Origin of the sequence: Ruegeria atlantica, assembly GCF_013032505.1 — a bacterium.
In the GTDB taxonomy this organism is placed as follows: Bacteria; Pseudomonadota; Alphaproteobacteria; order Rhodobacterales; family Rhodobacteraceae; genus Ruegeria; species Ruegeria atlantica_F.
On the sequence record NZ_WQCG01000011.1, the window covers coordinates 1 to 57,052 of the forward strand.

General features: G+C 58.6%; 57 protein-coding genes and 2 pseudogenes (1 of these 59 cut by a window edge). 41 read left to right on the forward strand and 18 right to left on the reverse strand.

The window, feature by feature from the left end; translation table 11 throughout:
• The 13 genes from GOW92_RS22900 to GOW92_RS22960 all read left to right on the forward strand — a co-directional run.
• A partial coding sequence (locus tag GOW92_RS22900; protein ID WP_217356574.1) for a hypothetical protein occupies positions 1–345 on the forward strand: 345 nt, incomplete at its 5' end.
• Positions 345–1,055 (forward strand): hypothetical protein, encoded by a 711-nt coding sequence (locus GOW92_RS22905; RefSeq protein WP_170565559.1) that lies wholly within the window; start codon positions 345–347, stop codon positions 1,053–1,055. The genes GOW92_RS22900 and GOW92_RS22905, both read left to right, overlap by 1 nt.
• A complete protein-coding gene (locus GOW92_RS22910; protein ID WP_170565562.1) occupies positions 1,055–1,915 on the forward strand; it encodes a hypothetical protein in 861 nt (286 codons plus the stop codon). Before GOW92_RS22905 ends, GOW92_RS22910 begins: the two co-directional genes overlap by 1 nt.
• A complete protein-coding gene (locus GOW92_RS22915) occupies positions 1,912–3,570 on the forward strand; it encodes an ATPase, T2SS/T4P/T4SS family (protein WP_170565565.1) in 1,659 nt (552 codons plus the stop codon). Before GOW92_RS22910 ends, GOW92_RS22915 begins: the two co-directional genes overlap by 4 nt.
• Positions 3,570–4,613 carry a type II secretion system F family protein gene (locus tag GOW92_RS22920; RefSeq protein ID WP_170565568.1) on the forward strand — a complete coding sequence of 348 codons (1,044 nt, stop codon included), beginning with the start codon at positions 3,570–3,572 and terminating at the stop codon, positions 4,611–4,613. Before GOW92_RS22915 ends, GOW92_RS22920 begins: the two co-directional genes overlap by 1 nt.
• A gap of 15 nt (positions 4,614–4,628) precedes the next feature.
• A complete protein-coding gene (locus tag GOW92_RS22925) occupies positions 4,629–5,240 on the forward strand; it encodes a type 4 pilus major pilin (protein WP_170565572.1) in 612 nt (203 codons plus the stop codon).
• 103 nt (positions 5,241–5,343) lie between these two features.
• Positions 5,344–6,438 carry a hypothetical protein gene (locus GOW92_RS22930; RefSeq protein ID WP_170565575.1) on the forward strand — a complete coding sequence of 365 codons (1,095 nt, stop codon included), beginning with the start codon at positions 5,344–5,346 and terminating at the stop codon, positions 6,436–6,438.
• Between the two features lie 53 nt (positions 6,439–6,491).
• Positions 6,492–7,568, forward strand: coding sequence for a hypothetical protein (locus tag GOW92_RS22935; protein ID WP_170565578.1), 1,077 nt, complete (start codon positions 6,492–6,494; stop codon positions 7,566–7,568).
• Complete coding sequence (locus tag GOW92_RS22940) at positions 7,568–7,891, forward strand: hypothetical protein (RefSeq protein ID WP_170565581.1); 324 nt, start codon at positions 7,568–7,570, stop codon at positions 7,889–7,891. The genes GOW92_RS22935 and GOW92_RS22940 overlap by 1 nt, the downstream gene beginning before the upstream one ends.
• Positions 7,888–8,565, forward strand: a complete 678-nt coding sequence (locus GOW92_RS22945; protein WP_170565584.1) for a hypothetical protein — start codon at positions 7,888–7,890, stop codon at positions 8,563–8,565. Before GOW92_RS22940 ends, GOW92_RS22945 begins: the two co-directional genes overlap by 4 nt.
• Positions 8,566–8,628: 63 nt before the next feature.
• On the forward strand, positions 8,629–9,354 hold the full coding sequence (locus tag GOW92_RS22950) for a thermonuclease family protein (protein ID WP_170565587.1): 726 nt from the start codon (positions 8,629–8,631) through the stop codon (positions 9,352–9,354).
• Between the two features lie 207 nt (positions 9,355–9,561).
• A complete protein-coding gene (locus GOW92_RS22955; RefSeq protein WP_170565590.1) occupies positions 9,562–9,906 on the forward strand; it encodes a DUF4326 domain-containing protein in 345 nt (114 codons plus the stop codon).
• Positions 9,903–10,634 carry a hypothetical protein gene (locus GOW92_RS22960; RefSeq protein ID WP_170565593.1) on the forward strand — a complete coding sequence of 244 codons (732 nt, stop codon included), beginning with the start codon at positions 9,903–9,905 and terminating at the stop codon, positions 10,632–10,634. Before GOW92_RS22955 ends, GOW92_RS22960 begins: the two co-directional genes overlap by 4 nt.
• 107 nt (positions 10,635–10,741) lie before the next feature.
• Here GOW92_RS22960 and GOW92_RS22965 read toward each other — a convergent pair whose 3' ends face one another.
• Complete coding sequence (locus GOW92_RS22965) at positions 10,742–11,272, reverse strand: VirB3 family type IV secretion system protein (protein ID WP_170565596.1); 531 nt, start codon at positions 11,270–11,272, stop codon at positions 10,742–10,744.
• A gap of 254 nt (positions 11,273–11,526) precedes the next feature.
• Here GOW92_RS22965 and GOW92_RS22970 point away from each other — a divergent pair, with 254 nt between their 5' ends.
• The 18 genes and pseudogenes from GOW92_RS22970 to GOW92_RS25405 all read left to right on the forward strand — a co-directional run.
• Positions 11,527–12,447, forward strand: coding sequence for an ATPase, T2SS/T4P/T4SS family (locus GOW92_RS22970; protein WP_170565599.1), 921 nt, complete (start codon positions 11,527–11,529; stop codon positions 12,445–12,447).
• A complete protein-coding gene (locus GOW92_RS22975) occupies positions 12,437–12,904 on the forward strand; it encodes a TrbC/VirB2 family protein (RefSeq protein ID WP_170565602.1) in 468 nt (155 codons plus the stop codon). Before GOW92_RS22970 ends, GOW92_RS22975 begins: the two co-directional genes overlap by 11 nt.
• On the forward strand, positions 12,904–13,200 hold the full coding sequence (locus GOW92_RS22980) for a hypothetical protein (protein WP_170565605.1): 297 nt from the start codon (positions 12,904–12,906) through the stop codon (positions 13,198–13,200). Before GOW92_RS22975 ends, GOW92_RS22980 begins: the two co-directional genes overlap by 1 nt.
• Positions 13,197–14,603, forward strand: a complete 1,407-nt coding sequence (locus GOW92_RS22985) for a TrbG/VirB9 family P-type conjugative transfer protein (protein WP_170565609.1) — start codon at positions 13,197–13,199, stop codon at positions 14,601–14,603. Before GOW92_RS22980 ends, GOW92_RS22985 begins: the two co-directional genes overlap by 4 nt.
• A complete protein-coding gene (locus GOW92_RS22990; RefSeq protein WP_170565613.1) occupies positions 14,600–15,091 on the forward strand; it encodes a hypothetical protein in 492 nt (163 codons plus the stop codon). Before GOW92_RS22985 ends, GOW92_RS22990 begins: the two co-directional genes overlap by 4 nt.
• On the forward strand, positions 15,088–17,448 hold the full coding sequence (locus tag GOW92_RS22995) for a hypothetical protein (protein ID WP_170565616.1): 2,361 nt from the start codon (positions 15,088–15,090) through the stop codon (positions 17,446–17,448). Before GOW92_RS22990 ends, GOW92_RS22995 begins: the two co-directional genes overlap by 4 nt.
• On the forward strand, positions 17,417–18,301 hold the full coding sequence (locus GOW92_RS23000; protein WP_170565620.1) for a hypothetical protein: 885 nt from the start codon (positions 17,417–17,419) through the stop codon (positions 18,299–18,301). Before GOW92_RS22995 ends, GOW92_RS23000 begins: the two co-directional genes overlap by 32 nt.
• Positions 18,302–18,304: 3 nt before the next feature.
• Positions 18,305–19,498, forward strand: a complete 1,194-nt coding sequence (locus GOW92_RS23005) for a type IV secretion system protein (RefSeq protein WP_170565623.1) — start codon at positions 18,305–18,307, stop codon at positions 19,496–19,498.
• Positions 19,495–20,157 carry a VirB8/TrbF family protein gene (locus tag GOW92_RS23010; RefSeq protein WP_170565626.1) on the forward strand — a complete coding sequence of 221 codons (663 nt, stop codon included), beginning with the start codon at positions 19,495–19,497 and terminating at the stop codon, positions 20,155–20,157. Before GOW92_RS23005 ends, GOW92_RS23010 begins: the two co-directional genes overlap by 4 nt.
• On the forward strand, positions 20,154–21,320 hold the full coding sequence (locus tag GOW92_RS23015) for a TrbI/VirB10 family protein (protein ID WP_170565629.1): 1,167 nt from the start codon (positions 20,154–20,156) through the stop codon (positions 21,318–21,320). The genes GOW92_RS23010 and GOW92_RS23015 overlap by 4 nt, the downstream gene beginning before the upstream one ends.
• On the forward strand, positions 21,317–22,750 hold the full coding sequence (locus tag GOW92_RS23020; RefSeq protein WP_170565633.1) for a hypothetical protein: 1,434 nt from the start codon (positions 21,317–21,319) through the stop codon (positions 22,748–22,750). Before GOW92_RS23015 ends, GOW92_RS23020 begins: the two co-directional genes overlap by 4 nt.
• Entirely contained in the window at positions 22,747–23,700 is a 954-nt protein-coding gene (locus GOW92_RS23025; protein ID WP_170565635.1) for a hypothetical protein, read from the forward strand. The genes GOW92_RS23020 and GOW92_RS23025 overlap by 4 nt, the downstream gene beginning before the upstream one ends.
• Positions 23,687–24,946: a hypothetical protein gene (locus tag GOW92_RS23030; RefSeq protein WP_170565637.1), complete on the forward strand. Its 1,260-nt coding sequence runs from the start codon at positions 23,687–23,689 to the stop codon at positions 24,944–24,946. The genes GOW92_RS23025 and GOW92_RS23030 overlap by 14 nt, the downstream gene beginning before the upstream one ends.
• Positions 24,943–29,109 carry a type IV secretory system conjugative DNA transfer family protein gene (locus GOW92_RS23035; RefSeq protein WP_170565641.1) on the forward strand — a complete coding sequence of 1,389 codons (4,167 nt, stop codon included), beginning with the start codon at positions 24,943–24,945 and terminating at the stop codon, positions 29,107–29,109. The genes GOW92_RS23030 and GOW92_RS23035 overlap by 4 nt, the downstream gene beginning before the upstream one ends.
• 714 nt (positions 29,110–29,823) lie before the next feature.
• On the forward strand, positions 29,824–30,252 hold the full coding sequence (locus GOW92_RS23040) for a hypothetical protein (RefSeq protein ID WP_170565644.1): 429 nt from the start codon (positions 29,824–29,826) through the stop codon (positions 30,250–30,252).
• Complete coding sequence (locus GOW92_RS23045) at positions 30,249–30,728, forward strand: GIY-YIG nuclease family protein (RefSeq protein WP_170565647.1); 480 nt, start codon at positions 30,249–30,251, stop codon at positions 30,726–30,728. The genes GOW92_RS23040 and GOW92_RS23045 overlap by 4 nt, the downstream gene beginning before the upstream one ends.
• Positions 30,725–31,390 (forward strand): hypothetical protein, encoded by a 666-nt coding sequence (locus tag GOW92_RS25025; RefSeq protein WP_254453125.1) that lies wholly within the window; start codon positions 30,725–30,727, stop codon positions 31,388–31,390. The genes GOW92_RS23045 and GOW92_RS25025 overlap by 4 nt, the downstream gene beginning before the upstream one ends.
• Before the next feature lie 43 nt (positions 31,391–31,433).
• Positions 31,434–31,610, forward strand: a pseudogene (locus GOW92_RS25405) (DUF2779 domain-containing protein); the annotation flags it as partial.
• Here the strand turns inward: GOW92_RS25405 and GOW92_RS25470 are convergent.
• Complete coding sequence (locus GOW92_RS25470) at positions 31,546–31,749, reverse strand: hypothetical protein (RefSeq protein WP_438826370.1); 204 nt, start codon at positions 31,747–31,749, stop codon at positions 31,546–31,548. The pseudogene GOW92_RS25405 and the gene GOW92_RS25470 overlap by 65 nt on opposite strands.
• On the opposite strand from GOW92_RS25470, the gene GOW92_RS25475 reads away from it, so the two are divergent.
• The 4 genes from GOW92_RS25475 to GOW92_RS23070 all read left to right on the forward strand — a co-directional run bounded on the left by GOW92_RS25475 (position 31,669) and on the right by GOW92_RS23070 (position 34,432).
• Entirely contained in the window at positions 31,669–31,944 is a 276-nt protein-coding gene (locus GOW92_RS25475) for a hypothetical protein (protein ID WP_438826371.1), read from the forward strand. The two genes, GOW92_RS25470 and GOW92_RS25475, sit on opposite strands and share 81 nt — an antisense overlap.
• A 98-nt stretch (positions 31,945–32,042) precedes the next feature.
• Positions 32,043–32,966 (forward strand): transglutaminase family protein, encoded by a 924-nt coding sequence (locus GOW92_RS23060; RefSeq protein ID WP_170565650.1) that lies wholly within the window; start codon positions 32,043–32,045, stop codon positions 32,964–32,966.
• A gap of 39 nt (positions 32,967–33,005) precedes the next feature.
• Complete coding sequence (locus GOW92_RS23065) at positions 33,006–33,875, forward strand: hypothetical protein (protein ID WP_170565653.1); 870 nt, start codon at positions 33,006–33,008, stop codon at positions 33,873–33,875.
• Between the two features lie 23 nt (positions 33,876–33,898).
• The gene (locus GOW92_RS23070) at positions 33,899–34,432 is read left to right on the forward strand and encodes a hypothetical protein (RefSeq protein ID WP_170565656.1); all 534 of its coding nucleotides are present in this window, start codon (positions 33,899–33,901) and stop codon (positions 34,430–34,432) included.
• Positions 34,433–34,446: 14 nt separating this feature from the next.
• Here the strand turns inward: GOW92_RS23070 and GOW92_RS23075 are convergent.
• The 3 genes and pseudogenes from GOW92_RS23075 to GOW92_RS23080 all read right to left on the reverse strand — a co-directional run.
• Positions 34,447–34,575 (reverse strand): annotated as a pseudogene (locus GOW92_RS23075) (IS6 family transposase); the annotation flags it as partial.
• A 54-nt stretch (positions 34,576–34,629) separates the two neighbouring features.
• Complete coding sequence (locus GOW92_RS24800; protein WP_217356575.1) at positions 34,630–34,782, reverse strand: hypothetical protein; 153 nt, start codon at positions 34,780–34,782, stop codon at positions 34,630–34,632.
• A 70-nt stretch (positions 34,783–34,852) separates the two neighbouring features.
• Entirely contained in the window at positions 34,853–35,536 is a 684-nt protein-coding gene (locus GOW92_RS23080; protein ID WP_170565659.1) for an IS6 family transposase, read from the reverse strand.
• Positions 35,537–35,902: 366 nt separating this feature from the next.
• Between GOW92_RS23080 and GOW92_RS23085 the strand changes: the two genes are divergently transcribed.
• The 3 genes from GOW92_RS23085 to GOW92_RS23100 all read left to right on the forward strand — a co-directional run bounded on the left by GOW92_RS23085 (position 35,903) and on the right by GOW92_RS23100 (position 43,140).
• Positions 35,903–41,938 (forward strand): RHS repeat-associated core domain-containing protein, encoded by a 6,036-nt coding sequence (locus GOW92_RS23085; RefSeq protein WP_170565662.1) that lies wholly within the window; start codon positions 35,903–35,905, stop codon positions 41,936–41,938.
• Complete coding sequence (locus GOW92_RS25410; RefSeq protein ID WP_170565665.1) at positions 41,935–42,210, forward strand: CPCC family cysteine-rich protein; 276 nt, start codon at positions 41,935–41,937, stop codon at positions 42,208–42,210. The genes GOW92_RS23085 and GOW92_RS25410 overlap by 4 nt, the downstream gene beginning before the upstream one ends.
• A 555-nt stretch (positions 42,211–42,765) precedes the next feature.
• Positions 42,766–43,140: a hypothetical protein gene (locus tag GOW92_RS23100; RefSeq protein WP_170565668.1), complete on the forward strand. Its 375-nt coding sequence runs from the start codon at positions 42,766–42,768 to the stop codon at positions 43,138–43,140.
• Positions 43,141–43,246: 106 nt separating this feature from the next.
• On the opposite strand, the gene GOW92_RS23105 is transcribed toward GOW92_RS23100, so the two are convergent.
• Together GOW92_RS23105 and GOW92_RS23110 are read right to left on the reverse strand one after the other, a co-directional pair.
• On the reverse strand, positions 43,247–43,588 hold the full coding sequence (locus tag GOW92_RS23105; RefSeq protein WP_170565736.1) for an ATPase, T2SS/T4P/T4SS family: 342 nt from the start codon (positions 43,586–43,588) through the stop codon (positions 43,247–43,249).
• Positions 43,585–44,133 carry a hypothetical protein gene (locus GOW92_RS23110; RefSeq protein WP_170565671.1) on the reverse strand — a complete coding sequence of 183 codons (549 nt, stop codon included), beginning with the start codon at positions 44,131–44,133 and terminating at the stop codon, positions 43,585–43,587. The genes GOW92_RS23105 and GOW92_RS23110 overlap by 4 nt, the downstream gene beginning before the upstream one ends.
• Before the next feature lie 208 nt (positions 44,134–44,341).
• On the opposite strand from GOW92_RS23110, the gene GOW92_RS23115 reads away from it, so the two are divergent.
• Positions 44,342–44,767 carry a prepilin peptidase gene (locus tag GOW92_RS23115; RefSeq protein ID WP_170565674.1) on the forward strand — a complete coding sequence of 142 codons (426 nt, stop codon included), beginning with the start codon at positions 44,342–44,344 and terminating at the stop codon, positions 44,765–44,767.
• 26 nt (positions 44,768–44,793) lie between these two features.
• Positions 44,794–45,204, forward strand: a complete 411-nt coding sequence (gene gspG / locus GOW92_RS25415; protein ID WP_368040319.1) for a type II secretion system major pseudopilin GspG — start codon at positions 44,794–44,796, stop codon at positions 45,202–45,204.
• Here gspG and GOW92_RS23125 read toward each other — a convergent pair.
• Genes GOW92_RS23125 through GOW92_RS23155 form a run of 7 tightly spaced genes read right to left on the reverse strand, consistent with a single transcriptional unit; the run spans position 45,162 to position 51,466 of the window.
• The gene (locus tag GOW92_RS23125; protein WP_170565676.1) at positions 45,162–45,761 is read right to left on the reverse strand and encodes a hypothetical protein; all 600 of its coding nucleotides are present in this window, start codon (positions 45,759–45,761) and stop codon (positions 45,162–45,164) included. The genes gspG and GOW92_RS23125 overlap by 43 nt on opposite strands.
• Before the next feature lie 47 nt (positions 45,762–45,808).
• On the reverse strand, positions 45,809–46,210 hold the full coding sequence (locus tag GOW92_RS25420; protein ID WP_170565679.1) for a type IV pilus modification PilV family protein: 402 nt from the start codon (positions 46,208–46,210) through the stop codon (positions 45,809–45,811).
• A complete protein-coding gene (locus GOW92_RS23135; protein WP_170565682.1) occupies positions 46,194–47,426 on the reverse strand; it encodes a type II secretion system F family protein in 1,233 nt (410 codons plus the stop codon). Before GOW92_RS23135 ends, GOW92_RS25420 begins: the two co-directional genes overlap by 17 nt.
• Positions 47,427–47,434: 8 nt before the next feature.
• A complete protein-coding gene (gene gspD, locus GOW92_RS23140; protein ID WP_170565685.1) occupies positions 47,435–49,459 on the reverse strand; it encodes a type II secretion system secretin GspD in 2,025 nt (674 codons plus the stop codon).
• A 3-nt stretch (positions 49,460–49,462) separates the two neighbouring features.
• Positions 49,463–50,062, reverse strand: a complete 600-nt coding sequence (locus GOW92_RS23145) for a hypothetical protein (protein WP_170565688.1) — start codon at positions 50,060–50,062, stop codon at positions 49,463–49,465.
• Positions 50,035–50,550, reverse strand: coding sequence for a GspMb/PilO family protein (locus GOW92_RS23150; RefSeq protein WP_170565691.1), 516 nt, complete (start codon positions 50,548–50,550; stop codon positions 50,035–50,037). The genes GOW92_RS23145 and GOW92_RS23150 overlap by 28 nt, the downstream gene beginning before the upstream one ends.
• 13 nt (positions 50,551–50,563) lie before the next feature.
• On the reverse strand, positions 50,564–51,466 hold the full coding sequence (locus tag GOW92_RS23155; protein WP_170565694.1) for a PilN domain-containing protein: 903 nt from the start codon (positions 51,464–51,466) through the stop codon (positions 50,564–50,566).
• 155 nt (positions 51,467–51,621) lie between these two features.
• Here GOW92_RS23155 and GOW92_RS23160 point away from each other — a divergent pair, with 155 nt between their 5' ends.
• Entirely contained in the window at positions 51,622–53,013 is a 1,392-nt protein-coding gene (locus tag GOW92_RS23160) for a GspE/PulE family protein (RefSeq protein WP_170565697.1), read from the forward strand.
• Positions 53,014–53,244: 231 nt separating this feature from the next.
• Here GOW92_RS23160 and GOW92_RS23165 read toward each other — a convergent pair whose 3' ends face one another.
• From GOW92_RS23165 to GOW92_RS25225, 4 genes are all read right to left on the reverse strand, one after another.
• Complete coding sequence (locus tag GOW92_RS23165) at positions 53,245–53,670, reverse strand: imm11 family protein (protein WP_170565698.1); 426 nt, start codon at positions 53,668–53,670, stop codon at positions 53,245–53,247.
• Positions 53,671–53,723: 53 nt separating this feature from the next.
• Positions 53,724–55,028 (reverse strand): type II toxin-antitoxin system HipA family toxin, encoded by a 1,305-nt coding sequence (locus GOW92_RS23170; RefSeq protein WP_170565701.1) that lies wholly within the window; start codon positions 55,026–55,028, stop codon positions 53,724–53,726.
• Positions 55,025–55,360 (reverse strand): helix-turn-helix domain-containing protein, encoded by a 336-nt coding sequence (locus tag GOW92_RS23175; RefSeq protein WP_170565703.1) that lies wholly within the window; start codon positions 55,358–55,360, stop codon positions 55,025–55,027. Before GOW92_RS23175 ends, GOW92_RS23170 begins: the two co-directional genes overlap by 4 nt.
• Positions 55,361–55,632: 272 nt before the next feature.
• On the reverse strand, positions 55,633–57,052 hold the 3' end of the coding sequence (locus GOW92_RS25225; protein WP_170565706.1) for an AAA family ATPase. 10,100 nt of this gene lie beyond the right edge of the window; the window shows 1,420 of its 11,520 coding nt (coding positions 10,101–11,520); its start codon lies off the right edge, out of view; its stop codon occupies positions 55,633–55,635.

Sequence of the window (57,052 nt, forward strand, 5' to 3'; positions counted from 1 at the left end):
AGTTATAGCAATGGAAAGAAATGGTATCAGCTGTTGCGCTATAATGGCGAAACGGGTGAACTGACCACCTGGCTTTTTGCAAAGAACCGCTTGTGGAAAGGGGACGTGGGCCATCTGCAGGCGCGCATCCCGGTCGTCACCTGGGAGATCTGCCCGAACTTTCCGAGTGCCCAAAGTCTTGGTGCACAGGTCAACACCAGGCAAACCTCCCGCTTCTACGGCGAGCTGGTGCAACAGGACCCGGGCCAGCGCATCCTGCGGCCGCAATATGTGACTGAATGCGCGCATGAGTGGTACGGCAAGAACGCCGACAAGAGCTGCAAATTGCCAGCGGGGAACAACTGATGTCCTGTGCCCGGCTGATATCCCCCGTTTTCACGGCGCTCCTGGCGCTGACCCTGACAACCGGTGCAACGCTGGCCAAGGATAAGAAACGCCCGTCGTATAAAGGTGGCGAGATTTTCCAGAACGTGGCCGTTGAACATGTCCGGCCTTTGCTTGCAAACACCGCATGGGTAACTCGTTGGTGGGACGATGAAGGCAGAGACCAGGGCGGCTATGTCCGGATCGGCTGGTACGGTGCTGACGGTCGGGAACATTCTTGCCTCACAGACTTCGAAGGTGTGTCGGGTGTGTGGGAAGAAGGTATCTATTCCGGACGCATGATCGATGCCAAACGTCATAGCGTGCGCTACCCGCTGAAGGAAGGGAGTTATAGCAATGGAAAGAAATGGTATCAGCTGTTGCGCTATAATGGCGAGACGGGCGAACTGACCACCTGGCTTTTCGCAAAGAACCGCTTGTGGAAAGGGGATGTCGGCCATCTGCAGGCGCGCATCCCGGCCGTCACCTGGGAGATCTGCCCGAACTTCCCGAGCGCCCAAAGTCTTGGGGCACAGGTCAACACCCGACAAACCTCCCGCTTCTACGGCGAGCTGGTGAAACAGGACCCGGGTCAGCGCATCCTGCGGCCGCAATATGTGACTGAATGCGCGCATGAGTGGTACGGCAAGAACGCCCACAAGAGCTGCAAATTGCCAGCGGGGAACAACTGATGTCCTGCGCCCGGCTGATATCCCCCGTTTTCACCGCGCTCCTGGCACTGTGGACTGGGATCGCCACGCAGCTCGCGGCACAGGAACAGAACATTGACGCCCTGACCGGGGCCGGGGTCGGTCTGGACGAAGAAATTCCCGATATCCTGAGCTGTCCGTTCGATGATTTGCTGGCGGCTTATGAGGCCATTTACACCGATACAGATCAGATCGCCTATGCCGCGATTTTCAACGAAGTTACGAAAATCTGCACGGAACGGCAGACACAGGTGCAGCTGGTCCTCAGGCACGAGCAGGACCTGAGATCAGTTCTGGGGGCTTTGATGGCTCCGGTGCAGATTACCGGGACCGGGCCGGGTGTGACGGAGCAGTGCCCGGCGGCGGTTGCCTCGGTCGCGTTGAGGGCTCCTCCCGTGGCAGTAACTCCATTGCAGCCTTCGCCGGTGCCCAACGCCGTAAATCTGAAGGAGGCCAAGGCGGAGGAACTGGAGAGTGACCATGAGGTTGGGCGAGACACACTGAGCTGCGCAGCGCCATATCAGGTGCTGGCGATCCTGGGCTCGCCTGTGCTGGGGCCGGATCTGAATGCGGTGATCTTCGACACCGGTACAGGCGAGCAGCTGACCGTGCGCACGGGCGACGTATTGCCTGGCGGCATCACGATCGAGGCCATCAGCCGCGACGGTGTGATGGTTGAGGCGGGCGGGGACCGGGATCGGCTGCCCAAGCGCCCGGCAAAACCGGAAGTGAGCGACGGTGGCGGGCTGATCTACGAGGCCGCGACCGTCACGGAGCTGTTCGACCCCACGCAATCCGACGCTGGCGCGCTTCATCCGGATCAGGAGGTGCCGGGGCAATGAGTGTCCTGAACCGTATCCGCACTGGCCTCAAGCGCGCAAAACCGGGTCTGCCGGTTCTGGCCAATGGCATCATCATGGTGGATGACGAAAAATTTGCCGCCATCGCCGCCATCCATGAGAACGGTGACTGTTTTGTCGCGACAGGCTACCAGCACAAGGATGTGTTTCGCGAAGGTCGGCAGCGATTGTTGGATGCGCAACAGATCCCGGAAACGGGTACCATCAAAAATTGCAGTCTTGAGACCATCCGCGCGCTCTATCAACAGGACAACGCGGGTCACCCGTTTACCGAGGCGGGTGCGGTTGAACAGACGCAAGGTCACAGGCAATTGGAGGCGACCATAGCCGCAGCGGCGGAAGCCCGGGCGTCGGACCTCAAGATCTATTTGCGCGACAGCTGTACGGAAGTGCGGATAAAGGCCAAATCGCGCGAGTTCGACTATGGCCGGCCATGGACGGTGGCAGAGGGGATTGAGGCCATCAATTATGCGTTTGATGCCCAGGACAAGGGGGCAGGGGAAACAACCCTGAAACGCGCCGGCCGTCAGAGTTTCTCGATCAGCTCACGGGAAAAGCTCAACTTGCCCTCCAACGTGGTGAAGCTGCGGTGCCAGACCGGTCCGCATGAAGGGGATGCGGAGCTTCAAACCCATCTGGTGATGCGGCTGTTTTACAAAAACGATCGCGAGACCGGCGCGCTTGAGGATCTGGGGTTTGACGCGGAAGTGATGGGCAAGCTGGCGCAGGTGCGTGCGAACCTGCGCGGCGGCATCATCATTGGCGGCGAGACCGGCGATGGGAAATCCACCTCGCTGATCAAGAACGCGGAAAGACTCTACGATGAGCATGACGAACAGATTTCACTGGTTACGCTGGAAGACCCGGTTGAGTTTCGGTTGCGCCGGAGCGGAATAATCCAGGTGCCGTTGAATTCGGCGGGGGATGAAGACGATCTTGAGCGGCACTACCGGCAGGCGCTGCGCCATTTTCTCCGGATCAATCCGGATGTCGGAATTATTTCCGAGATCCGCGATGGCACAAGTGCGCGCAAAGTGCTCGATTATATCCGGTCCGGCCACCAGCTGTTTGCAACCGTGCATGTGGAAAGTGCCAACGGTATTCCGTTTCGGTTGGTGTCCATGGGCGTTCCGTCGGAAGAGCTGGCTCATCCGGGCCTGATCCGGCTGCTGATCAAGCAAACACTGGTGCCACTTCTGTGCGATCACTGCAAGCGGCCGTTGCACAAGGCGGACCTCGGCGCGCGGGACAAAGCCCTGGTTGCGCCGCTGCGCCCGGACGCGGCGGCGCTTTATCTGCGCAACCCGGACGGCTGCCGGGCCTGCCGCCGGGAGACCAACGAGATTGGCCGGTTGGCCTGGTGGGGTTACCAGCGCGAAATTGCGGTGGGAGAGGTGATCGAGCCGGACATCTCTTATTTGAAATTCGTCCGGGACCGGGATTCTATTGGTGCGTTGGAACACTGGCTCCGACCGCGAGGGAAGGGCGGCATGGGCGGCATTTCCATCGGGCAGAAGATGACCGAACTGGCGCTGAACGGGCGGGTCGATCCGCGAGACGTGGTTCTCAAACGGGGTGATCTGAGCCAGCGCATGAGTGCTGTTCAGAGGGCGGACCTGAAATGGGGGGAGGCGTAATGCGCAACGCCCTGATGATCTCTTTTCGACGGGTCGTGTTCAACGCGCGCGCGCGCGAAGAAGTCTGGGAGCTGGTCGCGGACCTTATGGAGTCCGGTCTGCAGATGTCGGACGCGTTGGAGACGGTGGCAGACGTGGCGCGGATGCAGGGCGCGGGGCCAATTTCTGATCTTCTTCTCGATGTGCGGGCGGGCATCCCCCGGGCCGAGTTTGTGGAGCGGATTACCCGATATGCGCCGGGCGCGGAAGCCTTGCTGTTCCAGGTCATCGAACAGGCGGATGCGGAGCGCATTTTCCGTGCGGCGGCGCGTGTTGCCGGGCAACAGGACAAGGTGCGCCGGGCATTCCGGTCGGCATTGGCACAGCCCATGGTTTTGCTGGTTCTTGTGGGCGTTTCACTGTTCATGCAGGGGGCCTTGTTCTACCCGGAACTGCAAGCGGTCGCGCCGATGTCGACCTGGCCCGTTTATGCGCAAGTCATCGGGCAGGTCAGCATGTGGTTCAGCGACTATGTGTGGCATCTGCTGATCGGGTTCGGGCTGGTCGTTGTTCTGCTTCGGGTTTTGATGGTGCGGTGGACCGCACCGCCGCGGCAGGTCTTCGACCGGGTGATGCCGTTCTCGTTCTACAAGGTGCAGGCAGGCGTCGGCTTCCTGTTGACGGTGACGGAACTGGGACGCATGGGCGAGACCCTGAACTCCCGGTTGCTGGGCGATCTGGCAGCGGGCGCGACCCCTTACGAGAAATCCCGCATCAGCGCGATCGCCCGCGAACTTGAGGTCAGGAGCTGGGGCGAAGCCTTGCAGGCGACGGGCCACGACTTTCCAGCCCGGGATCTCAATGCGATCCTGGCGGCACTCACCGGAATGGATGACTGGATCGAAAAGTTTGCTCGTTTTCTTGATCGTTGGCTCAACCATTTCGACCGGATGGTGCAGGAGCGCACGGCCGTTCTGAACCGCCTGCTTCTCATCATTGTGGCCGTTGTCATGGGGGCCACGATCTTCAGCATTTCCTCCATCTCACAATCCCTTCAACCTTGATGAAAGAACACGCCCATGCGCGACACTCTGAAACCCTCTCTCTTCGAATATGGCATCCGGGCATTGCCCCGGATAATCGGCACGAGGCGCCGCCGCAGCCTGCGCAAACCCTGCCGGTCGCGCGCCGGTTTTGTAAACCTGTTCGACCAGGCATTGACCTTCCTGGTTGTCATCGCCCTGATCATAGCAGGCCTGGCCCTCTTCCTGGGGAACAGGGAAACGCAACGCAGCAATGCGCTGGTCGCCATGGTGGTCCGCGCCGTGACCACCATCGAGGAAGTTCACGGTTTCAGCGGTGAATATGCGGATGAGTCCTTGCTTGGGTTTCTTGAAGGCAGGGGGTTCAGCGATCGGGAGCTGACCAAGAATTCGTCCGGCACTTACGAACTCACATCGCCTTTTGATACCGGGATTACGATTCAAGGCAATGGCGGGCGGGACTTTACGGTCACCGTCGCTGACTTGCCGCAGGCACCCTGCACGGATTTGAGCCTGGCGTTTCAGGATTCCGGTGCCGGGCTCGACCGGCTGACGATTGGCGGCACCGCGATCACCTTGCCGATGACGGAATCTGCCGTGAACACGGCCTGCGATAACGCGCCCAAAACCGTGGCTTTGACCTTCTGAACCGATGCCGACGATCCGCCGCCGCATATCCTTTTCGCGCCGCCCCCGGCCAACCGGGCACCGGATGTTGCGTTGCCTGCCGCGCAGATCCAGACGCGGATCAATGCTTGTTGTTGCCACGCTGGCCATGGTGATCGTGACGGTTGCGATATCGGTGTTTTGGCAAAGCGAAATCCGCAAGTCCCGCCACGCCCGCAACCTCGCACGCGCGCAGCAGGTGGCGGAAATCGCGTCCCTTTTTGATCTCTATGTGCATCTGAACAAGACCACGTTTGCTCAGGAGCTGGTGGGCAGAGCAGCGGTGGCCTATGAGCTGACGAACGCCGATCTGGCGCTTTACCAGGCCTTTGCGGATGGTGTTGTCTCACCGGTGATCAGCGGCTTCGACTTGACTTATCTGGTGACCGTCCTTCCGGACGGGGAGAAGCGGACCGGTATATTTGGCGTGTTGCATCTGACGGCCAATGAAGATCCCGCCTATTCGGATCTGGACGGGCTTCTGGTCGCCCTGGAAGGGTTTGGGCTGGCCTCCGGAAAGAAGGGCATCAACACCCATGACCGGCTTCTTTCCGTGTCAGACCAGATGGAAAGCTGGTTCGGCCGGGGTCTTGCGGGAGCCGAAGCGGTAATTCTGACGGCAGAGCTGTCCGGTGTCCCACGGGATTACGTTTTGCGGGAATACCGGGCCGGTCATCCGTTGCCTGTCTTTTCCGACGCGTTCGGCGCGCTGGATCTTGCAGGGAACAATCTCACCGGTGTTGCTCTGACAAGGGCAGACAGCGTGACCGCGACGAACGTGAACGGTGCTGTTGCCGCAAACTCCTTTACGGGTTCATTGCGAAGGGTGATCGGGAGCCTGACGGTGGACGGTCGTATTACGGCCCCGCATCTGCAGATAAAAAACGCGTTGTTCCTTGGCGCGGCAAACATAACCAGCGGTCAGACCGGGCAAACCGCCGTGACCGGGGCCGTGACCGTCACGGACCTGACGGCAACAGCAGGTCCGGTGACCGCTGCCGATATGTTTGCCGGGACCATGTCCGTCGCAAATGACGTGACCGGGGTAAACAGGGTGATTGCCAGCGATGTTCTGGTGGATGGCGCCCTGACGCCAACAACGCTCGATGCCACGACGCTGACCAGCGTACAGGCAAGTTTTGGCACATTAACGGTAGGTGGATCATGCGCGGGATGTTGAACAGGGGAGGATTTCGGGTCTCGCGTCATCCGCGCCGGCGGCGGCGGGGATACATGCTGTTCGAAGTGGCGCTGGTTCTGATCATCGCCCTTCCCGTGCTGAAATGGTCGACGGATATTGCGGCACAATATGCCCGGGACCGCGCCGGCTTGAACGAAGCGCGGCTTTTGACGACGGTCGTCGATGCCGGTGCCACGCTGGCCCTGCGCAATCTCGATGACATGATCCGCACGGGTGTTGGTGTTGGCAATGTTCTGGTTCTCGATCTTTCAGACCTCGAAGCGGAAGGGCTTTGGATGGCGGGCAGCGCCCGGCTGACCGCGCTCGGGCGCAAAGTCACGTTAATCCTGCACGCGCGTGGGTCCGACGAGCTGATTTTGATGGCCCGGGCCACGGCACCAACGGGAGAGGCCAATCCCGCCTATGTTCCGCGTGGCGGGGAAGGGGTCGGCCTTGTGGGCTTTGTCCCGCCTGACGATCCGGGCACCCTGAGAGGCCCCGGCATCGATTACGATCTCTCTGCCATTCAAGCGCTGATCGGCGCCCCGGTTCGGTGGGATGCGGTCGCCATTCGTGTGCTGCGAATGGATCGGGATGTGTTGCCGTTTCTGCATCGCCGCGCGCAGCCCGGCTATCCGCAACTCAATCAGATGTCCACGGATCTCGATATGAACGGGTTTGATCTGATTGGGGTTGGGGTACTGGAAACGACCAGCCTCACGGCCACCGCGGAAATGCAGGCGGCGGAGGTTACCGGAACACTCAAAGTGGATGGAATTGTCGAGGTTGCAAGTGATCTGAGCATAAAGGGTCGGCTGAAATCCAGGGCTGCAACGATCGACGGAGAGATTACGTCCAAAACGCTCAATGTTTCCAATCGGTCCACGTTCGGAACGCTGACAACCGGCACACTGACCGCCAGTGGTCCCGTGTCGGTTGATAACGACCTTGTTGTCGGGGGCGCGGCAAGGCTGGGCGCGCTGGCCGTATCGGATGTGTCGGCACGGCGCATCCAGGCCGCATCTTTGTTGGTGGGCACGGTTGCGGCCAATGCTGCTTTTGTCACCGTGACGCGAGCGACAACAGGCCAGATTCAAGCACTTATCACGGGGAGATGCTCGGGATGTTGATGAATCGATTCAGAACGAAAGGCTGGATGATGGCGGGTGCGGCCCTGCTGATCGCCGCCACCTCCGCCATGTCCCAGGAAACCGCGGAGACCCGTTCGGGCAATGGCGGCCTGCGCGAAATGGCTGCAATCCGGGATGGATTGCAGGCGGATGTGCGGGCGCTGCAACGTGTTGCAGCCTACCAGGAGGGCCTTCTGCGCCTTGCGGGAGAGGACCCCGAAGACGCCCTTCGCGCACGGCGTTCCGAACGGGATTGCCTGGCGGAACTGAACGCCGCAAGTCTCTGCGCCGCCCTGACCGGCAGTTTTGAGAGGGTGGAATGATCCTTTCCGTCACCCTCCTGAGCCTGTTTCTCGTGGTGCTGATCGCGGTTGATTGCCGGACCTTCGAGATCGATTTCGCGGCCCTGGCCATGGTGGCGTTCAATGGTATTTGCCTGAATCTTTATCTGAAGGTCCCGATTGAGGACATGATATTGGGAAGCGTCTGCTGGGCGATTGCATGGGGTGTGATCCGGTGGGTATTGGGGCGTCATGCGATCGGGCAGGGCGACTTGTGGCTGTTTGCCACGTTGGGTCTGCTGTCCGGGTTGTCCGGATCCGTCCTTGCGGTAGCCGTGTTTTTTGGGCTGAGCCTGGTGACGGCGCAAAGTTACCGGATTGCCCGGTCCCGATCGCGCGGTGTTGATCGCGCCCGGTTGCGTCGTATGCGCCGACGCTTTGAGCTGCACCCTGCAGCACTTCCGGCAGGTATGACACTCTTTGCGATTTTCATCATGCGCCTTGCAGGTATCGGCTTTCTGATTTCCCCGCCGATGTTCTGGCTCGATCGGGGACCGGCGATCAACGCGGCACTGCGCGCGGGTATCGAGACATGGGGCGCACCCATCGCCGTCCTGGCAATGATCGCGGCGGTGGCCTGGACGATCCATGGCCGCCGGGATGTGCTGAGGAGCCAACCGGGACGTGCCCGCGAACAGGATGTGCCGCCATGCTGAACACATCCCTAGACCGGAGGCAGTCCGATGATTCCGGGGCGTAATCTCAAATACAGGTTTAAGATGACGCTTCCAGTCCTGGCGGTTGCGTTGATTTTCGCAGGGTCTGGCAAGGCCTGGACCATAATGCGGGATCTGATATCACCGGCGTCGGCACAAGAGGCGATGCTTCAGGGTGTGGCCGTGATCACCGATGGTGACACGCTTGAGATTCGCGATACGCGTATCCGGCTGCACGGGATCGATGCGCCCGAAAGCGGGCAGATCTGCGAGGATGCGGCCGGGGGGACCTATCGTTGCGGACAGATGGCGGCGCTGGCACTGGCGGACCGGATCGGACGGAAACCTGTCACCTGCACCCGGCAGGACAGGGACAGTCACGGGCGGGTGGTCGCCATTTGCCATCAGGGCGCAACCGATCTGAACCGCTGGTTGGTCTCAAATGGCCATGCGCTTGCCTGGCGTAAGTACAGTCGGGATTACGTGGATGCGGAACAGCAGGCCCGGCGCGGGAGGCGGGGCATCTGGGCCGGACGCTTCATCGCCCCGTGGGACTGGCGACAGGGCGTGAGACTGGAGTCAGAGCATCCGGCGCGGGCGGCCCCCACCGGCACCGCAACAGCACAGTGCGAAATCAAGGGCAACATAAGCCGCTCTGGCGAGCGCATTTATCACCTGCCGGGACAACGACACTACACGCAGACCCGGATCGATACCGGCAGAGGCGAACGGTGGTTTTGTTCCGAGACTGAGGCCCGCGCGGCCGGATGGCGGAGGGCACGCGGGTGATCGATCTGTCACGCGATACAGCGCTCTCCTGTTTCCGATCAAACGCGACCTGCGTGCGCACCAGCGCACGTATCCAGGCAGCAATCGCGGGTGGGGGGCCGGGCAGATGACGCTGCAGAGCAAAATCGAATGGTGCGATTTCACGGTAAACGTGGTCGAGGGGTGCCAGAAGGTCGGCCCGGGCTGCGGCGAGACAGGAGGGCAGGGATGACCGACCACCCCCGACGCATCCAGTTGCAGCGCACTAAAGGTTGGCGGAAACCCGACAACACAACCGTAGTCGCGCGCCCGGGCCCGTGGGGAAACCCATTCAAGGTAGGGGTTCATGGCGATGCAGAAGAATGCGTGCGCAAGTATCGTCGCCTTCTGGGCGGCTTGATTGATGTCGCTTCGCAACCCTGCCCGTCCTATGCGGAGCAATCTGCCACCCTGGATCACGTCCGCGAGCAAATCCACACCCTGCGCGGCCGCAATCTCGGCTGCTGGTGCAAACTCGATCAACCCTGTCACGCAGCCGTGTTGCTGAAATTAGCTAACGGGAGTAAGTCATGAACGAGGTACCAGAGAGAATTTACGCCTGGATCGGTTACCGCGACCCAAAAGTTGTCAATGGTGAATTCAGCACGAACAAGGATTTTTTTGACAGTGAGGGCATGGCTTACGTGCCCGAAGAAATGGTCGAAGCGGAGCGTGAACGTGTCGAGGTTGACCACGAAGTTACGCTTTCCGGCGCTTTAAAGGTTCTGGCACGGTGTACGGCGGAGCGTGATGCCGCTCGAAAGCACCGTCGTTTCCTCTGGGACCTGTTGGATCAGATCGATACCCTTCACGACGCCTGCAAGGACGATGACGCTTCGTTCAGGGAACTGGCCCGCGACGTGCAGCAGCGACGTCACGAGATCAACTCATCAGACGGAGACGACATTGTTTTCAATGATGATAAAGCCAAGCGGACGGACGCCCGTGCGGCGCTGATCCGGGAGTTGGAGACCTTTTGCGCCACTCCTGAAGATGCCGTGGGTATGGAATGCGCAGGCATGATGATCGTAGTGTTCACCGCGCTCCTCACTCATGGTGGCGATCTTACCGTGCAGGAAAAATCACCCGAAGCACAGGAAACGCCGGACGGACAACGCAGGGTCTTTCTGCGTCTTCACGGGCTGGCGGTGCGCGGGTGCAATATGGAAGAGGCCTTAACCAACTGGCTCGCCGCTGCCCGGGCCAGCGTGTCTGAGGGCACGCGGCAACAGCGGCAAAGGGGGCAGCCATGGGTCAACTGAAGCCGGGATATGGCAGTGGTGTTTCCGAGCAGCGACGGCATGTGTCGGATAATGAAGTTTATGTTAAATGTGTTAGTATTATTGACCCCGTTTCAAAGCGCACCTGTTCAGCGCATGCGCCGCGCTCGCTCGATCAGTTTTTCCTGGAAGACCCAGAGAGCCGCGGCCAGCATCAGGCCCGCGAAGGTGAGCCCGCCAACCAACACCCCGAAGAACAGTGCCACGAGGGCTGCGGGTGCGAGAGCTGCGGCGCTGACGCCCAGCCAGGCCTTGAGCACCGTCTCCGGCGCGGGCGGGTCGTCGAAGCCCACGAAGTCCCAGTCCTTCAGGCGCGTATCCGGCAGCACGTCAGGCATGTGGGTCGGGTATTTCATCCGCTCCAGCCGCATGGCGAACCATTGCGGATCATCCCGGGCAATGTCGCGCAGCCAGAGGATCCCGCCTGCAAGCATCAGCGCCCCGCCGATGAGACCCCAGGGCGTGATGCCGAACACCGCCACTACGAGAAAGGCGATCACGCCCAGCCACACGAGGAACGGCATACGCTCGCAGCCGAACAGCATCGGTGGGGTGATCAGGTGCATCTCGAAACGGCCGATTTCGGGGCCGGGTGCATTGTCTTCTTCCATCGGGTCCATCGCGGGTGTCTCCGGGTTCGGGGCAGTACCCCTCCCGTGAGAGGCATATCCGCCTGGTCAGAGTCCGGCACCCTGTTCCCGCCTGTGGCGATGTACCGGATGCCATCGATTTTGATGCTCAAAGATTTGAGCGTCACCGCTTCTCCCGGGGCGTTCTTCACAAAGCCACTATGGGAGAAGGCGGGGCGCCGGTGCAAGACCCGTGTCCCGCCGCATTATGTACTGGCCGCGCCGCCCGACCCGGGGGGGCGATCATGACCGCCGCCCGCAACATGATTCCCCTTCCCGGCCCCTTCGCGGCACTGCTCGAAGCGGCGGAGGTGATCGATATCTGCGTCAACCCCGACGGGGCTGTCTTTGTGGAACGTTTCGGAGCGGGTTGGGTGCATTGGGGCACGCTTGCGGCGGCGGATGCCGAGGGGTTCCTGCGCTGGTGTGCCACCAGGACGGGAACCTCTATCACCGAAGAACACCCGCGCCTCAAGGGCCGCATTCCGGGGACAGCGCATCGCGTCGCCGGGTTGATCCCGCCGGTGGTGGAGGGCCCCACCTTCTCGATCCGGCGGCACTCCGAGCGGGTGATTTCCCTGGAGGAATATGTCCCCGATCCGGAGCCCTGCGGCATCCTGGCCCGGGCGCTCGCGGAGCGGTACAACATTCTTATTGCTGGCGCGACAGGCTCGGGCAAGACAACGCTGCTGAATGCCTGCTTGGACGAGGTGGCCCGCATCGCGCCTGGCACGCGGCTTGTCACCATAGAGGATACGGCGGAGATCCGCACCCGGCTGGCCAACAGGGTGCAGATGCATGCCTCCGACAGCACCGGCATGGACGCGTTGCTGGCCGAGACGCTGCGGCATGCCCCGACCCGGATCGTGCTGGGCGAGGTGCGCGAGGGCCATGTGTTGATGACCCTGCTCAAGGCCTGGCACACCGGACATCCCGGCGGCCTCGTCACACTTCATGCCAACTCGGCGGCGGAGGTGATGGACCGGCTCCGGACGCTGGCAACCGAGGTGATGGCCTCCGACCCGACGCCCGCACTGATGCAGGCCACCGACATGATCGTCTTCGTTCGCCGGGGCACCGCCGCACCGGAAATCGCAACCATCCTGACCCGCCCCGGACCCGAACAGGGTCGGAGCACCCAGTTGGAGACCGCCTATGAGATATAAACCGACCTTTTTTCGCCGTGCCCGCCGACTGGCTGTTCCGCTGGCCTGCGCACTCCTGTTGATGCTCGCCCTGCTGATCCCGGACCCCGCTATGGCGGCGGACAATATTTTTGCCGGCCGCTCACCACTGACGCGCTTCATCGAGTTCATCACCGGAATCTTCGCCTACATGCTTGTCATTGTTGGCCTCATCGTCACGCTGGGCGGCCTCATTCTCGGCTCCGACATGAGCGGGTTCTCCCGCCGCGCGCCGCTGGTGGTGGTTTCGGGCGCGGTTCTGATCCTCGCTGATGTCATGGTGGGGTCGCTGTTCGGAGCCCAGGGTGGCTATGAATTGCCGGCTGTTGCGACCATCGGTGACCTCACCCCGGAACAGGCGGGACCGCTGCTTCCTCCGTCCGAAAGCGCTGCTGTGGAAAGCCCGGCCCCTGAACCGCAGGCGGAGGAGCAGCTTTGATGACCCAACTCGATCTCACACTGTTGCTCCGGGAAGACCTGTGGCCAGACCCCGAAACCCGGACCTGCCGGGAGTGCGGTTGCACCGACGACAACTGCCGGATCTGTATCGAACGCACCGGAGAATCCTGTTTCTGGGTCGGCGATGATTTGTGCAGCGCCTGCGCATCCAGGAGCGGCGAGGCAGCCCTTTCCGTCGCCGCGAACAATGACAAGTCACGAAAAAACGCAGCAAAGGACCGCTCTCGCATTCCTCCCCGCCCTGAAGAACGGGGTATCCAGCGAGGTGAGCGATGAGCTGGAACCCCGCATACCATCTCACGGTCCGATTGGCCTGGAGGGGCGTGCCGACCTGTCTCCTCGCCCTCACCTTCCTTGCGCTGCCCCCCGCAACCCTCCTGGCTCAGGCGCCGGGGGAGCCGATCTCGACAACCGTCCTCGACCCTGTAAATCCGACCGGTGCCGGGGAAGGCGATGCGGCCGACATCGGGGATATGCCGGGTGCGGACCCCCTCTCCGCTTCGGGCTCCGAAACAGCGGGCCCGCGCGACTGGGATGCGCCTTCCGCCCGCGCCAACGAGGTGTTGGGCCCCCGTGCGGACACTTTTGCCGGACCCGGCACGGGGAAAGCGCTGGCACAGGAGGCCCGGGCGCAGGACATGCCCGGCCCTGCGGTCGATCCCGGTGAGACCGCCCGGTCCGTTCCCCCGGAACCAGCGCGCGCATCCCGCGCGTCACCGACCACAACAAACGTCCAGGATCTGCTGGCTGAGCTTTGGCGCGAGGCGGTCGCGACGGGTAAAACGACGCAGGGGTTTGCAGCCTGGCTGGGAGAGGTGCTCGACCAGAGCGGTCCGGTGGCACCGCCGCGACCTGAGCTGCCCGCAGACCAGGCGGGTCGGGTGCGCATGGTGTCCGAACGCTGGCTTACCCGGGCGGGACCGGTGGCGCTTGGTGTGGCGGGCCGGGTGGTGACCACCTTCGGCTCGGCCATTCCCACCGCCTTCTGCGCGCCGCTGACGGTCTGTTACATCGAACTCGAACCGGGTGAGGTCATCACCGGCACACCCAGCGTGGGCGATGCCGTGCGCTGGCAGGTTACCGTCAAGACACAAGGCATCGACCCGGAAACGTATCTGATCGAGATCAAGCCGGCAGAGGACGCGGAGATTACCAATCTCGTCATTCCCACCGACCGGCGACTTTATTCGATCAACCTGGTCAATGACCCGGAGGTGCACACGCCGATCCTGTCTTTTGTGTATCCCGACAGCGCGGCGCGCAGGATCGCGGAAGAGATCGCGGAGCGAGCCGCAAAGGAAGACGAAGCCAAAGCGGCGGCTGAACGACGCAAGGCAATTGCCGCCGCTGCGCGGGCGGCTCAACTCGAACATTCCGGCGTGCAGACCACGAAAGGTTCCGTGTCGGCCGACCAGCTGGATTTCGGGTTCCGGATAGAGGGCAAGGCCCCGTTTCGCCCGGTGCGCGTCTTTGCCGACGGACGCAGAACATATATCGATCTGCACCCGAACTATCGCGGCGCGCTGCCGGTGATCATCGCCGGACCTGGCGAGGCCAACAAGGCGCTCAATACCCGCGTGGCGCAGGGCGGTGCGCGGCTCGTGGCCGACCGGGTGATTGCCGACATCTGGCTGCAAGCTGGCAGGAAGCGCGTCCGGATCCGGAAAACCGGTTCATGACGGCGCGCGCGACATATCGGCTCCTGGCCATTCTGCTCTGCGTCAATCTGCTCGCAGGCTGTGCCGGTTCCGGGGGCCACGGGAGCGGAACGGGGACGGTGACCTTTTCCGGTGGAACAGCGCGGGTGAGCGACGTCCAGGCCTGCGCCATCGGCTATGACATGGCCCGGCAGATTCATGACCGCGTTTCGCTCCGGCGCACGGTGCTGCTGGCCCCACCCCGCGCCACCGCTTGTGAGGCTCACGCGCTGGAATACCTGCGTCGGGCCGGGTTCCGTATCGACACAACAGGTCAGGGCGGGACGCGGATTAACATAGCGCTGAGCCGGCCCGAGCCGGAGATCATCAGCGCCGTGGCCCGGATCGGCGATGACCTGCGCATCGCGCGCAGCTACCAACCTGCGCGCACCGGTGTCGTCGCCGCCGGTCCCGTCAGCATCCAGCATCTCGCGCCCGACACTTTTGACAGGCGGGGGAGCGGAACATGAGCATGCGGCGCTTCATGGATGTGGTGAACTGGGACACGATCATCGCCCCGGGCGTTCTCCTCTGCAAGGATGGCAGCTATCTCGCGGGCTGGCGGGTGACCGGCATCGACACGGAAAGCATCGCCCCCGATGAGGTTCAGGCATTGCGGGTTCAGATCGCGACCGGCCTGTCACATCTCGGGGACGCGCATACGCTCTGGACCGTCTGGCAGCGCCGACCCCGAACGCCCGAAGATCTGATCGCGGACACGGGGGACATAGCACTCGACATCCTCGCGGACGAGACCAACAGCCTCTTCTCCGCCCCCGGCCAGGTCTGGCAGGACCAGTTGACGCTGTTTCTTGGCTGGTCGCCCGAACATTCCATTTCTTCGGCGGCGGAACTCGAGGGATTCGAAGAGGCGCGCGCGTTGCTGGAATCCTGGTTCGATCCCATCCTCGCCCTGGACCGGATCGACCCGCCGCAAACAGGACCGGTCTTCAATCCGGATCTCGTGCGCATCCTTGCCGCGCTGCTGGGCGAGAACCGCCCTGCGCCCCGGCTTGGGACGGGCGCATTGCCGGTTGGGCTCGATGCGTTGCTGGCCCCGGCGCTCTTCCAGCGCAGCGCGGGAGGTCCGGTGCGCATTGGTGATCGCCCGTTGGCGGTGATGACGCTGTCTGGCGAGCGCGAGGCCTACCTTCCGGCTCCGCTGGAAAGGGTGCAGGATCTCGATCTGCCGCTGATCTGGATCACCCGCCATCAGGCAATGTCGAAACAGGCGGCGCTGGCACGGGCGGCCTGGAAGCAGAAGACCTGGAGCCAGGCCGGGGCCAATATGCTGGCCAATATCGAGGGCAGCGGCGGTGGCACGCGCAGTCTTTTTGCAGATCGCATGGCGGCGCGGATGGACGAGACCAGGGCCGTGATCGAAAGCGGTGTGACCGGGCACGGCAATTTCCTCTCCGTGCTCCTGCTCTACGGCGGACGCGGAGCCGGACCGGAAACGCTCACCCGCGATATTCGCCGCATCCGGGAAACCGTGCAACTGGGAGGGTTTGCGCTGACCGAAGAACGCACCGGCGCGGTGCCGGTGCTGCTCTCCGCCCTGCCCGGCCATGCCACGCCCACATGCCGCGACGCCATGGTGGGGTCGCAGGTAACGGCCGACCTCATGCCCGTGCGCGGTCTCTGGCCGGGCTCCCCCACCTGTCCTTCCCCGCTGCTGCCGCCCGGCACCCGGGCCCTGTTGCCCGCGCTCACGCGCTCGGGCGAGTTGTTCCACTTCAACCTGCACGTGAGCGATGTCGGTCACACGCTGATCTTCGGTCCCACCGGCACGGGAAAATCCGTGCTGCTGGGCCAACTCGTCGCCGCCTGGCTCAGATACAGGGATGCGCAGGTGATTGTCTTCGATCGCGGCCGCTCAATCCGCCATGCCTGCGCCGCCCTCAATGGCATATTCCTGGAACCCGGCATCGGTGGGGAGACAGGGGTCGCACCGCTCGACCAGATCGACCGCTTGGGCGCGGCCTGGGCGCTGGACTGGCTGACAAACATGGTTCGGCTCGGCATCAGGAGCCAACCCGGCCCGGATCAGATCCAGGAATTGCGTGCCGCACTGGATCTGATGATCCAGGGGGGCGACACCTCGCTTCCCCGCCTGGCCGACCTGGTACAGGACAAGATCCTGCGACAGGTCTTCGCCGAATGGCTCACCGGGCCCCACGCGGGTCTGTTCGACAGGCAGGGCAGCGATATCGCCGGCGGACTCGCAGGAGCCCGGCTCACTGTTTTCGAGACTCATCCGCTGTTCGAGGCGCGCGAAGCCGTCGCCCTGCTCTCGCTCGATTACATTTTCGCCGAGGTGGCGCGGCGGTTCGACGGGCGACCGACGCTGCTGGTGATCGACGAGGGCTGGTTCTTCCTCGACCACGAGGTCTTCGCCGAACGCATCCGCTTCTGGCTCAAGGAAGGCCGCAAGATGAATCTGGCCCTGGTGCTGGCCACGCAATCGATCTCGGACGCGGCCCGCTCCCCGATCATCACCGATCTGCTCGAAAGCTGTCCGACCCGTCTCTACCTCGCCAGCCCCACCGCGACCACGGAGGTGAACGCCCCGCAATACCGCCAGGTGGGTCTCGACAACGCCGGGATCGCAACCGTCGCCGGGCTGCGTCCCAAGCGCGAAATGCTGATGGTTCAGGACCGGATCACCCGCGTGCTCGGCTTCCCGCTTACCCCGGTGGGGCTTTCGATTCTCGGGCGCACCACCAAAACCGACAGCGCCCGCGCGGCGGAGCGCGCCGCACATGACCCTGATTTCTGGATGGAGGACATTGCAAATGAAGACATCGTTCGCGGCGCCATGGAATAAGTTGGCTAACGTCCCGGTTTCAAGCGCACTGAGACCGGGAAATGCCATAATCCGCACCCTTGCCCTGGCCGGTCTGCTGGCGCTCGCATCGCCCCCCGCATCCGCGGGACCGGGGGGGCTGGGGACTGCCACGGAATGGACGCAGCGGCTCAACAATGTCGAATTGGGCACCATCGCGGGGCTGGAGGCGCGTATTCTGTCGACGGGAACCGAGCAGCTGCTGACAGAGGTCGAACAGCTTGCCACCCAGATCCGCACCTACGAGATCATGCTGCGCAACGTCCGGAACCTGCCGGAACAGCATCTGCGCGCGGCCATGGCACCGATTCTGCGCCTGCGCGAGATTGGCGCCGAGGCCGGGGCCATCGCGCAGGCCGGACACGCGCTGGACAGTTTCCTGCGTTCCGATCTCATCACCGATCCGCTCTTCGACCGCACCGGACTGGAGCGGGCCAATGTTGCGGCGCGCTACGACGATTGGCAGGCCCGCTGGCAGGCCAGCCTCAAAGCCGGGCTCGGCACCGCCGGCGCGACGCTGACGGATGTGGAAAATGAGGCAGAGCTGATCGATCTGGTCACCGCCCGGTTCGGGTCCGAGGCAGGGCAGATGCAGGTGTTGCAGGGGGCCAATCAGATCGCCGCCTCGCTGGCGCGACAGATGAACGGGCTGCGCGCCATCACCGCCACTCAGGCTGAACAGACCAGCCTCGCCTGGGGCCGGGTACTGGCCGACATGGACCGCGAGGAGGCGCTCCGTCGTCGGCACGAGCGCGAGGTGCACGAAACTCTCGAAAGCCTTGAGCGCGTCGCACCCGGTCCCAGCCTCAACGAAATCTTCCGTATCGGAGAGTAAAAGATGTATGTCGGCATGAGACATATCCCGTTCCCCGCCCTGCTCGTTTGCTGCGCCGCGCTGGCCCTGGTCTGGCCTTTGGCGGGCTCCGCCCAACCCAACCTCACCGCGCCACCGGTCACGGGGACAACGGATGATCTCGCCATCTCCACCTGGGCCGGTCAGGCGCTCGACGACGCCATCCTCGCCTTCAGGAACGACATCTACCGCGTAGGCGGCAACCTGGGCGAGATCGCACGCAATGCAATGCTGAGCCTGCTGGTGGTGGACCTGGTCCTGCGTGGCGGGCGCGGTATTTTCGGCAATGAAAGCATCCCGGGCCTGATGCGCGGTTTCGCCTTCCAGTTCGGCTTCGTCTGCTGCATATGGGGTTTCACCTTTATCGTGCCTCAGGTCGTCGACACGCTCGCCGGTATCGCGCTGGACGTTGCGAACGCGGCCGGCGGCGCGGAAGTCGAAGCCGGCGGCATGGTCACGCAAGGTCTGGCCCGCGCGGCACACTGGCTCGGCGAGATCAATATCATCGCTCCGGGCACCTGGTTCTATCTCATCGCCGCCGCCATCTCGATCGTCGTCATGGCCATCGCCGTCGCCATGCTCGTCGTGACCTATGCCGAGCTCTATTTCGCGGGCATGGCCGGGCTCATCACGCTCATGTTCGCAGGCCTCACCGAGACCCGCAGCATCGCCCTCAACCTCGTCAATTCACTGGTCGGCAAGGCATTCAAACTGATGGGGCTGATGATCATCGTGGCCGCGACCGGCGAGATGACCACCGCACTGGCCACCCGCTCGGGCTCGGGACTCGCCAATGCCATGGGCATGATCACGCTCCAGATCGTCAGCGCCATCCTGATCCTGACCCTGCCGGGCACGCTCGAAGGCCTCGTGGGCGCCAAATTCTCGTCCCGCGCCGCCGAGATGGTCGGCAAGGTGGCGGGCGGGGTGGCAAAACTCGCCGTCGCAACCGGATTGGGCGCTGCAGCGGGTGCTGTGGCGGGTGCCGCCACCGGCGCGCTCGGAGCCGCAAAAGCCGGGGCCGGCGGCAAGGGCATCGCAAAAGCCGCCGCCACAGGTGCCCGGGACCGCGGCATCGACTGGGGACGCGCCATCCACGACAAGGACGTCATGGCTTCGGTCGGCCGCAAGGTGGCGCACCGCCTTGGCCATGGCGGTGCGAAGGGAGATGAGCCATGAGCGGAACAGAGGATCCCTTTGCGCGTGCGCGCGCCCTCTGGGAAGATCGCCATGCTAGCCTTGCGATCGAGCGTGACCGCTGGCGGTGGGCCTGCTTTACCGCTCTGGGACTGGCCGCTCTCTCTATTCTGCTGGCGGTCTGGGCCGCCGTCTCATCGCGCTATGTTCCCCACATCGTGGCGGTGGACGAGCTGGGCCAGCCGCAACCGGTGCTGGCCCCGAAAACCATCACCGACTGGCCCGACGAGACGGTACGCCACGTGCTGGCAAGCTTCGTGCGCGACTGGCGCGCGGTCTCCATCGACGCCGCCGTTCTGCGCGGGCGGCTCGAACGCATCCGGTATTTCCTGGAAACCAACTCCGCCGCGCAGACGAAGATCGCCACCTGGGAAGGCAATCGCGCCACCAACCCGTTCCGGGTGGCCGAGTTCCGCACCGTGGATGTCGAGGTGATGTCGGTCAATCACGTGGGCGGGCGCAGCTGGATCGTGGAATGGGTCGAAACCTACCGCGACCGCGGCAGCGGCAAGCTGCAGCAACAGCTGCGCTACCAGGGCACTTTCACGACCGGGCAGCGGCACATAAGAGACGAGCGCATCCTGCTCTTCAACCCGATGGGAATGGTGATCGAGGATTTTGACGTCCGGAGAGTCGAATGAGCATGGACACGCAGCCCCGCCGCGCGCCGCGCACGGCGCTGATCATGCTGCTCGTGGGCCTGATTGGCGGCGGAGCAGGCGGGCTGCTGTTCTCGGGATACCTGCCGGGGCTGGAAAAACAGACTTTCCTCCCGGATGCGGACCTGGCCTTCGACACGCCAATCAACCAAAGCGATCCCGGGCAGAGAACAATCGGCCAGAACCCGGGCGGGACCAACGACGGGACGGAAGAGCCCGTTCAGATTCCCGCAGCCGACGGGGCGGATGACACCACGGTCTCCGCGCCCGATCCGCTGGCCAGCGCGGCGCTGCGCGCCATTCTCGAACGCCGCGCCGCCGAGGAGGCCCGGCTGCGGGAACGGGCGCGACTGGCCTCCGAAAGCCCGCTCACCCCGCCGGTGACCGATATCCGCGAGCGCATCCGGGCAAGGCAGGATCAGGAGGCAAAAATGGCCGGACGGGGACCGACCGGGGCAGCAAGTGACACCTCCGATGCGGGGCGCGGCGGCGCGGGCGCGGCGGGTCAGTTGTCACCCGACATCGAGGGCGCATACGACCGGACCCCTGCCGTCTCCGCACCGCCTGCCCATCTGCTGGCGCGCGGCAGCGTGATCCCGTCGGTGTTGGAAACCGCGCTCGATTCCGACCTGCCCGGGCTGGTGCGCGCCCGGGTCTCCCACGATGTCTACGATACCCTGACCGGCACCCATGTGCTGATCCCGCGCGGCGCGCAGCTTGTCGGCACTTATGGCGAGATCGCGCGCGGCGAGCAGCGCAGGCTATTCGTGACCTGGACCGATCTGCGCCTGCCCGACGGCACACCGGTCGATCTGCGCGATTTCTCCACGCTCGGGGCGGATGGTGTGGCGGGAGTGAAAGGCCGGCGCAGCACCGGCTTGCTCGCGGCCCTCGGCGCGGCAGTACTGTTCGATCTCGCTGGCAACGCCACGCAGATTCTGACCGGCTCCGAAACACAGGAAGACACCGATCTCGGCGCTCTCCTCGCCGGGGCCACCGGAAACGCCACCTCGCGTGTGGCCGAACGCTACATGGGCCACCTGATCGATAGCGGTCCCCGCTTCCGCGTGAAGGCGGGCACCATCATGAACGTGCTGGTCGAAAAAGACATGGAATTGCCTGCACAGCCAGGGACCAACCCATGATCCGGATGCGCATATCCCATATCCGTGCCTGTGCAAAACCCGTCATCCGGGCGGGACAAACCCGCGCACGCCTTCTGGCATACGGCCTCACCGCCCTCCTCCTCATGTTTGCCGCGACCCCGTCCGCCCACGCCAATACGGAAGACACGGTGCTGGAACTGGTGCGACGGCTGGAAGCGCCGGGCGGTTATGACACGGTCTATAGCGGTGTGCGGCTCAGGCCCCCCCGCCCGATCACCACCCTGCGCGTGGAAGAGGTGCTGGCCTGGCAGCGCAGGACCGTGCGGCAAGGCTCGGTCTCCTCGGCGGCCGGAAGCTACCAGATCATCCGCCCCACCCTGCAACGGCTGGTGGATCAGGGTGTGGTTTCGCTTTCGGCGCCCTTCGATGCGGCCACGCAGGACAGGCTGGGACGGCATTTGCTGCGCGAGACCGGCTACCGGGCGGGAGACACCTCTTCCGCCACCGCCAACCGCATTGCGCAGGTCTGGGCGGCGCTGCCGAAGATCGACGGATCAGGTGCGGGCCGCTCGGCCTATGAGGGCATCGCGGGCAATCACGCGCTGATCGGCGCGGACGCGTTCCGGGGCGTGCTCGACGGCTCGCTCCAGGTTGCCGATATCACCCCCGAACTGAACCGGATTCGCGCCGGCGAACGCTTCGGCTTCGCCTGGGACCGCTTTCTCGAAGATATCGCCACGGCCTCGCACCAGGTCATGGGAGTTGTGGCCACCGCAGCTTCCAGCCTGCTGCTGGGGTTGTTCGTCGTCGATCTCGTCCTGCGCGCGGGGCACTGGATCTTCTCCGGCAGGCTCCCGGGGTCGCTCGGCGGGTTTGCCATGCGTCTTCTCACGGTCTGCCTCTGCCTCGCCGTCCTGCGCTTTCCCGGCGACCTGATCGGAGCCGTCGATCACATCGCCCCCACCCTGGCCGGGCGGGTGGGGACGGACAGTTATCAGGGCGCGGAGCAGGGGTTTTCGCTCACCAGTTTCGCCGCCGGGCGCAACGCGCTCGCCTTCAGCCTGCTCGAGGGGATCTTCACCCATCCCAAGCCAATCCAGATCTTTCTGCATCTCGTCACCCTTGCACTGTCCGTCACCATGGCCGTCCAGATCGCCTTCATTCTTTATTGGTCTCTCAATCTCGTCCTGATCGGCGCGGCGGGGCTTTTCGTTTTGGGTTTCGGCGGGCTCAGGGAAACCACCGGAGCGGTCAAGGCCTACCTGCGTCATCTCGTCGGAGCCGGGCTGGCCCTGCTTTGCACCCTTCTGGTCATCGCCACCGTGCTTGATCGCGCCTGGAACATACGCGCCGCGGGCAGCATTCCCGTGGCTGCGCTGGCCGTCCTGCTCCTCGACATCATCGCCTGCCTGCTGATCTGGCTGCTGCCCCGCAGCATCGCACGCATTGCCAAAGGAGCATCCGCATGACCGGGACAAACACGAGGACACCACCGGAATCCCGCTTGCACTTTCCCTTGACCTTACGCAAATCCGCCCCCGGTGCGGGTCTCCCTGTCCTGAAGGTTTTCCTTGTCTGTATCTGGTTTTTGCATTCGCCGGTCCAGGCGGGACCGGAGGCCCGCATCACGACCACCCCCACCGCCGCGCTCGAGCCAGCTGCCCGCACGGCAGCGGAACCGGGCCAAAACCCGCCGGCAACACCTGCGGTGCCCGTCGGCACCACCACCGATCTCCTGACCTTCATCCGGGCGCTGGAAGCTCCGCGCGGCTATGCCGATTATGAGCGCCGCATCTCGCTGCCGCCACCAAAGCCTCTGACCGCAATGACCGTGGGCGAGGTGCTGGACTGGCAGCTCCGCGTGCGCCGGTCCGGTGCCCCCTCCAGCGCCGCTGGCGGCTACCAGATCATATACCCGACGCTGTCGCGCCTCGTGCGCCGCCATGGTGTTGCCCGCACCTCACGTTTCGACGCAAAAACCCAGGACCGCCTCGCCCGTCTGCTGATCGCGGAATGCGGAGGCAAGGGACCAAAGCGCAACCACCCCCGCTATGGCAATTGTCTCGCAGGCATCTGGGCCGCCCTGCCGCTGACGCAGGGTGCCGGCAAAGGCCGCTCGGCCCATCACGGCGTGGCCGGGAACCGGGCACTGACCACCCCCGAAACTATGCTGACCCTGCTCGCAGGCCATCCCGTCACCATCGGACCGCAGGCCCCCGATCCGGCAAAGGCCCTGGCCCGCATCGGGCACGCGCTCGATACGCAGCCACTGGCCTTCGGGGCCCGCCGCATCCCTGTCGAAACCCGGCCGATACCGAGCCTGAGCGATATCAACACGGCCCTGCGCGAGGCCCGGCGCGACAACACCCTCACACCCTCGGTGCGAACCTGGAAGAGGGATCCTTATGCGCAGGACTGAGGCTTGGATCCGACGATACGGTGCTCTGGTCAGGGACGCGCCCGGCCTGGGTCTGCAGCTGCTGTTCTTCCCGATCGGGGCCGGTATCACCTATGCCGCCTTCTTTCTGCCTGCCGTGCCCTTCGCGCTGGCGCTGCTGCCGCTTGTCGCCGGGCTCTGGTCCGGAGCGCGGGCCGCGCGGTTCACCACCATGACAAGCTTCATGATCTGGCCGGTCTTTCTCTCGGCCTGGGGGCTGTACGGGCTGGATGTCCGCGCGCCGGAACTGGTCTGGAGCCTCGCCGCAGCGTTTGTCATCCTGTTCGGGCTCCTCGCCGGACAGATCGGTATTCTGCCCACCACCCTTCTGCTCACCCTCATCCCCGTCTTCCCGGCCTCCCCGCTGCTGCCGCTTGCCACGCTTCTGCCCGGGCTGGGTCTGCCCGGTCTCTTCGGCACCCTGACCGGCCTGGCCCTGATCGAAGCCACGCGCAAAGTTCAGTGGCGACGCAACCTTCTCATGGTCTTGATTGCCTGTCTCGGCGCCTGGGCCACGGGCCATGCGCTGATCCGGGAAAACCCGGCACAGCATCCGCGATCGGACTGGCGCGAGATCCCCGCACCCGTTGCGGTCACCGAACGCGGCCGATGGCTCGCCATCCGGGAGCAAATGCCAGACAGCGCGACAGTTGTTCTCGGCGAGAATGTCTTTGCGGCGAAAGACAGCGAAGCCCGGGCGTTCTGGTGCCATGCTGCCACAAGCCGCAATCTCATACTCTATCTCGGCGTCGCGGAACCTTATGGGGATGTCACACGCGGCGCGGTTTGGCGTCTCGATACGAAGACCTGTGCCAAACCGCCAATAGCTCTGACAGAACCCGTGATCCACCACGCTGCACTTGGTATTCCCCATCTCACCGGCACCTGGGGGCCGATGCGCTCTACACCGACTCTCCCGCAGGGTTCAGGCGAAGATACCGACTGGCTGATCTGCCTTGAGGCCTTCCTGCCATGGGCCTGGGGCGCGGTGTTGACGGACACGGAGTCCAGGCGCAGGACCCCGCGCCCGGTGATCGTACTTTCAAACGACACCGCCTTCCGGCCCCTGCCCGACCTGCCGCCCCTGCCCCCGCCCGGGACGCCTCCGGTGCATGAGCTGCGCCGCAAAGCCGCGATCGCCATGGCCGGACTCGCGGGGCGAAATGTGCTCTTCGCCGAGACCGGGCGGACAATTCTCATGCGCAGCCCGGAAAGGAATGCCCCATGACCGGCCGCCCGCACCGCATAGGCCGGTTGCTCCGGATCGCCTGCGCCTGGCTGGCCGATCATATGATCCGCACGTCGGCGCTGATCCCCCTGGCACTGCTGCTGGCCACCTGGGTCGGATTTCAGCAGAATGCCGGCCTCTACCTGCGCGGCGCGCTGCACCCGGCCTGGTACGACGCCACTCTGATTGCCGTGCTGGTGCTGCCGCCGCTCGCGGGTCATCTCACCGCCTGGCTGTCGGGGCACCGCTCCGGCTTCTGGTGGTTGCTCTGGCTCCCCGCTGTGGCGCTCTATTGGCTCCGGCCATGGCACACCGGCACGGAGTGGACAGTCTTCTGGCGCGAACATCTCAACCTCTGGAATTATTTCGTGGAGATCCTGAAAAAGCAGGAACAGGCTCCGCTGCGCAGTTTCGTGCGGCTGGGCGGCATGCTGACCATGGCGCTGATCACCTTTATGATGCTGGCCCGGTCCTGGCTGCGCTTTATCGCCTGGCTGCGGAAGATCGGCCGGGACACCGGTGAAGGCACCGTCGGGGGCCTGCCGCAAGCCACCTGGGCCGACGCCCGCGAGGTGCGCGACACCTTCAGCCACAACGGTGGCATCGTACTGGGCGAACATACCGACCCGCTGACCGACACACCTGGGTTCGACCCCGACAAACCGCGCAGTTGGAAAGGTCAGGGCAAAGGCCACCTCATTACCATGAACCCCGCTCTCGGCAACGGGCATGTCGTGGTGCTCGCCCCTTCCGCCGGCTACAAGACCGCCGGGATCGTCATTCCCAACATCCTGCATTACGATGGTCCGCTGGTTGTGATCGATCCCAAGGGCGATCTCCATGCCCGCACCCGCGAGGCGCGCGCGGCGAAGGGGTTCACCGCGCGGGTGATTGATGCCCGGCACGGCTTCGATCCGTTCAGAATGATCGCTCCGCTCGCGCCCGAAGCGCCTTCGGTCTATCTCACCATGGCCCGCACCCTCATGCCGCTGGCAGACCGTGCTTCCGATATCAGCGAATATTTCCACGAAATGTCCACCATGCTCTTTGCGGCCCTGATGGGGCATTTCATCGCCGAGAACAGCACCAATGTGGCCGGCGATATCTCGGCCTTTATCAACCGCAACCGGGATGTCGTGATCAAGGAAGCCCAATCTATCGCCGCGCGCCATAACTTCCCCTTCATCAATGACGAATTGGAGGGGTTGGCGCTGCTCGACGAGCGCACCTTCCCCGGCGTGGTCAAGGGAATCTCCAACAAGCTCGCCTTCACCCGCTTTCCGGATGTGGCCTCTTTCGGGCAGTCCGGCGACAGCCCGGACAGCCTTTTCGCCGCGCTCGGACCCAAATCCGATATCTTCATCAACTTCCCCACGCTGGCCGCCGAGGACTTCTCTTCCTTTCCCCGCCTGCTGATCGGGGCCATCTACGTGGCCAGCGAATTGACCGTACAGCCCGACCGGCCCCGGGCACGGCGGCTCTTCCTCATCGACGAAGCCCGCATCCTGGGCGGAATGAACGCACTCAACAACATACGCGACGCCGGTCGGTCCATCGGTCTCCACCTGATGCTCATCTACCAGAGTTACGGCCAGCTCACCAAGGCCTGGGGAGGCGAGGCCGGGGCCGCCGCCTGGCTCGACAGCTGTGAGGCCCGCGTGATCAGCGCCGTCGGCTCCTCCCGCACCGCCAACGATATCGTCACCATGCTGGGTCGGCGCACACTGAGAACCCGGGTGCAGGGCTCTTCCGCCTCCAGCCCCGTCATGACCCCGATGGGCGGCACGGTTTCCTCCAGCGAGCAGGAGCAGATCCGCGAAGTGCCGCTGATGTCGGTGGCCACGCTGGGACAATTGCCCGCCCATGGGTCGATCATCTTCACCCGCCGTTCCCGGCCTGTTCTCGCCACCAAGGCAATCTTCTTCACTCGCGAAAAAATGGCCCCGCTGGTCAAGTCGCCCGACGCGGTCGCAAACGAACTGGAAGCTACGCGCCGCCGCGATACCGTTCTGTCCCAAATCAGAGACCGGCAACTGCAAAACCTGCCCGACCCGCAACCCGGCTCTGCGAACCGACGCAGGGAAAGGGAACAGGACGAGACGATATTGCAACCCGATGCGGAAGCGACGGAGGACATGCAACCGGATGCGATGGATCACTTGAACACCGCCGCTGCGCCGGGGCTGAACGACGAGGCCCCTCCCCAGCAGAACCCGCCCATCCCGGATTACGGCGCAAAAACCCGGAAACGCATCGCCGCTGCACGGGCAAAGAGCGCAAGCAAACGGGAAATCGCCGATACAACAGCACATGGTGCGGGGGCACCGACCCCGAGCCGGGGCGCGGCGACGCGCACGCGCGACCCGGCCCCCGATCCGGACGGTCTCTCGCATCAGGACCGCGCAATGATGACCATGATCATGGGGGTATTGGGCGAGCGACCTGACCTGCGCGGTGCCGTCACCCGCGCGCTTGCGGACAGCACCGGGAAGGCGCCCGGGACCAGCGCCCCGGGTGCAAATCGGGAAGTGGACGCAACCGGGATGGCGGACACGGTTGCAGAGGACCGGGATGCGGCGCGCGACGCCACCGCCCAAAACCCGGCGGCGGCCGACCCGTCCGATGCCGAAATCGAAGCGGTGATCGACATGCTCTGGCTCGAACAGATCGAGGTTCCGCCGGTCGGAGCCGAACCGCCCGGAGAACGCGAAACCGGCAGGGTGCGCGCCGGCGAAGCCGGAAAGGCCGGGGACAACGCGCAGGCGATGGATACCGCCCGTGATGGCGCAACTGACGACTCAGGAACTGCCGGAATGGATCAGTCGGCCGATCCGGCACTGACGGGCACCGGCAAGACGGGCGGCGCGACAGCCAAAGCGACCCGGAAAAAGACCGGTAAGCCGGACCCGGTATCCCGGCGCAGGCGCACGCTTGATGCCAACGAGGTCCGAGAGGCCTTCGATCCCCATATCGAGGCTTTCTTCCGCGCCTGGTACGGCGAACCCGCCCGGCCTGGATCGGGTGACTGGCGGCCAAAGGACCGAAACTCGTTCTCCCTGCAAATGAAAGGACCCAAACGCGGGTGCTGGTATGACCATTCCGCAGGAAAAGGCGGCACAATCCTCGACCTCGTTGCCGTCAAGCTCTGCAACCTGCCCAATGCGGGTGCGGATTTTCCGCGGGTGCTGGAGGCGGCAGCGGACTATGCCGGGTTTTCGCCATCAAAAGAAACACCAAAAACCCGCAAAGCGCGCAAGCAGCGCAAGGAGGAACGCGACAGCGCCGCGCGAGCCGAAGAACAGCGCAAGGACGACGAAACCGCCATGCTGGTGCTGGCCCTGCGCGGTCTTGCCCAACCCGTGGCGGGCAGTCTTGCGGAAACCTATCTCGCCGGGCGCCACATCACCAACTGGCCCGAGACCGGATTGGCAGCCCTGCCCGCGCTTGGCACTTTATTGCCCGCGCCCCTGCGCCTGCATGTCTACAATCCCGAATACCCCGCTCTCCTGATCTGGGCTGCCGATGAGCGTGGAATCGTCACGGGAGGCCAGCGCATCCTGCTCGATGACGCAGGCAGGGCGGTGCCGGTCACGCCCGGCAAACCATCCTTCGGTATGCTCGCGGGCCGTCCCGCCCGCTTCCCGGCGCGCACCGGGACCGCCGCCGACCCGCTGTTCGTGGCGGAGGGACCGGAAACGGCGCTCACCCTCTGGCAGACAACCGGCCATGAATGCTGGGCCGTCTTCGGGGTGTCGTTTTGGCGCAGCGCGCATCTTCCCACTGATCGGGACGTCATTCTCGTCCCGGACCGGGACGCCGCCTCAAGCCCGGCGGGCAAGGCCTTTCGCAAGGCAGTGGCGCATCATCTGGAACGCGGCTGCCGCTTGCGTGTCGCAACAGCCCCGGAGCCCGAAGGCAGCAAAAAGGACCTCAACGACACCTTGATGGAGCAGGGTATCGACGCCGTTCAGGCCGCACTCGGGACCGCCCATCCACCGGGTCCGGACGATTTGCCCGACGAGACCGACGAAGGGACAGGCCCCGATGCGCCGGATCCCACCGCATCTCCCGGCGTGAAAGAGGGTGGAAAGACGATGGAAGAGAACAGGGAGACCGACGATGAGCAACCAACAGGCGAAGCCGACCCTGACGGTGGGACATGAGCCGCAAGCGCCTCGAAATCCTGCGCCGGCGCAAAGCGCGAAAGGCCCGGCTATGCAAGGCGAAGAGCTTCCACCTGCGCCTCGCCCGCCGCAGGCTGCGCCGCCGCAAGACCGGTGCGATACCACCCGTCCCGCGATGACTGTCCCCAATCCCCTGGTTAACCCGTACGTCTTCTGGGCTGCCGTCGCAGGTATCGCACCGGAGCATTTGATCTTTCCCCCCGGCCCCTCCCCGCTCCGGCGCCGCTGCACCCGTTGGCTGGAAAATCATCCCCGGATCGGCGCTGGCGCAGCGCGGATAGTGCGGCTCTGGCGCATCGTCTGGTTCGGCCCCCGTCATCCCGATCCTGCGCCCCTGCCCCTCACGCCGCTCAACCTCGCACCCTGGACCAACCAGCGTCTCGCCGGTCCAGAGGCACTCTCTGACGGGTCCAGGCTTTCCCGCTTCCGGGATCTTCTGTTCTGGCATCTCTCTCATCCGGCCACCCGCTTCGAGAGCCACGCCTGGCGGTGCAAGACACGCGCCGATGCTCAACTGGCCTGGCGTCTCCGAACCCTGCGCAACACTCTGGCGGGGCGGCCTTCCGGCCAGCCGCCCTGGGTTGATGCACCCCTGTCCGCACCGGCCCTTCCGCCTGAGAAGTCGGGGAATAACAGGGCACGGCCTCCGTCATGATACGCCGGTCGGAAAATCGCAGAAACGCCCTGAACGCCATGCGGGAAACCCTGACGCGCCGGACCCTGCTCATTACCGCTCTGGTGACCGGACTGCTGCTGGGGGCCGGAGCCGCAAATCACACCGGGTTTGTCATCGGCAACGCCACACCCTCGGTGCCGCGCGGGCTATACCTGAAGGCGAGACCCGATCACGCCAGCTATGTCAGCTTCTGCCTCGGCGTCCGCCATCGGGGCATCCCAACCTACCCGGATCTCTGTTCACCCGACACTCCCGACGCCCCGGCTATCCTCAAACGCATCGCCGCGCGCCATCAAAACGGCAGCCTGACCGTCGAGGGCGACACACGACGCGCCCTCGACAGCCGCTTTCTCGGCCCCGTCAGACCACAAGAGATCCGGGGTTGGTGGGCGCCGTGGCTCACTGAAAGACCAGCACGCCGCCCGAGCCGGGAGAAGAAACCATGACAGCCCTGTTCATATGGCGGATCACCCCCTGGCTGCGCTGGCACAGGCCGGGATGGGGCACAGTCTATCTCATGCGGTCCGGCAAGCGCCCCGGCCTGTTCAAGGTTGGCTTCACGAAACGCCGCACGAAAGACCGCCGCACGGAGCTGAACCGGGTCGGCCGCGATGACATGCGGATCGTCTTCACCGTGGCAATGCCACTGGCCCGCCAGTGCGAGCGCGCCATGCTGCGCCGTCTGCGCGGCGGCGTGTTCAGGAGAAAAAGGGATCGCAGGGGCACCGAATGGTTCTGGTTACGCAAGCAGGAAAGCATCGACGATATCGCCGCCCTACTTCATCGCACCGCGCTTGTCGTCAGACGCGTCGGAAAGCTCAAACTGTCCTGGCCCGCAGGGGCCGAAATCAGAACCTTCGACGGGTGCCCCCGGCGTCATCCCAACCCACCCACGCCCAGGGAAAGTGAAACTCGGCCATGACCAGGAAACCAGCTCGCAAGCGCAAGAACACCGACCCCGAAACAAAACTCGCCGAGATCGACGCCGAGATTGCGCGCGTCCGCGACCGCGAAAAAAAACGCCTCTTCCAGGCCGCCGAAAAGGCGGGCTTCTTCAGGTATCGTTTCAGAACAGGCCAGACCCTATCCCTGTTCCGCAACGCCATCAACGGCCTCGACCCCCGCCTTCGGTCCACCCTGGTGAAGCTCGAAGAGGACGCCGCCCGGTTGCGGAGTCGCATCCGCAAGACCGAGCGCGGCGATGATGCCCGCAGGAAAGCCCTTCTGGGAGGGTTTCTTGTGGCCCAGTGCCGCCACAAACCCGAAATCCACGCCGCCATCGCTTCCGATATCCGCGCTTTCCTCGCAGATCACCCCGATCCGGGAGTAGCAGCCCGCAACCTCGCGCTACTCAAGGACTTTCTTGCCGACCCCGCCAGCACGGGCGAGAAAGATCAGACGATTGCGCAAAGCAGCCATCGCGACCGCGCGCACCGCCTCATCCTGCTCGGGGCCTGGGGACTCGCCCGGCACAGAACCCGCGCGGATATCTCCCTGCTCATCACCGAAGAACTCGGTCGCTTTCTCGACCAGGAAAAAAACGCCGACCGCCACAGGCATCTGCTGCGCGACATCCTCCCGTGAGAGGGCGGAGAGGTGGGGGTCAAGCCCGCACAAGCACTTCCCCATCCAGTATTCTTTACACGTCCTTCATGAGGATGGGTCTCTTGAGCATTATGAATACTTGGAACGCGACGCGCGGCTCCCCGATCGGCTGCTTGAACGACTTGGCGCCGATGTTAGGGCAGAGGGCAGTGTCGTTTCATGGCACGCATCTTTCGAGAGAATGCAAAACAAAGAAATGGCACGTCTGTTTCCCGGGTATTCCGACTTTCTATGTGATCTGAACAAGCGGATGGCCGATGATCCTTCCGCCCGGATGCCTTGTCTTCATAGATGCGCTCGGCATCGACACCGGCTTCAATCAGCGCATCACGTTGCAAATCAAGGAGCTGGCTCCCGTCCGTCTTCGATACCCGTGCATAGCCGATGAGCATGGCAACTCGCCTCGCCAGAATAGACGCGATGCACCACGCAACCTCTTTAAGATTTCCGCAACGGTTTTTCTGGTGATGTTCACGGCACCTTGCGACCGTCGACGGGACGACAAGGAAAACGTCCGTTTTCCGGGCGAATGATGCTGTAGCTAACGGCTCAACTCATGAGCGATCAATGCGGGGTTGTGTCACAAGGTCCTGCGTGCAATCTTCGATCCAGAATTTGATACGGCCCCCGAATGCACTTTTTCTTTTCCATACTTGCGGTGTTTGCTCTGCTTGCAGCCCCCACTCTGGCCGGTATTCGCTCGGACGTGAAAGACCTGTTTTCTCGTGAGATGGACACTCTCGATTTTGCAAAGGTCAAAATTGAAGTGGATCGCATGATTGACCCCAGCATCGATGGGGAGGCACAGCTGGCCCAGATCGATCAGATGGTTACCACCATCCGAACAATGCTGCCGCCAAACGCTGATAGCTGGGAAAAGGTCGAGGCTATTCGTCGTTATATCTATCAACCCGGCGATTGGAACAATGGCCATGCCTTCAGCTACGATCACGACGATCCCTACGGCCTAGACGTTCACAACAAGCTCTTGTCAGATTACATGCAGGACAGGCTCGGCAACTGCATCACCATGCCATTTCTGTTTATTGTTCTCGGCCAAAGGCTTGGTCTGGATGTGATACCTGCTATGGCACCGCTCCATGTGTTTGTGAAGTTTACCGATGACCGTGGCGTGACCCACAATCTGGAAACAACCAGTGGAGCAGGTCGTACACGCGATCAGCATTATCGAAACTTGCTGCCTATAACAGATGCAGCGATTTCCAACGATGTCTTTCTGACCCCTCTGAGCCAAGAACAGTCTGTTGCTGTTATCGCAGCAATAGTTGTCGAAGACCTCATCCAGAAACAACGTTACCACGACGCAATGGCGGTGGCTGATATCCTGCTCGATCACTATCCGCAGTTCGTCTACATCATGGTCAAGAAGGGTACTGCTGCGTACCATCTGCTACGCACGGAGTTTCATGAGAAATACCCAAACGTGCAAGACGTGCCGGAGGATCAGCGCCCTTATTTGGAATATCTTCAGCGCGTGAACCAATACACATTTGAAAAGGCTGAAACTTTAGGTTGGCGTCCTGTGCAAAGGTAAGCTAGCGTCAACTCATAAACACACGCTTAGAGAGAACATATGTTCCGCATTTTGCAGCACTTCATTCTGATAACGATCCTTGCGGTGCTTTCCTCACAGGCATCTGCCATGTTTATTCAGGCAGATCCGATGGACCCAACCTTCCCGGGTGTTGGCACAAATCGTTATGCCTATTCTCATGGTGATCCAACCAACCAACGCGATCCAAGCGGCCTCGCGACCACATATCACGATGATGGATCGATTACACACTATGATGGAGGCAGCCCTGAGCATGCCGCAATCGCATGCGGCTGTACTGCGGGGGCGCAGTACATGAGGGAGCTAACCCAATACTACAACGAATGGCGGGAAGGCTTTGTTTCAAGCAATCCGGGCCAGCATGAGTTTCATTTCGAATCTTTTGACGATGGTTCTTACTTCGTTGGCTTTGGGGAACACGCACTTGCTAGTCTATTGGGTCAAGGTCGACCAGGAATTCCTTCTACCGCAAACTCACTGCCTGAGTATCTTAGTAAGAACAACTATAAGACGGATCGTTTGGGGCTATCTTCAACCGCAATCACACATATTCTGGACAGACATGGGCGAAATGCGCCTCCCGGTGTAGGGCAGTTTGATCCATCATATTGGGGTACAATGAAACTACAAACAGGATTGGCGGCGTTGTTTAATGGACAGGCCACTTACCTGACCCACCATCCTCAGCGTGGAGGACGAGTTCAGGTTGGGTTTGATGCAAATCATCAGATTGGGTATGCTAACTCTTCCACCGGGTGGAGATCAGCAACTCAATACGGAAGGGTTGTCGTATCCCCCGGTATTCCGGGGCGTGGTGGTATGACCCTCAGGGAAATTGTAACAGCTTTTCCTGTCGAGAAGAAAAATCTCGTAAATAGAAACCATTAGATATGATTTTTCGGTCCAAAATTGTGAAAGTTCGTAAGCCTGATGAGCCGATTAGTCGGCTATCACTTACGTATTCTGCATATGCAGATGTGCAAGTGAACTTTGGAGAAGGCGTTAAAGTAGACTTTTTCGAAGTCCCTGTTTTCGATTTCTGCGAGCACTTGTTGTTCAAAGTTTCTGACATTTGTCAAAGTTTGAACGGTTCTGAAAGTTTGACCAACCCTATCTACTTCTCAGACCCGAATGATCTTGAGAGTTTTGCTTTGACCCCGAAAGAGAAGGGAACTTTCGTGCTTACCTACCCCGCACAGAAAGAGGCAGCCACAGAAGTCACTACTCAGTACTTTGTCGACTCGACATTGGATTTGTGCGCCAGAACCATCCTGGATTTCGGTTATCACTCCGGAGTGATACCAAAAGACATATCTAAGCTATTTGTTCCCCCTTCACTTTTAGAAAAGATCGATACGTTAATTGATGAATACCCTGCGCCGAACCTAGAGAAGTTGAGCCTTCAATCCCCACCGTCGTCAGGTGGATGGATAATCGAAAGCTGAAGGAGTGCTTTCCTGATCCCGCGCTGCAACAGCATCTCTTCAACTTCACGCAGACTCAGATTGAAGCGAACGTACAGCCACACAGTGTGCGCGATGATCTGAGGAGGAAATCGGTGGCGCTTGTAGCTGATTGACGATGTCACCTATGTCCAATTACGGGCACGAGCAACCGAACGACAGTTAACGTGACAACACCATCACACCCAAAGTTCTGATGTCGGCGCAAGAAAAACCGATCTTCGAAGGTCATCATCAGGCAAAAATTCTCGGGGTTTTTTGCTGCCGTTTGAGATCGGCCTTTTTTCAGCGCTTTGATCAATTTTAAGCGCCATGCCGTTGTCGAAAATCATGCTTAACGACTGCTTCTGGATGTGTCGCAAACATTTGGAGCGGCCAAAGTCAGCGACTTACTGGATACACCTATCCTGCGATCTCGGCGAATAGCTGGAAGCCAGACGTCGTATTGCTGGGGAATTGCCGCTTCCGGATCATGTTGGCGACCTCGATGCCGTCCAAAGTAGCTGATGCGGATCTGAACGATTTGAACCCACACATGTGCCGTACGCGACGCTTGATAAACCGATGATCCTGTTCGATCAGGTTATTCAGATACTTGGACCTGACCGTTTGGATTTTGGCTGGGCAGCCAAACCGATTAAGGATTTTGTTCACCTCTCGAATGCCCGCCGCGTTGGCTCCACTTTTGTCGATGACGATCTTGCTCGGGATTCCATTTGAAGCCAGCGCTTTGCCAAAGAACCCTGCGTCTGCTGATCGGTTCCTACGCTCAGACAGCATGAAATCAAGAGTATTCCCAGCTTTATCGACGGCCCGATAGAGGTACATCCATTTGCCGCGCACACGAATATAGGTCTCGTCCATGCGCCATGAACTCAGCGTTGGACGCTTCTTTGATTGCGCACGAACTGCGACGATCGGCGAGTATTTCACAACCCACCTATTCAATGTGGCATGGTCAACTCGCACACCGCGCTCAGCCATGATCTCTTCCAAGTCACGATAGGACACCGTGTATCGCAGATAGAAGTAAACTGCGTACAAAACCGCGTCCTTGGGGAAATGGCAGCCTTTCAATGAAATCATACTAAGACCTGTCAGTAAACTTTTTGCGCGAAACAGATGCCAGAACAGGCTGCCCAGTCAATCTGACCCTGAAATTTGCGACACATCCACTCGCCGCGCTTACTCAGTCGCAAGTGATCGCTGGGACGCTCTTGGACACCACAGCGTGGTAAATCTGGTCGGATAGCGCCCCCATAGATGCTCAAGCGGGATTACCTTGGAAACTATTCTTAAGGTTGAGTAAAATTAAAGTGTTGACCGTATAGGTATTTTTGGCAACAAAAGACAAAAAACAAAACTGAACAGGGTACGTCTTTGATTCGAATAGCTTTAGGTGCGGTGCTGGGCATTTCCTGGCTCGTGAGCGCAACGTCTGCTTTTGCGCAAGTGCACGATGCATTCAAGGGCGCATCGACGCCGGATATTGCAGTTGCCAATAGCGTTTTGTCGGATGGAAGCTTCCGGTATTCTGTTCCGATTGAAGTGCCGAAGTTCAGGGGGCTAGAGCCCAACCTGGACCTCAGGTATGTGTCCAGCTTCAATGGCCACGGTACCCCGGATGCCTTGTTGGGTGCTGGCTGGAAACTGGCTGCTCTGTCTTCGATCGAGAGGGTTTCATTTGGCGGCGGCACGCCGGTTTTTGATTTCAATCAGGACATATTTCGTCTCGATGGGCAGGACCTGCTTTTGTGCAACGATGCTCAAGCGACTAGCAAGCTCAATTTTCCATATCCAGCGGAACGCAAAACAAACCGTGAAAGTGCAAGCTGTTCAGCAGGCGGTCACTTCGCGACCTATGACGAGAACTACCTGAAGATCCAGCTGGACCAGCAGCTGAACGAGTTTCATGTTTTTAAGAAGAACGGCACCAAATACACCTATCGGAGCCAGAAGGTTGTTCTCGGCGTGCAGACAACACCGGGAACTGCAGAATATAGTCATCTCCATCTGGGCCGATACTTGCTTTCCAGTGTCACGGATCTGGCAGGACATACCGTGCGGTATACATATTTGGGCGGCGGACGCGCGAACGGCCATGCTCCACGGATTACCAAGATCTCTTATGAGTTACCGAGTGGGACAATTGTCTATTCCATTTTCCTCGGCTTTGATCAGATCCCGGCCGATGTGGCGCGACCGCGCTACGCAACCGGAACATCGTTGATTGGCCAGCAGCCTTTTCGTATCAGAAGTATTCGGGTTTTCGAGGGAGATGGGGCTAACAAGATCCGGGCGTACTTACTTGACTACACCGTCGCCGCCCAAACAAGAATCAGCCTTTTGAGCCAAGTTCAGAGGTATGGTGCTGATTTCGGATTTGATGCCAATCACATCCCGAGCGGTACGCCGCTAGGTGCGCCCTATCGGTTTACGTATACGCCCGACAACATGGCGGTTACCCGGAATTTTCTTGGGGCAAATGCTTTTGACGCTGTTGTTTCCACGCTTGATCTGGATCAGGACGGGCGTCAGGAAGTGCTGGTTGCCACTGGCACGGGAAACAAGGACCTGCGTGTCTACCAGTTCGACAACTATGGTGTGCCCTCGGTCAAACCTGTGGCTGGCTGGCTGCAAAATCTATACGCAAACAACAGTTGGACCCTTTCCTGGTTTGGCGGTGGTTCGACCGGCTCTGGGAACTCAATTGATCGGATTTCCCGTTTTGATCCCACATCTGGCCAGACATTCTATGCCTATACCAACATAACCCGCAGAAGAGTGGGTGATCCCGGTGAGGATAAACGGATTGTAACCAGAACAACGAGGCGGGCGATCCGGGGCATCACGCCGAACACGGCAGATGCCACTTTGAACGTAAACACCCCGATCCGGTTTTTTGGTAACTTTGACCGGGACCCGGGGTTGGAAGCAATTGTGGGCCGTAATGTCCATCAGGTAAATGCATCAGGCGGACTCTGGGGCGGATACTCGCGTGGTAGCATTATCGGAACGTATATGGCCGATATCGACGGGGACGGTCAGGATGAGTTGTTTGGGCCGGTCGGTAGTGACGATACAAATTGGAATTATTCCGATCCAAACGGAACGGGGTGGTTTCGCATAAAAACAACGCCCAATCCAATCAGGCCCCATGGTGCCGATGCACAATTCGGCTTTGGTGACTTCAATGGGGATGGCGCCCAGGACCTGGTCGTTGTGAAGCCTAGAACCGGTTCGACTCCGAGGATCATTGTTCATTTGTCCGATGGGGACGCGTTCAGAACCACAGGCGAAACCTGGATTGACTTTCATCCTGATGCGACGTTTCCGCAACTGAGCGTTCAGGTGCGGGACATGAACGGCGACGGCTTGGCTGATGTCGTGGTCACGCGTAAATGCAACTGGGTAGATGCGTGGTGTGTCCGGGGTCAATTTCAATCTCTGATCTATCTTTCGACAGGTAATTCGTTTCATGAACTCTCAGTTGGGCCAGTGAACGACGTTTACAGTACCCTTGGGTCCAAGCGCGGGGTCGTGGCAGACGTCAATGGTGACGGAATCGGGGACATTGTCGGCAAAGGCGGTAATCTGCACCTGTTTGGTGTGTCTGGCCCCAAGAGTGTTTTGGCCGCAATAACTGACCCGGCTGGTGGCCATCAGACAGTCGGCTACGTGCCTTCAACCCATTACAATGACAACAAGGTACCGCGTTCTTACCCGGTTGTTGGCAGCATCACGCGGTCGAACGGATTCAACGGGCAGGAACGTACCATCGATTTCAGCTATGTGAGCAACCGCTTTGATTATGATCGCCGTCAGACGGTTGGATTTAGAACCATTACCGCGACGCTTCCGGAAATTGCTGGAGAGTCCTCCCGCCCTCGACTTGTTACAACCTATGCACAACATGTCGTCAGTGGCCGGTCAGATTCAGCATTGAAAGGCAGAGCAACGTCACGGACCCTGATCCGGGGCGGAGTGACTTGGTGGCAGGAAATCAATGATTGGGGGTCAACAGGTTTGGATCTTAGGCCGAGACGATCCTGGAAAAACCGGACGCGCACGAAGACTCGTCACGGGCAGGCGCTGCCAGAACGAACCACCGAGTATCACTATACTGTCTTTGGCGAACTGGCCCAGTTTATTGACCTTGGTTTTGCCGGACCGGAAGATGATCGAACGACCTGGTATGTCTATAATGAAAACCCAGACAAGTATATTGTCGAAAAAGCATCGCATAAAATTGTAAATGCAGGACCGTCTTTTAACGGAAACAACGCGCACTGGCTGGCTGCGGAGTTCTTTATCTATGATGGTGAGCAACATGCCGGCGTAACCCCACCCGTACTCGGCCGCATAACTGAGGTGCGCCGATTGCAAAGGAATAATCAAAATGTAGCATTCGGGCAAACAGTTGGCACTTTCTCATACGATTCGTGGGGCAATGTTGTTTCGGAGACGGATGCTAAGGGTCGGGCGACCACACATTCTTATGATACAGGGAAACACCTGTTTCGCACTGGCACGACCAATGCGGCCGGTCACACGGTCAGCACGCACTGGCATCATGGGTGTCAAGTTCCGCTGACCGAAACGGATGTCAACGGGTTGGTGACGACGACCACGTTCGATGTGCATTGCAGGAAAATCGAGCAGCGTTCTCCGAACGGGCATGAGGTGAACTGGTCATACAACGCTTTTGGTAATCCAACAGCGCAATATGTCGAGACACGGTCTGCGTCGGCCGATTCCGGGAATGATCATCCTGATACGGTGTCGCGGCAGTACTTCAACGGCTTTGGCGAGGTTTACAAAGAAACCACCAGCGGTGCGACCAGCCGGATCGAAGACGCGATCGTCACGCTCAGCAGCTATGACAAACGTGGCAACCTTGCCTGGACCAGCATTCCATTGACCTGGGCGGAAGCAGCCGGAAACACGGCTGCGACCAATCAGCGGGTCAGCTTCAACTACGACACGCTCGATCGCGTCACCAAAACCACGGCGGCAGATGGAAAGTACTCCGTCCGGGAATATGAGCAAACAGGGCTCATTACGTCTTGGGGTACCAATCAAAACGGATATTTCCCATTTGTCGACGAAAAGAACGCGGATTGTTTTGACAATGATGCCACTACAATTTGTGGTTGGACTCGGAACACATTTGACGCGCGTGGAAATTTGATCATATCGGGGGTCCGAAATACTAATGTCGAACCAGGTACAGCTTGGTTTGATGATACCTTTTTCTATTTCGACACCTTAGATCGCTTGATAGCGGTGCTTGATCCTGGCCGCGCCCAGTGGACCTACACCTACGATGCTGTTGGCAACCGGCGGACAGCCAATGATCCCGGTCTGGGGCTGTGGTCGTTGTCCTATGATGCCACGGACAACCTCATCTCGCAGGTTGATGCCAAAGGTCAGACCATCGCTTACACCTATGATCAGCTGGATCGGGTCAAAACCAAAACCGTAAGCGGGCCGGGCCTGACCAGCATCACGACCCAGTACAGCTATGACCAGCCCAGGGCCGGGCATAACAATATTGGCATGCTGACCAGGGCTGCGATCAACGGCACCCATGCCATTGAGTACGACTACAACAATCAGGGTCTGCTCGCGAAAGAGCGGCACATGATTGATGGGCGAAGGTATCAGCTGCAGACTGAATATGCGGCCAACGGCGTGCCGTTGCGACGTGCACTGCCAAACGCGCCGGGCACGGAGACCACAGCCTGGACCGGTCCGTTCAGGTATGACGCGGCCAACCGTCTGACTGGATTTGGCGCGCACATTACGGGCATCACCTATGATCTCAGAAGCAACCCGATCGAGATCGTCTACGGCAACGGCCTGCGCTCGGTCAGCGAGTATTCCCGCAGCCGCGGCTGGATGAACCGGACCGAGGTGCGCGACGCCACCAACCAGGTCATGGCCAAGACGCGATATGTCCGGTCGGCCACCGGCCGGGTCAGCCAGCAATGGACCTCGCGGAATGAGGGCAACCTGAACTATTCCTATGATTACGCGGGCCGTCTGATGACAGTGGTCAACCGAAATGGTGTGATGGCATTCGATCAGAGCTTCACCTATGATGCGGCGGGCAACATGCGCTCGAACAGCCATCTGGGCACATATGCTTATGCCCCCGGCACGCACCGACCCACCACCGTGGCCGGTCAGAGTTTCACTTATGATTCCAACGGCAACATGCTGCAGGGCCTGCATGGCAAGGTGATGACCTATGATGGTGAAAACCGCCCGCTGAGCGTAACCTATGCCGGCACCACCACGTCTTACGTCTATGGTGCTGACGGTACGCGGCTGAAGCGGACCGACAAGACCGGTCAGCCGGATGAGACGGTCACGGTCACCTTCGGAGGTGTCGAGATCCGCAACTTCGGTCAAGGCGCGAGCGAAGAGATCGTGACCTACCCGCATCCCGATGTGCGTCTGGTCAATGGAGTGGCCAGCTACATGCACCGCGACCAGCTGAACTCGGTCCGTCTGATCACCGGCACGGATGGGGCCGAAGACAAGCGCAGCATCTATCACCCCTTCGGCAAGGCCCGGGACTGGACCTCGGATCTGATTGCCGCCCCCGAGACCAAGGGCTATATCGGCGAGCGCTACGACGCCGGCGCGGGCCTGCAATACCTCAACGCCAGATACTACGACCCCGAACTCTCCATGTTCATCCAGCCAGACTGGTTCGAAGTCACTCAACCAGGCGTCGGGACAAACAGGTACAGCTACTCATTCAGTGATCCAATCAACCTTTCCGATCCATCTGGAAATGCTATCGACAGTGCAGGGTCGCTGAAATCAGATAGCATCGAAGAAGGTGGTGACGGCAGAGATGGCAACACTGGTGGTGGGCGCGCGGATGGTGTGAACGCCAATGGAGCCGGTGAGCGAGAAACAGCATTCGGACCTGAAGACGAAGAGTACGAGGAAGCTCAAAGGCGACCTGGTCGACCTGGCCAACCTAGAAACCCTTCCGGATACTTGGAAGTGTTGCGAGAACAGGTTCTAAAGGCTCAGATCAATGCTGCGAGGGCAAAACTAGGGATGAAGCCAGCTGCCTATGCTCAGTCTCCTGGCTATACACCGAGCAGTCAAAGTAATGCTAGACTCCAAAGAGACCTTAGACAGCTACAAAGTGCAATCAGAGCTTCGAGATCCCCTATATGGTCAGGAACCAAAACTAAGACCCCTGCACAAAACGCCCAAGCGCACTATCAAAAGCACAAATTGGAGTTTCCTGAGTATTCCAATGCCGCGCAGTACACTCAAGCAGCAAGATCATTTGTGAGCAATCCACCCAAAGGAACTCAATCAAAAGTTCGTCCGAACGGTGATACTATGTACTATAATCCAAATACGAATACGTTTGCTGTAGCGACTCCTAGTGGAGCGCCACGAACAATGTTTAGACCGAGCGCAGGACGTTCTTACTGGGAAAATCAAATAAAATGAAGACACAAGCGAATGATGTAAAAGGATACCCATGTGCTTGCTGTGGGTTCCTCACGAGAAGCGAAAAATACTACGGGTCGTTTGACATATGCCCCATATGCTACTGGGAAGACGATAATCTTCAAGCTGACGACCCGACTTTTGAAGGTGGAAGTAACACCATAAGCTTGCTTGAAGCTAGAGAAAATTTTCTGAAGATCGGTGCCATCAAGCCTGAATATGTGAAACTGATAAGGCGCCCCACTGGCGATGAAATACCGGATATTCAATAGTATTAAGGGATGTGTCGCAAACTCTGGGGTCTAGTTGACGAGCATTCGTGATCTGAGGTTTGTACTGTTCGAAATATTTCGAACAGGTTTTTTGAGCATGATCTCGTTAAAAGGCTGTCATTTCCCCAAGGATGCAGTTTTGTACGCTGTGTTCTTCTATCTGCGCTACTCGGTGTCGTACCGCGACTTACGCACAACCTCCCAATTTTAGGCCCACACCTAAAACCAATGCAAATCTGCAAGCTCAACTGAGTGCACTGCAAGGACAAATTGCAAGTAATTCTGGCGTCTTAGGAAATTCTACGCCGGTTCAATCTGGTGCTGCAAGAGCTCCAAATACGTCTGTTCCCAACTCAGTTTATGAGCAGGTAACAAATGGCATTCTCAGCTCTAGGACATTTTATGATAGCAATGGCAGGCCGTTCTCTCGACAAGACTTCAACCATTCACACGGGGGTATGCGACCACATGAACACCACTTCAATTTCAATGGCCACGGCTTGCCCACAGGGCCAACCCAAGTAAGTCCCTTAAATGGGCAAGGATGGTAGAAATATGGCGAAGATTTATGACTTCGATACGAAAATCGCAATCGAGACTTTAACGAGTAGATTTGAAGACTTTCATGATTGGATAATCTTTGAATTCAGAGTCTTTATCCCTGATGTTGAAATTTCCGAGTATGAACAAGTTCACGTCTTATACAATGCTGAGCTTGTCCTCAAAGACCCTTACGGGCGGTTCGATGTTAAACGTGTTAAGTTTTGCTTCAGCAATATCGATATGGTTTCCTTGGAGGGTCTTTTTGAGTTGGGAAGTGAGTTAGCGGGACTTGTAGTCGAAAGAACCTCCGCGGGCATAAAACTCTTTACACCAGATAACCATCATCTGCGGATATCTGCCGCCACCTTGACTCTCGAACTACTATAGGAACAGAGGGTCGAATGTGACTCAGAAGCTGTCACCAACCCCACGGTCTTGTTCGCAGCTTCGAACTTGCGCCGGTAAACCAGATTAAGTCTCTGGCAGAAAGGACCTAGTTTATTAGCCGCGCCTGCAACTTGCGTGAATCGTCGCCCATGATTTCCAACCTCTGCCCCACCACCCCGCGCAAAACGTCCTTCACCACATACTCTGGGACACCCAGATCAGTAAGCCGCGTCACCGCTCCCTCAGGCGTGTTCGTGTGCAGAGTCGACAAAACCATCCGCCCCACCAGCGCCGCCCGACAGGCGATTTCGGCCATTTCCTCATCCCGGATTTCACCCACCATCAGCACGTTCGGGTCCTGACGCAAAAACGACCGCAACGTCCGGACAAAGGTCCACTTAATCTGATAGTGATTTAGATATGGGTATGAGCCGAAAAACCCATTCAGTTAAACGTCACGAGAACCGAAACTTCCTGAGGTTGCTGGCTACCATTCGACTGTGGCAAGCCTGTCAGATCGTTTTGGTAGTGGCGCGGCAAATTGGTCATATTGATCCGTGAAGAGTTGGATTTTATCGTCACCCATTGTTCGATGTCAGGGTACTTATTGGGGTCTCCACCTGCCTCTATGAATCTCTGACGCAAAGGCGTGTGTATCTGACCATCGCTCTTCATCGTCATAACAATCGAACCTAGGTCCTCCGGTAGCAAACGCTTGACGACGTCGCGCGGTGTTCTGGACAAATCAATCAATCCGTTAACGTCCTGAACAATGAGATTGGCGAATTGACCGTCGATTGTTACCGGGTAAGGGGAGCTATTAAGCGGAAGACTGTGGATTTCACCAAAACTGAGCATCGCATCCGCTATCAGGGGTCTTGCGAGTTCACGTATGGAATCCTCTAGCAAATCCTGTTGTTCTAACTGGCTCAAACGCTTAATTGTTCTGATGCCACTCACGGCTATGGATTGCGTAAGAACGATCAGGCTCATTATTAGAGCCAGGGATACAAGCGTTGAAAGCAAAACAACTCCGCGCCGTTTGTGGCGCTTCACTGTCAGTGAGTTTCTACTTGGGGATACGTAAAGCTTGAAGGCCAATTTTGTCTCTGTTCTGCTCTTTATCTCACTGTATCTTTCGTCACTCTGGTGTCTATGGGATGTTAGTGACAAGCCGCAACTTGTGCTGTCATTATCACTGATGCCTGTTCTTATCTGGCTTTCGATCGTAGATATGCAGTGCTTCGAAATCCCCGATCTCGCTACATTTTTCGTCGCTGCAATTGGCACCGCTTATCTAGCCTTTATCGAACCCCAATCGGTCTTCACACATGTTCTGACTGGAGCGCTGGTAACCGGTTTTTTTTGGTTGGCTGGTAGCCTCTACTTTCGGGCCGTGAAGGAGGATGGTTTGGGTATCGGAGATGCCAAGCTCTTTGGTGCAGGAGCTTTGCTGTTAGGTCCCTGGAAACTGCCCGAACTGATCTTGCTGTCGAGCATAGGCGGAATTCTCGGATACGGTATTTCAGTAATTAAATCACCCAGGGACAACGAAGGTATTCCTTTTGGCCCATTCATAGCCTATGCAATTTTTACACTCAGCTTTATGGAAAGTATTTTTCTGTGAAACATCATCGCTCTAGCACCCTCGCGGTGCGCAAGAAGGACTCGGGATTCTCCATTTTTGAAATCATGGTGACCCTGGCAATTATCTCGCTCTTGGTTGGCTTGGCCGCGCCCCGAATAATGGAGAGTTTCGGGAGAGCTAAATCAAAGGCTGCAGAGATACAGATGCACAGTGTTAAGGGTGCTATTCAATTATTCTACATAGACGTCGGCCGGTATCCCTCAGAGTCCGAAGGGTTGGATGTATTGTTGATTGAACCCGCTGCGATTGCCAACTGGAGAGGTCCATATCTCGACAAGGCAGAAGACATCCGAGATCCATGGGGTCGCATATACTTGTATCGCAGTCCGGGGAAAAACGGTGCGTTTGATCTGTACACGTTAGGCCGAGATGGTCACTCGGGGGGGACCAGAGAAGACAGCGACATATATCTCTGACGCTCGATCTTACCTGGTATGAATGTCAACGGAGGAGCCGGATTACCATCGGAATACTCCCATTCTAGTTTTATTAAATCAGGAAGGTGATTGCTTTCTGTCCACTTGGAGTGCCAACTCTTTTGAGGTGTTTTTGAACCGGAACCGTAGTAAGAAAATCTTACATTTTTCGCACCAGACACCAGAACAAAATCACGATCAATTGGGTCCTGATTGAGACGGTGTTTTCCTCGTCCTCGGATAACAATAGCTTGACCCTTAACTGCGCGGGACCGCACCGTAATCGTAAATTGCGTGAGAGTTCCACCCCAAAAAAAGTCATCAGCGACCAGGCTTTTGAATTCCAGTGTTTCCTGCCCACCCTGTAGCAATGCAGTGTTTTCACTGAAATTCGAAACAAGAGGCATTCGCTCGATCCAACCAACAAGTGAACGGCGAACAACCATGTCGTCTACTGACCGGGAAAATACCTGAAACCGTTCTATCGTTTGGCGATTGAAATTGAGTGTGTTTGCGAGCAACACCGCGATCAGCCCCATAATCGCAAGCGAGATCATCAGTTCAAATTGGGTAATCCCTGCTGTTCGTGATCTTCCCATCCGACTTAGCCTCGCCGCGCGACGACAATGCTGTACTCCTTCGCGTCTCGCTTCGAGTTAACTTGACTTATTGTCAGTATGATTTTGACGAACTTGAAATAATGATCATGTTTCGTGGGTTTCAGCCCTTGCTCGGTAACTTCCCGGATCTCCCATTCCCACCTATCCTTGTATATGCCGTACGTTGGCATCGCGGGATAGGTGATCGTATATTCATTCAATAGTGCCCGCACCATCATGGTTAATTCATACTCAGATTTCGCATCCACCAGCGACCGGGAAAGGCGGGTGGAAATGCTGTAGACACCAACAAGAACTACCCCAAGACAGGCCGTAGAAATCAAGGTTTCTAACAGGCTAAACCCTCGGACGGGACTTCGACGTGAGCTATCAGAAGGCAATTTCATTCACCTCTAGAATTGCCCCCATCAGAGAGTAAACTAGGAAACCTATGGCCAGTCCGAGAACCAGCGTCAGACATGGAGTAAGTAGGCTGAGATAGTTTTGTGATTTCCGCTCCACGAGCGAAGACGTATAGTCTGAAAGAACTGCGAGGGCATTGGGTAGACTGTTGGTCTTTTCACCGATGCGAAACAACTCTCTGAATGACGCCGGCGTGCGTGAATCCTCGTCGAAAACACCTGACGCCGATAGTCCTGTTTCAACAGAGGTTGCCGCTTCTATGAACTTTTGTCCTAGCGCGGAGCCATTACCCATGTTTTGCCCGGACATTCGTAACGCATCATTCAATGGTTGGCCCGAACGCAACAACAGTTCTGTTGATTGCGTCAGACGGGACAGCATGGCGAGATAAGATAGCGCGCCAATGATGGGCAGTTGGAACTTCAAGCCAGACAATACTGATTTCGTTTTTGGCAGTTGCAATGCGATCGTCAGAGCCAGCGCAATGCTAGAGAAACCTGCGAGAATGACCCACCACAAATCTCTGACAGTAGAGTTTACCCACAATAAGAAACTCAGGGAGCTTGGTGGGTCTTTACCAACGGACGCAAAAACGGGTTCAAGGTTTGGGGCCAAGTAAAGCGCGATCACAAAAAACAAAACGATCGCAGCGCAGACAAGTATCGTTGGGTAAATCAAAGCAGAAAGAACTTTTTGCCGTATCTGGCTCTGCGATCGAAAGAAACGCGCCAGTTCCTTCAATAAGTTTGGCAAAGTGTTGGTCGTGTCGCTAACCTGAAGAAATGACACAAAAATCGGGGAAAAAGACTTGTTCTCAAGTTCGAATGCTCTGGGAAAATCGACACCATCTGCAACATGTTGCCCGACACGTTCAAAGTGTCGCTTAACGTCTGTCCGTTCTGCAGACAACGCTGCAATCCGTACCACTTCGACGACAGGAAGCCTTGCCTGAAACAGCGTGCCAAGTAAATCGGCCACTATTGCCTGGTCTTGATATGGTAGGTGCGTGCGCCACAGTTGAATATCGCGTTTGTACCAAGGAATACTTACATTTGAATGAATTGGGCCGATGCCAAGGTTGACTACCGTCAGGCCTCGGGCTCGCAATGTCTCGAACGCAACTTTCTCTGTTGCCGCGTTGATAGTTCCGGTGTCGTTCGTTCCGGTCGCATCATACCCCTGGTAGGAAAACTCTGGCATTTTTAACCTCACTGAAGAACGTCGGTCACAGTGTGTTTTGGAGAACCAAGCCCAGTTTTTAAGATCGAGTCTGTTCTGGACAGTTTTGAACGCCAGTATTCCGTCGCTGTGCGTGCGTCAATTTCGGTGTTCACAACCCGCGGCCTAATAAGAACCAATAGCTCTGACCTCCGCTTGTCGCTCTGGGTTTTCCTGAACAGACTTCCAACGATCGGCGCATCGCCGAGCCCCGGTACTTTTGTTACTGTTTTTGTATCCGACGATTGAACCAAACCGCCAAGAGCCAACGTCGAGCCATCATTAAGCAAAACATTTGTTGCGACTTTACGCTGTCGAATAGTTGGTGAATCAATGCCCGAGGTTTGTTCTTGTGAGACACTGCTGATTTCTTGCACAACGTCGAGGACAACACGGCCATTCCGACTTATATTTGGAGTTACTGTCAGAATTACACCGGTGTCTCGATACTCGATATTTGTGATTGTCGGTGCATCACTCGAAGAGTTATCGGTTGACGTCTGAGTTGCAATGGGAACCTGATCGCCGATCTGTAACACCGCCTCTTGGTTATCCAGCACCATGAGTGTGGGAGAAGAGATGATTTTTACGTCCGTCACGCCAGAAAGTGCACTGAGCGCTGCTCGTGCGCCTCCTGTGCCAAATACTACAGAAAATCCCGGGAAAGTGGGCCTTGTGCTGCCGTTGGTCGCATCTGAGAATGTGTAATCAAAATTCCCACTTTCAAAGAACCACCGAACACCCAGATCCAATTCGTCGTTCAATCGAACTTCAGCGATCGTTGCTTCAAGCATGACTTGTTGCGGACTACTATCAATATCGTTTAGAAGTTCGCGAATTTCTCGATGTTCGCGGCGGTTTGCGCGAACAAGGAGCGCGTTTCTGGCTTTATCCGCAGCAACCCTGGATGCTTTGATTTCGTTCTTTAGGGCTTGACCGTCTGTACTGTCTTCTGTCGCTATCGGACCAGCTAAAAGGTCGTTCAGTATCGGAGCAACATCAACAGCAGCGCGATTTTGCAATTCATAAATCTTGATAAAATTTTTGGAGCCGCTTGCCGTTCGATCCAATTCCCGGATCCACTTTTGTGCAGCCGAAAGATATCGGGACCTGGACGTGATAATCAAAACCGACCCCAGACGTTTGTTAGGAATGAACTCTATGACACCTTCCAGATTCCCACCTTCTTCATTTTCAAATATTACATTCAATTCATCGACGATTGCATCGGGATCAGCGGAATTGAGTTCGATCAAAGCAACAGATTTACCTCTCAGCACATCCACGTCAAAAAGATTCAATGCATCCAAAGCTGCTTCTAGTTGAGCTGGACTGCCCGTCATCATAATCAGGTTTCGACGTCTATCCGCGACGGCCGTTAACCCTTCAGCGATCAGCGGTTCAAGCAGGTTAACCATTTGAGCTGCTGAAATATACTCAAGACGTGCGACAACAATGTTTGCTCCAGAGACGGAACCTGCAGATGCCAAACGAAATGCTTTATTCCCAGAAGTACCTGGTACGATTTTGACAATTTTGCCCTGCTGCACAAGGCGTGCGCCATTGGCAGAGAGGGCAGCTTCAAAAAGTTCTAGTAAAGAGTCCTTTGGAATTGGTCCGGTAGACTGAATGGTGATGGTGCCGCTGACATCATCGCCAACCGCATAACTCAATCCCAGAGTTTCGCTGAGAACGACTTCGGCCGCAGCCTCCACACTCGCATTCACGAGTGACACCTCTACCGTTTCGCCGTCTCGAGGCACTATGATCGCCTTGGATCTTCGCGTCGTTGCCCCATGCCGTGGATTTACGAACTGGTCGTTGCCGCGAGCCACTGCACTTGAGCGACCACTGAGGGCGACCGACGTATTCTCGCTGGAAAATCTGTTCAGAATTGAATTACGTTCCACTTTGACATCGTCACCAAACACCCCGGAACTTGTGGTGACAGTCTCGGTACAGGCGGTTAAAAATATGCAAGCTACCCAAATTGAGATCGTTTTAAACCGCATCATTCCTCACTTAACATCTTTGTCGACTGTCGTTCTTTTGTTGGTTTCAACGATGTGCTGGAATTCACCGGATTCTAAACGGACCATCCTTTTTGACACATCTGCAACATTCCACTCAAGCAAGCGGTCGCCGGCCCGAACCCAACGCTCCTCGGCGGTTGTCGGTAACGAAAGCAACACTCGTAAATCATCGCCGCGCCGCACGTAGCCACGAAACTCAAGAACGGGTAAAAAAGGGCGTGGTTTGGCGACAGGTTCGCTTGCTTTCGGTTTTGGCTGCGGAACACTAACCGCTAGAGGCGTTGGGAGTTCAGATTGGGGTGCGTTTTGCACGTTGCTTCTTGTTTCAGAGAACAAGGGCTTGTCTTTTAACATTTCTTGCCGCGTTTCATAGTCAGCAGTGTAGGGAATGCTAAAATTGATCTCTGGTGCCGCTGTGGCACCAGAAGCCTTGTTTCCAAAGTTGTCCTGAGCGGCAAGCGAATTGGTTTTTTCATTAGGCGGAAACAACGCTAACCAACCAAACAAACCCGCAAAAAGCCAGACCGTAAGTGGAGGAATGTAAACCCGGACACCCGTCATGCTTGGTCGCTCCAAAACACCCATAGGTTCACCTGTAGATAGATTGGGACACCCTGAGCGGAACCACGCTGACTCCGGCTCGGACGAATGCGAAGTGTTTCGATAGCGACTTTAGGAGTATGATGTTCTAACTCTGCTAAGAACTTAAATGCGTCGTCGAGAAATCCTTCGATTTCAATGCTGAATGAAACGATATCGTTCTGTGTTTTATGGCGTGCTTGTGAGTTGTTGAATGAAACAAGTGTCATCGCTGTTTGCGCGGTGAGATCGACGGCCATCTTTTGCAATGAAAGTTCAGCCGTAGCTTTGGTCTTGCCTTTCCACAACAAGTCGCTTGGGAAATCCGTTTCGCGTGTTTCAAGACGCAAGTATTCAAGTCGGTTTTGAATTTCAGAAATTTCTTTTTCGAGGTTGGACTTCCTGTTCGAAAGCACTTTTCTGTCATTTTCAAATACGAAGTGACTTGCCAGCAGCACGATACCAACGACGACGGCACCCAGAAGAAGGGTCAAAACTGATCGATACCTATTCACTTGCGTGCCTTCTCGGTTTTTCGATCACCGCCGCCAAATCGAACCTGTTTTTTCTGGAATAGCTGTCAAAGGTTACAGGTCCTGCAAGGTCAACTCGCTCTACCCAGGGAAGAGAGCTTATCTTCTCCATTACATCTGTGGCTTCACTGCCGGTAAAACCCGAGAATGATACCCTGGAACCGCTGATGATCAGTTCGGAAATCCAGGTTTCTTGATCAAGTATTTCGGTTAGATCGAAGATTATCGATAGTCGTTGATGTTCCGATACGAATAGATCGACATCCTGGATAACCCCTGTCTGGAACGAGGTTTCTTCCTCCAGCTGCTGTCTGAGGACAATTGCGTTCGCACTTAGCTCATTCTTCATTTGCTCCAACAGCGCAATGTCGTTCCGCAACGTTGTAGTTTCTGTAAATCCCCGCCACAGCACCAACAAAACTGAGCCGACAAAAAGCGAAGCCGCAACTACATCCCAAAGTCGGCGGGAACGATCGACATGGCGTCGGTAGTCAGAAAATAGCAAAGGTTCACATGCAACAGTTACGCTGATCGTTCGCACTTTGCCGTGCTTTGCCGCAATCACGTTTTCAATCTGTTCAAGTGTTTTTTTCTTTATGAGGTAGATCACAACCCGAAGGCTTGACTTCTCGTGTTTCTCGATCCGGTATCGCCAGGCAAGACCAGTACCGTTTTCTGGCAGCGATTGCCGCATGTTAACGTCTACTGCCTTCGAAAGGTCACTCTTGGCCGCGATAGGTATCGTCAATTCTCTTGTGAGCAACAATTCTTGAGCCAACGTCACATCGACAATTTCGCCCCGAGTGAGTGGTCCGGTGTCGACGGGTAGAGAGGCAATGTAAAGATTTCGCGACCATTCCGCCGAAAATCCGGGCAATACAATCCATCCCGGCAATTGACGGTACAGCCGAGCGCTAATAGTCACTAGATGACTACGAATTACCAACAGTATGCTTGAGTGTGTGTTCAACCTAAAAGTCTGCGTCCTAGTTTTTACTCAACTTATAGTATGATTTACTCACGAGATCAAAGATGACTTTGACCAAATACGTAACCTACAACATCGAAACCTTCATTGAGGATCTCCTGAATGAAAGTGCCATTGATCAATTGGGAGTGTCGCGCGCGTTGGCAATTGCCGAGGCAGAAGACATTTCGCTGGATCGGGCAATCCTGAAGTTGGGGCTCGTGGATGAGGAGTTGTTGATACCCAGGTTGGCCAAGTCTGCTGGCTGCAAGCAGATAGCCGACATTCCCGAGTACACTCCGGATTTGGTATCTCTGGATCTGCTGACGTTTTCATATTGTCAATCTAACCAAATTGTGCCCATTTCTGATGCGAACGGACGTTCGTTTATCTTATCGAGCGATCCTGCGAACGGTGCTCTCGGCGCGGAGCTTTTGTTTTTTCTTGAAAGACCGCCCGCTGTTGTTGCCGCGCCGACAAGGATCATTCGGTCTTTGCTTGCTTCTCTTGATGAGACGCAAGAAGATACAAAAGTATCCGGCGAACGCCTGCAAGCGGACCAGGAAGCGTTGCGACAGGGCGAGTTTGAAGGACCCGTTATTCGCTTTGTGTCCGAGATTCTTAACGAGGCGGTGGCAGTCGGGGCATCTGACGTCCATTTCGAAGCTCAAGAGGATGGACTACGGATCAGGCTTCGTATCAATGGGATTTTGCAAGCCCATCCGGTGAACCGGTCTTTAAGCGTTGTGTCGATCCTTGCACGACTCAAGGTCATATCTGGCATGAATGTTTCCGAGCGCCGATTGCCTCAGGATGGGCGAATTACGTCCACAATTGCAGGACGCAAGGTAGATTTTCGCGTATCGTCGGTCCCGACCAGTTTTGGCGAGAGTATTGTGTGCCGGGTTCTGGACCCCAATGCATTGCGGCTTGGGTGGGGCAAGTTGGGGTTCGATGCCGAAACGACGAGGCAGATCATTGAGATCATCGAGCAGCCAAACGGATTGTTCCTGGTTACCGGACCAACTGGCTCAGGTAAGACGACGACGCTATATACGGCGCTGGCCCATTTGAACGATGAAGGGCGCAAGATCCTGACGGTTGAGGATCCGATAGAATACAATCTGGCCGGTGTGGAGCAGGTCCAGGTCCACGAGGAAATCGGATTGACGTTCGCCCGAACGTTGCGTTCGTTTCTGCGTCAGGACCCGAATGTTCTGATGGTTGGGGAAATCCGAGATGAGGAGACGGCTGAAATTGCCTGTCGGGCGGCGATGGTAGGCCGGATGGTGTTGTCGACCCTGCACACGAACACGCCGGAAGGGGCAGTGACGCGGCTTACGAATCTCGGTGTGCCGGAATATGTGGTGAAGGCCGTGCTGCGCGGGGTGTTGGGGCAGCGTTTGGAGATCTCGGGCGGAGGCGTGCGGCGGTTGCAGGCGAAGCTTGCACTGTGAGCCGCAACTCAGTGCAACAGAGCCTGTCCGAGGCGGATGGAACAACGCCTAACGGAAGCAAACCCGACGGTTTTCAACCGCTTCCAAACAAGTTGGCAATGCCATTTGTTTTGTTTAGAGGGTGCCGACGGAGACCCGAACAAACCCCCAGCCCTTATCCATCCCAGCCTCATTGAGGCCGGTTACGAGTTGGTCGGACAGGAACAACAGCTTAGGCACCTTCGGGTCCAGTCAGATATCGGGTCCAGCCAGCGCTTCTGGAACAACGACAAGCTCTTTTTCTTGTCCGCTTATGGGTAGATATCTTACACCACCACCTCGGCAATTTAGAGGCGCGCTTGCTGGCCCATCTTCTGGTCCAAGCGCTTCATAATTACCCATGGAGCGTTTGTTGCACACATTCAGGAAGTAGTACGGCTCGGGTGTTGAGAGCCGGGTTTCGTGGGAATACATCAGGGTTAAGGGATGAAATACCGTTTCTCCCAGATCAAACCGTTCAAGAACAGATTTGGCTAATTCAGAGACCAGAGGATATCCACCACCGCTCATAAATGGCGGTCCGACGTATTCGGGATACGTATTGAAATACCAAATGTCGCCAACCGGCTCCTTGGTCAGGATGTCACCGCGCTTCCAGCTGTCAGATTCGTCGGTCAAGGTGCGCGTCCGCGAAACCTCGATTCACGTTCTCATCTAGTTGGCTGCCATTGCTACGTGCCGCCCACGCCTAGGCGAAAGGTTCTTTTGATCCGGCTGACGTCCGACGGCTCTATTTCCGCCTTCTCTGCATGCTCGTTCCATTTCTCGACGGAGGCCACAATCTCCTCAATTGCCTGCTTTGCCCTAGCGGGCTTTAAGCCCGCATTCGAGGCAAAGACCATAAGGTCGTCATGGGTGAAATCGTTTCGCTTTCCTGCCAAGCTCATCTGGTGATCGCGGGTCCAGGAACCTCGGGGGTTAAAGGAGTAAGCCACGTCGTAAGCTGGTGATAGTCGCCAAGATCCGGACCGGTCCATGAGGAAAGAGATGTTCTTCACGTGGTCATCCTGGTTACGAGCCACGACATTGAAGACGGCGCGCTTATATTGTTGCTCCACGACGTCCATCCCAAGTCCAAGATCCCTGATCGTCAAGATCGCCTGCTCGTAGGAATAGGAGGCCGGGTCGTTGAAATCGAAGTGCTGTATCGCTCCAAGAGACTGCATGTGAAGCTTGCGCCCCCGTCCATCCCGGTCGAACCGGCGGGTCATGAAGTGGCTTCGTCCACCTTCGTGGTGAAGCCTGCATTCCGACATGTCGATGCCCGCCTCTGTCGCCATCAGGTGATACGCGTACTCGATCTTTCCGAAGCCTTGGGGATCGGCGAGCTCCTTGTCACGGTTGTTAGACACGCCGTCGAACTTCAAGAGCCAGTGCTCGTACCCCTCGTCAACCTGAACTTGCCCGGACCTGAACTCGCCGGTTTCCCTGTTCCAGGCGAGCACGGCCTTGGCGCGCGCGCCCCCTGCGGAGGTCCCGACGCTCAAAATGTCTTCCAGCGCCCCAGCGTCGTCCTCACCCCCGAGCTTGCCGACGAGGTTCTCACGCTCGTCCAATACCCTGTTGGCCAAGTCCACCAGTTGGGCTAATTCCAGCTTCTTCGAGCGCGTTGCTTTGCGGACAGTAGGCTCGAATTCCAATGCCCCGATCCCTCGGTTGCCTATGTAGCAAAGCCGATCAACCGGGCTAAACCGGTCTGCGCTTCGGCCCGTTTCGGCAAGCCAAGCATCGATCAACCGGTTGCCGAACTTGTCCGGTAGCGCGTCGGCCAGCATGCCCGGCAGTCCCTTAAAAGTCTCCCTTCGAAGGGCAGGAAACTCATAGGGAGCTTCCCGTGCCAGCATTTTCAAAGGGGCGACCTCGATACCTGCACCCACGAACTCCGGATCGTATTGAAAGACGCCGAGCGAACGTGCCTCGTCCCAGCTCGCGGCGCCGATCCGCCGACCCCATAGCATCACAGTCGCGTCAGTCATCTGGTCTCGTCACCCCATGTCCATGTTGATTTTGCCGCGCGTTCCGACGAAGGGCTGGCCCTCTTGCGCTCGCTCCCCTTCCTTGAAACGCGTTCAATGGGCCGAATGTTTCCTTCGGGCAGCGAAGAGAGGATGGCATCTTCGAGTTCAAGCGCCGTTGCAACACGAAGAAAGGTGTCTAAGGTCGAGGGTTCGCCCGCCTCAAGGCGACGCAATGTGCGCACGCCGATGCCTGCCCTTTCGGCAAGGGTGGCCTGCGTCACGTTTCGGGCGAGGCGCAGGCGCGCGAGACGTTGCCCGATTTCTTGCTCTATTTGTTTTGACGTCGCCATGTTGTTCTAAAGGGTCGTATAATGCCGGTTAAGTCTTTCTTTGGCGTATTATAGGTCGTATATGACCTATTACTATATAGATTGTCAATAGGCCACATGTGGACTTTTAAATGGTATCTCCATCGCTAAAAGGCCGAATATGGCTTGTTTATGCTATTCAAGATATCACGATCCTGTGCTATTGGGAGAGTTGTGTCGCAAAATTTTGACATGACCGAAGCCAGCGTCGTTTTGGACGCACTTATCCCGCGTTTCTCACAGATGCCCACGCCTCACATGCTCATACCCAGGCCGCGCGACCGCGAGCGCGCGCGTTCCGGATGCAACCCGTCTTCCAGCGATTGGGCGGCATAGCCCCATGCGTATAAGCCAAAGGTGCGCCCGCCTGTTTCGGTGATTGTGGCCAGCCCCTGCGCCACCGCGATGCGACGATTGTCGTCCAGGGCTGGTACGGTGCCCGGCAACGACTTGTCGGTGCGCGTCAGAGCAAACACTTCCTTATGCGTAAAGGTCCGGAACACCCGCTCCAGAATACCCTCGCTCTTTTTCGGGCTTTCCGTCATATCGGCGATCTCTGTGAGCAACGCTTCGCGCTCCCTCATCAGGTCATCCACCGCCCTGAGCGAGCCTTCCAGAAAGACGTATTTCATCGCTGCCACGAGATCTGCGCTCTGGTCCGGCAGGTCTGGCAAAAGACCGATCCGTGCTACGGACAGTTCCGCATGCGTCGGTTCGGGGGCCGCGGACAATGCACGCTGAACCCGGCCCTCGACATCCCGGTCATAAGCTTCCTTCGCCTCGCGGTTTGCATATCCCAGCGGATGCATCCGCCGCGGGTCGGGATTGCGCTGTCCGACATTGCGCAGGAACAAGGGCTTATTGAACTTCTCGCCATCGAGCCCGGCCGCCAGCGCCAGTTTCGCATCCAGCGCCACCCGGGCGGCGGTCAAGTCTTGCGTGGTTTCTGCCACCTTGTCCGCGGACAGCGTCGGTGCCGCCGCATCCGCCGCCTTCAGAAGCACCCGGATATCCGTTACAAGCTCGCGCCGATGCACCGGATCCCGCGCATCCACCCGCTCAGTGATCGCACAGGCCAGTTGCAGTGCCCGTCCGTCATAGCGTGAATCCGGCGCACTAGCTGCCGCATGTTTCGAGGCTGGCTCCGGGAGGTCCATTTCGATCTGCGGCGCATTCATAGGCTTGCCCTGCGGGTCCCCGACCACAGCTTCCTCCACGTTGTCCTCCATGTCTTCAAGACGGCTTGCCTTCTCCATCTGAAGCTGCGCCTCGGCCAGGTCCGCCTCTCCCTTCGCCATGATTGCATCCCAATCCACCGGCGGGTATTCGACATCCCGGTCAGGATCAGAAGCAACCCTCGCCGCATCCGATCCATCGGCCAATGGCTGTTCCCGTTCCCCGGTGCCCGGTCGCGCGCCAAACACCCTGCCGACTGCTTCAGCCAGCGCCTTGTCCTGCCCCGCCAACCCGGACAGGGACGCGATGCGGCCCGCCAGATCATCCAGCGACCGAGCGCCCGGTTTGCGCCAGGGGCCGCCCAACGTGTCAGCCCGCTCAAGCAGGTGGCCCAGCCGATCTTCCATGTTTACCGGCACCGGCATATTGGACCGGTCACTCTCCGCACGCAGCCGGTCGGACAGCTCGATTGCCAATCTTCTGTAGTCGGCAGGTTTC

Coding starts and splice junctions, on each gene's coding strand:
- GOW92_RS22905 (WP_170565559.1), top strand. CDS start 345: ATGTCCTGTGCCCGGCTGATATCCCCCGTTTTCACGGCGCTCCTGGCG.
- GOW92_RS22915 (WP_170565565.1), top strand. CDS start 1,912: ATGAGTGTCCTGAACCGTATCCGCACTGGCCTCAAGCGCGCAAAACCG.
- GOW92_RS23005 (WP_170565623.1), top strand. CDS start 18,305: ATGTATGTCGGCATGAGACATATCCCGTTCCCCGCCCTGCTCGTTTGC.
- GOW92_RS25420 (WP_170565679.1), bottom strand. CDS start 46,210: ATGAAATTGCCTTCTGATAGCTCACGTCGAAGTCCCGTCCGAGGGTTT.
- GOW92_RS23100 (WP_170565668.1), top strand. CDS start 42,766: ATGGCGAAGATTTATGACTTCGATACGAAAATCGCAATCGAGACTTTA.
- GOW92_RS23135 (WP_170565682.1), bottom strand. CDS start 47,426: ATGCCAGAGTTTTCCTACCAGGGGTATGATGCGACCGGAACGAACGAC.
- GOW92_RS23060 (WP_170565650.1), top strand. CDS start 32,043: ATGCACTTTTTCTTTTCCATACTTGCGGTGTTTGCTCTGCTTGCAGCC.
- GOW92_RS22995 (WP_170565616.1), top strand. CDS start 15,088: ATGAGCATGCGGCGCTTCATGGATGTGGTGAACTGGGACACGATCATC.
- GOW92_RS23045 (WP_170565647.1), top strand. CDS start 30,249: ATGACAGCCCTGTTCATATGGCGGATCACCCCCTGGCTGCGCTGGCAC.
- GOW92_RS22980 (WP_170565605.1), top strand. CDS start 12,904: ATGACCCAACTCGATCTCACACTGTTGCTCCGGGAAGACCTGTGGCCA.
- GOW92_RS23015 (WP_170565629.1), top strand. CDS start 20,154: ATGAGCATGGACACGCAGCCCCGCCGCGCGCCGCGCACGGCGCTGATC.
- GOW92_RS23145 (WP_170565688.1), bottom strand. CDS start 50,062: ATGGGTGTTTTGGAGCGACCAAGCATGACGGGTGTCCGGGTTTACATT.
- GOW92_RS23080 (WP_170565659.1), bottom strand. CDS start 35,536: ATGATTTCATTGAAAGGCTGCCATTTCCCCAAGGACGCGGTTTTGTAC.
- GOW92_RS23030 (WP_170565637.1), top strand. CDS start 23,687: ATGCGCAGGACTGAGGCTTGGATCCGACGATACGGTGCTCTGGTCAGG.
- GOW92_RS22920 (WP_170565568.1), top strand. CDS start 3,570: ATGCGCAACGCCCTGATGATCTCTTTTCGACGGGTCGTGTTCAACGCG.
- GOW92_RS23170 (WP_170565701.1), bottom strand. CDS start 55,028: ATGACTGACGCGACTGTGATGCTATGGGGTCGGCGGATCGGCGCCGCG.
- GOW92_RS22965 (WP_170565596.1), bottom strand. CDS start 11,272: ATGGACCCGATGGAAGAAGACAATGCACCCGGCCCCGAAATCGGCCGT.
- GOW92_RS22985 (WP_170565609.1), top strand. CDS start 13,197: ATGAGCTGGAACCCCGCATACCATCTCACGGTCCGATTGGCCTGGAGG.
- GOW92_RS22945 (WP_170565584.1), top strand. CDS start 7,888: ATGATCCTTTCCGTCACCCTCCTGAGCCTGTTTCTCGTGGTGCTGATC.
- GOW92_RS25475 (WP_438826371.1), top strand. CDS start 31,669: ATGATCCTTCCGCCCGGATGCCTTGTCTTCATAGATGCGCTCGGCATC.
- GOW92_RS22930 (WP_170565575.1), top strand. CDS start 5,344: ATGCTTGTTGTTGCCACGCTGGCCATGGTGATCGTGACGGTTGCGATA.
- GOW92_RS22955 (WP_170565590.1), top strand. CDS start 9,562: ATGACCGACCACCCCCGACGCATCCAGTTGCAGCGCACTAAAGGTTGG.
- GOW92_RS23115 (WP_170565674.1), top strand. CDS start 44,342: ATGCCTGTTCTTATCTGGCTTTCGATCGTAGATATGCAGTGCTTCGAA.
- GOW92_RS25025 (WP_254453125.1), top strand. CDS start 30,725: ATGACCAGGAAACCAGCTCGCAAGCGCAAGAACACCGACCCCGAAACA.
- gspD (WP_170565685.1), bottom strand. CDS start 49,459: ATGATGCGGTTTAAAACGATCTCAATTTGGGTAGCTTGCATATTTTTA.
- GOW92_RS23010 (WP_170565626.1), top strand. CDS start 19,495: ATGAGCGGAACAGAGGATCCCTTTGCGCGTGCGCGCGCCCTCTGGGAA.
- GOW92_RS23035 (WP_170565641.1), top strand. CDS start 24,943: ATGACCGGCCGCCCGCACCGCATAGGCCGGTTGCTCCGGATCGCCTGC.
- GOW92_RS25410 (WP_170565665.1), top strand. CDS start 41,935: ATGAAGACACAAGCGAATGATGTAAAAGGATACCCATGTGCTTGCTGT.
- GOW92_RS22990 (WP_170565613.1), top strand. CDS start 14,600: ATGACGGCGCGCGCGACATATCGGCTCCTGGCCATTCTGCTCTGCGTC.
- GOW92_RS23125 (WP_170565676.1), bottom strand. CDS start 45,761: ATGATCTCGCTTGCGATTATGGGGCTGATCGCGGTGTTGCTCGCAAAC.
- GOW92_RS23040 (WP_170565644.1), top strand. CDS start 29,824: ATGCGGGAAACCCTGACGCGCCGGACCCTGCTCATTACCGCTCTGGTG.
- GOW92_RS22970 (WP_170565599.1), top strand. CDS start 11,527: ATGACCGCCGCCCGCAACATGATTCCCCTTCCCGGCCCCTTCGCGGCA.
- GOW92_RS22940 (WP_170565581.1), top strand. CDS start 7,568: ATGAATCGATTCAGAACGAAAGGCTGGATGATGGCGGGTGCGGCCCTG.
- GOW92_RS22975 (WP_170565602.1), top strand. CDS start 12,437: ATGAGATATAAACCGACCTTTTTTCGCCGTGCCCGCCGACTGGCTGTT.
- GOW92_RS22960 (WP_170565593.1), top strand. CDS start 9,903: ATGAACGAGGTACCAGAGAGAATTTACGCCTGGATCGGTTACCGCGAC.
- GOW92_RS23110 (WP_170565671.1), bottom strand. CDS start 44,133: ATGAGCCTGATCGTTCTTACGCAATCCATAGCCGTGAGTGGCATCAGA.
- GOW92_RS23160 (WP_170565697.1), top strand. CDS start 51,622: ATGACTTTGACCAAATACGTAACCTACAACATCGAAACCTTCATTGAG.
- GOW92_RS23020 (WP_170565633.1), top strand. CDS start 21,317: ATGATCCGGATGCGCATATCCCATATCCGTGCCTGTGCAAAACCCGTC.
- GOW92_RS23175 (WP_170565703.1), bottom strand. CDS start 55,360: ATGGCGACGTCAAAACAAATAGAGCAAGAAATCGGGCAACGTCTCGCG.
- GOW92_RS23065 (WP_170565653.1), top strand. CDS start 33,006: ATGTTCCGCATTTTGCAGCACTTCATTCTGATAACGATCCTTGCGGTG.
- GOW92_RS23000 (WP_170565620.1), top strand. CDS start 17,417: ATGAAGACATCGTTCGCGGCGCCATGGAATAAGTTGGCTAACGTCCCG.
- GOW92_RS23025 (WP_170565635.1), top strand. CDS start 22,747: ATGACCGGGACAAACACGAGGACACCACCGGAATCCCGCTTGCACTTT.
- GOW92_RS22950 (WP_170565587.1), top strand. CDS start 8,629: ATGACGCTTCCAGTCCTGGCGGTTGCGTTGATTTTCGCAGGGTCTGGC.
- GOW92_RS22925 (WP_170565572.1), top strand. CDS start 4,629: ATGCGCGACACTCTGAAACCCTCTCTCTTCGAATATGGCATCCGGGCA.
- GOW92_RS22935 (WP_170565578.1), top strand. CDS start 6,492: ATGCTGTTCGAAGTGGCGCTGGTTCTGATCATCGCCCTTCCCGTGCTG.
- GOW92_RS24800 (WP_217356575.1), bottom strand. CDS start 34,782: ATGATTTTCGACAACGGCATGGCGCTTAAAATTGATCAAAGCGCTGAA.
- GOW92_RS22910 (WP_170565562.1), top strand. CDS start 1,055: ATGTCCTGCGCCCGGCTGATATCCCCCGTTTTCACCGCGCTCCTGGCA.